Below are 57,336 nucleotides of genomic sequence, written 5' to 3'. Positions count from 1 at the left end.
ACAGACTGTATCTAACTCTGATAGAGAAAGAGTTCGAAGCGGACGCTTTTTTTCCGGAAATCGACTATAGCCAATGGAAACAGGTATCCTGCGAGATAGGCTTCAAGGATGAAAAAAATCCATATGAATATAGATGGCTGATATATGAAAGAATAAAACAATAGGGGAAATAAGGATGTATAAAAATGTTGACAGAGTGAAGATATTTTGTTATCATATTTATGCAAAACAAGAAGAAGTTTTTCCACTTCTCACCTGAGCGGACAATGATTTGCCGGGTCAATATCGGTTTTAAGCATATTTATATGTAATGGCTGAGATTTGAGATTATTAGTGGATACTTGCTTCTATCCACTTTTTTTATTGTTTAAATATTATATGGACTTGAAGAGAATCTTCTTGCCTATTAAATGCGGAGGTGTCAGTTATTAGCAAAAATGAATTAATGATCAATGAGGACATAAGGGATAAAGAAGTCAGACTTATCGATGCTGATGGTACTATGCTTGGTATAACAGCAATTAAGGAAGCCCAGAAACTTGCCAATTCGAAAAATCTTGACCTGGTAAAGATCGCTCCACAGGGAGTACCGCCTGTCTGTAAAATAATGGACTACGGTAAATATATGTTCGAACTTGCCAAGAAAGAGAAAGAAGCAAGGAAAAATCAGAAGATCATAAGCATAAAAGAAGTTAGAGTTTCCCCTTCTATTGAAGACCATGATTTTGAATTCAAAGTTAAGAATGCATATAAGTTCTTAAAGGATGGAGATAAGGTCAAGGTTTCCGTTAAATTTAGGGGGAGGGAAATGCATTACACCTCAATAGGCAACGAAATTCTAAACAAGTTTGCAGAAGCAGTAAAAGATGTTGGAACAGTTGAGAAAAGACCAAAACTTGAAGGCAAAAGTATGATAATGATACTTAATCCAAAGCAGTAGGATAGGAGGAGAATGATATGCCAAAGTTAAAGACACATAGTGCATCTAAAAAGAGATTTAGAGTTACAGCTACAGGTAAGATCAAAAGAGGTCAGGCTTGGAGAAACCATAGACTTGTATCAAAGTCAAGAAAGGCTAAAAAGCATCATAGATTAGGTGCATACGTTTCAGCTGCACAAGAAGCTACTATCAAAAAACTTATTCCATATAAATAAGAAGGAGGACGAAGGTTTATGGCAAGAGTTAAAGGTGCGGTTAGAACCCGTGCAAGACATAAAAAGATACTAAAGCTTGCAAAAGGATATTTTGGTGCAAAGAGCAAGCTCTATAGAATGGCAAACCAGGCTGTAATGAAATCTTTAAATTACGCTTTCAACGACAGAAGAGCAAAGAAAAGAGATTTCAGAAAGCTCTGGATCGCAAGAATTAATGCTGCTGCAAGAATAAATGGTTTATCATATAGCAAGTTCATCAGTGGTTTGAAGAAGTCAGGTATAGAACTTAACAGAAAAGTTCTTGCTGATTTGGCAGTAAATGATGCGGCTGCATTTGCTAAGCTTGCTGAAACTGCAAAAGCTGCTAAATAATAAATTTGACATATGCAGTATATTTAAAATATAAGGAGTCCTTTTTGGGGCTCCTTTATTTGACTTCATATATTACTAAAGACAGTTCCGTTTGAAAGGAGAATGACAGATGGACAGAGTAGTTTTCCTAGTGGATATGAACGCATTTTTTATAAGCTGTGAAATGTCCAGAAACCCTGAAATAGTCGGTAAACCGGCTGCTGTTGCAGGCAATCCCAGAACAAGAACTGGGATAATTCTTGCTGCAAATTATGAAGCAAGAAAATTTGGGGTTAAAACTACTATGGTTATTCATCAGGCTCTGAAACTTTGCCCTGAAATGTTGCTTGTTCCGCCGGATCACAGGTTCTATGAAAAAAAGTCCATGGAAGTTATGAAAATTCTTGAAAGATTTTCGCCGGTCATAGAACAAAACAGTATAGACGAAGCGTGGCTGGATATGTCTGGTACAGAAACACTCTTTGGAAGCCCTATGGAAGCTGCACGACAGATAATGGATTCAATAAATGACGAGCTGGGCTTATGGTGCTCTATAGGAATTTCCCAAAACAAGCTTCTGTCAAAAATAGCATCCGAAATTAAAAAACCAATGGGGATAACCGAACTCTGGCAGAAGGAGATTCCCCAAAAATTGTGGCCTTTAAAGGTAACTGATCTTTACGGAATAGGTCGACAGACAGGTCTGAAGCTTAACAACTTAGGAATTAAAACTATAGGCGATCTGGCAAACTATAATTCACAGGCCTTGGTCAGCTTTTTTGGCAGGCAGGGGCCGGAGCTTCAAAGAATGGCACACGGGATTGATACGTCTACGGTTACGCCTCACGTGTCAGGAGAGATGAAGTCCATCGGGAGGTCAACAACACTTGCGTCAGATATAACAGATATAGAAGAAGTTAAGACGACATTTATTGAGATGTGCGAAGAAGTTGGCTACGAAGCCCGGAAGAACAATAAGAAGGGACGCACTATTCAAATAACCATAAAGTACTCTGATTTTAAGACAATAACAAGACAAACAAGTATAGAGCCTACCTATCTAACAAAAGACATATATGAGACAGGTTTTACACTCTTAAATAAAAACTGGAACAGTTTAATGCCTGTCCGGTTAATTGGAATTAGCATCAGCGGCTTTGAAAACGAAGGTCTTTCAGGACAAATGTCACTGTTTGATGCAGCTGATTTTTGTGACAATTCATCCCGAAAAGAAGAAAAGCTTGAAAAAGCTATTGATTCAATAAGAAGTAGATTGGGAACAAACTCCATTAGCAGGGCCATACAGATTAAGAACCCGAAAATAAAGTAATTATTTCTTTGACAGGAGATTGTTTTTTAGCATAAGTCTCTGTTTTTGAAAAATGAACTTAGTTAGTGTGCTTGAATCCTGTGGAGAAATATAAACAAAATTCATACCAACTTCATGCTTCTTGTTCTCTACACTTGTGGAACGGATTACTTGCGCCAGTACCCGTATTTGACCCATACCTTCAAGGTCTACCGAAATATCCGACATCATACCCGAATCAATAGAATTATCCATAATCAGGCATAAACCGCTTCCACTGATATTTTTTGTAAATGCACTTTTAAAATCATTTGATGATATTTCTTTAAATTCTGGCTTTTCTCTGGTCGACGGGTGGTCATCAACAGTAACATATTTGCATTCCAAAACTGTATCCAGTCTGTAGTTCATTCTTCTCTGGATTTTGGTAAAATCACCGGTTATTGATGCGTCGAAGGTCTCCAGATGCCCTGACTTTTTATATTCTTTTACAGTGGCATTAAAATGCATCAGCTCTTGTCTTTGATTTAAAAAGTACACTATAATGTTCAGCCCGGCTGACAGATACTTGTATCGACCCTCACTCATTGGCGCAGCAATAGTAATATTTTTTGCATCTGCCACATCCAGAAGTTGGCTGATATAACTGGAAGTCTGAGAGGGAAAGCTTTTTATGTACTCCGGTATTTCGATTTCTAATTTGGTCCCGATAATAATGTCATTAGCATTCATTAGAATTCTCCATAATAATTCATATTTAATTTTATATCTGATATTTTTATTATATTCTAATTATTATAAATTTTAAACTCTAAATGAATGATTTTCCGGAGCAGTGGACATGGTATTAAATGTGAGATATAATTATCACTGGCATTATGGGTGCATAATTTTATAATAGCGGAAGTGATGGATATGAAGAGTTATTTTACAGGAAACAGATATGAAACTACAGGGGATAAGAGAAGTATATTTGACAAGCTTTTTCTGAATACCAGATGGTATTTTGTTTACGGCTATGGAAAAGTAGTTTTAAAGGGAAGCAACCTTGCAGCAAAGAATAAATATGATTCAGAAAAGTGGGCGGCTTCCAGCTATGATATAGTTGAATGTATTGAAAAGAGCGGCGGTCGACTGTTTATTGATGGTATGGATAATATTATAAAGAATGATGGGCCGGTTGTGTTTGTCAGTAACCACATGAGTACATTGGAAACTTTTGTATTTCCTTGTATAATTGCACCGTTAAAGGAAGTTACCTATGTTGTAAAGGATTCTCTTGTAACAATGCCAATATTCGGGCCTATTATGCGAAGCAGAAACCCTATAGTCGTTTCCAGAAAGAACTCAAGGCAGGATTTACTCAATGTTATAAACAAAGGGAAGGAAATACTGGCCGAGGGAAGGTCTATTGTCCTGTTCCCGGAAGGAACAAGACAGGAGCAATTCAATCCTGAAAAGTTTAATTCACTGGGTATAAAGCTCGCAAAAGAGGCTGGAGTACCTGTAATACCTGTTGCCATAAAAACTGATTTCTGGGGAAATGGCAAGCTTATAAAGGACATTGGCCCAATCCGCAGAAAAGAACCTGTATGTATGTCTTTTGGTGAACCCATAACCATAACCGGAAATGGTAAGGCAGAACATAAGCAGGTTTTAGAGTTTATAACCAATAAAATAAATGAATTCAAAAATATAAAAATATGAAAAAATCTCATTTTAGTCTTGTAAAATAAATTACTTACTAGTAAAATAATATAATGAGATTCGGGGTGTGGCTCAGTTGGTAGAGCGCGACGTTCGGGACGTTGAGGCCGCTGGTTCAAGTCCAGTCACTCCGACCATAAAAGGACTTGCTGATAATGTCGGCGAGTCCTTTTATACTTCATTCGCTTCTTAGTGCTTCCACCGCATCCTTTCTGGAAGCCATTTTTGCAGGAATATGCCCTCCGAGTACGGTAAGAATTGTACTTAGTACAACCAGCAGTAACGCATGAAGTATTTGCAACTGGGCCACTCCTTTAAGTTCGGTCATATTATATATAATCTTGTTGATAGGTATAGTCAATAGCCATGCAATTACTATACCAAGGACGCCGGAGAACACTCCTATAATACAGGTTTCAGCATCAAATACCCGGGCAATATCCTTTTTCCTTGCACCCAATGAACGAAGTATGCCTATTTCCTTTGTACGTTCTAACACTGATGTGTAAGTGATAATACTTATCATTATTAGGCTTACTACAAGGGAGATGGAAGCAAATGCCAAAAGTACGATGGTTATACCATGCATAATTCCTCCTGTCATCTGGGACATAGTTCCGGCTAGGTCGGTATAAAATATCTTATCATCCAGAGATTTGCCTTCATTATATTCATCCAGATAAGCCGTAACAGCATCCTTATCACTGAAATTGTCCGGATAAACCATTATCATAAACGGAGAGGCGGTTCCGCCAAGATAGGCCAGAAACATGGATTTCTCAGTTTTATCCATATCCTGCATGGTAATGACATTTTTACTGCTGTCCTCCTGCTCTTTTACGATGTCGGAATCTTTTGAGTTGTTTATTACTAACTGGGTCAGCTTATCACTGTACGCAATACCTGGAGCAAGAATTCCGATTTTAACATTTGGTTTTTTTCTGACTACCCCTGTAATAGTAACGGGAATACTGTTTTTAGAAGAGTACATGGCCTCATAATTGTCCCCCGGAAGGTACGTTCCGAATTCGGTTTTAACATAGTAATCATTGTTTGATATTATCTTAAACTGGGTACCTACAATGTCATCAAAATTAATAGATTTCTTATTATCGGTTAGAAAACCCAGTCCTTTTAGTATAGTAAAGTTTATTCTGTTTTTAGAATCAACAACAAGTACCATGTCAGTGGGCTTTTCAGGATATTTTCCTGCAATCAGTTCATAATTTTTTAAGAGGTAGGGTTTGTCACTTTTTTTCAATTGCTCAGGATATGAAGAAAGACCGACTCCTTCCATACTGGACGTGTTTGCTTTTTCCTTCATGGCTTCCATAGGGTTAAACAACGACACTGGCGAGGCTTTTCCGTTAATTTTCCGCATCAGATTAATGCCTACTAATCGGGCATAGCCTATACTGTTACAGATTTTGGGATCAATTTTACTGATGTATTCCAGATATTCCTCGGTAAAAATATTCCTATGATTAAATATGCTTTTTGACGAATCGTACAGATATACCTTGTCTGAATCAGCGAATTCAGCAGTTCCCGTTTTTGTTTTTTGCGTCTCGCCTTTGAAGGATTTTATATTTTCCGAGTTCATATGTGAAGGAGTTTGCGTCAGTATTATTGGGAATTCAGAAAGAGCATCACTCTGAAATTTGTCAATCTGCTTCTTGAAACCTGTAGATAAGCTCAGAATAACCGCTATACCAATGATTCCAATACTTGAAGCCAAAGAGGTAAGGAAAGCTCTCCATTTTTTTGTCTTAATATTGTTAAATGAAAGTTTGAGGGCTGTAAAAAAGCTCATGCTGGTTTTCTTTAAATGGAATCCCGCTGACACCTGAAGAGGCTCACAGGGATTACTGTCGGAAATAATTTTGCCGTCTTTAAAATTAATGATTCTGTCGGCATATTTTTCAGCAATAGCAGGATTGTGTGTTACCATAACAACCAGACGATTATGAGATATATTTTTGATTAAATCCATGATTTGAGTACTTGTAGCTGAATCCAAAGCACCCGTGGGTTCATCGCATAATAGAATTTCAGGGTCATTGGCAAGGGCTCTGGCAATTGCCACACGTTGCATTTGACCCCCCGACAGTTGGTTTGGCTTTTTATGAAGATGTTCATTAAGTCCAACTTCATTCAATACATCCAGAGACTTTTTCCTCTTTTCTTCCTGAGAAATTCCACTGAGGGTCATACCAAGTTCTACATTATCAATAATACTTAGATGGTTAATCAGATTATAACTCTGAAATACAAAGCCTATGGAGTTATTTCGGTATGCGTCCCATTCTTTTTCCGTAAAATGAGATGTTCTTTTACCGCTTATACTCATTTCACCTGAATCGTATCTGTCAAGCCCTCCTAGGATATTTAAAAAAGTTGTTTTACCTGACCCGCTTGTGCCCAAAATGGCAACGAACTCTTTTTTTCGAAAGCACACACTTATTTCAGACAATGCTATAGTGTCCACATTTCCCACATGATAGGTTTTACTGATATTATTTAATTGCAGCATAAATGTTTTGCTCCGATTTTCTATAAATACTTATGATGTATAAGAATATTTTGGTCTAACGCTGAAAAGATATTCAGTAAAATTTTAACGGAATAATAATAAATTCTTATTATTGTATAAATACTATAAAAGAATTGTAAAAATGTATTACCATATGTACTGTGTTCTGCTATAATATTTTTTGGTACTCGAAAGATTATTTTGGTAAAAATCGGCTTTTAGCTGTATAGAATAACCGAGTTCTTTTTTTTTGCTATTTATAAATATTAGATATATCGGAGGAAAAAATGAGTGTTAAACTGTCGGATGCGTTATTGAAGAGTGTTGAGAAACCATCTAGATATACCGGTAATGAATGGAACAGCGTCATAAAGGACCCTAAAAGTGTAGATATACGTTTCGCATTTTGTTTTCCCGACTCTTACGAAGTAGGCATGTCCCATCTGGGTATGAAAATACTATACCATTTGTTAAATGAAAGAAATGACTGCTACTGTGAAAGGGTATTTGCCCCTTGGACGGATATGGAAGAAAAAATGAGGCAGAACAGTATTCCCCTTTATGGACTTGAATCTAAAGACCCAATCAGGGATTTTGATTTTGTAGGCTTTACACTTCAATATGAAATGAGCTTTACAAATATAATAAATATGCTTGATTTGGCAGGTATACCTCTGACCTCGGACAAAAGAAGTGACAGTGATTCATTTGTTTGTGCAGGCGGCCCCTGTGCATATAATCCTGAACCATTAGCTGACATAATTGACTTTTTTATGATGGGCGAAGGTGAAGAAATAATCAACGAAGTAATGGATGCATATGCAAAGTGGAAAGGGACAGGACGTTCAAGACAGGAATTTCTTGAAGATATAGCCAAAATAGAAGGTATCTATGTCCCGGCATTTTATGACGTTTCATATAATGAGGACGGTACTATAAGTAGCTTCGAACCGAAAAAGCCGGATTATCCCGTAAAAATCAAAAAGAGAATAATTAAAGATATGGACAAGGCTTATTTTCCTGAAAAAATAATAGTTCCATATACTGATATAGTACATGACAGAATAATGCTGGAGGTATTCAGAGGGTGTACAAGAGGATGCAGATTCTGTCAGGCAGGATTTATATATAGACCCGTACGTGAAAAGAGTCACAAGAGATTGCTTGAACTGGCTAACAAGCTTGAGGAAAGCTCTGGCTATGAGGAAATTTCTCTAACTTCACTAAGTACAAGTGATTATACAGAGCTTCACGAACTGACAACCGGATTGCTTGATGAAATGGAAGAGAAAAAAGTAAACTTATCGTTGCCTTCATTAAGAATTGACTCCTTTTCACTTGATTTAATGGAAAAAGCCCAGAAGGTAAGAAAAAGCGGACTTACATTTGCTCCGGAAGCAGGAACCCAGAGACTAAGGGATGTAATCAACAAGGGTGTAACAGAAGAAGATTTGATTAACGCTGTATCTCTGGCATTTAATGGCGGCTGGAACGGTGTGAAACTGTATTTTATGCTTGGACTTCCTACGGAGACGATGGAAGATGTTGAAGGAATTGCGGATTTGGCTTACAAAGTAGTAAATGCTTATAAAAACGTCCCAAGGGAAAAGAAGGGAAAAGGCCTCAACGTTACTGTGAGTACATCATCCTTTGTACCCAAGGCCTTTACTCCATTTCAATGGGAACCCCAGGACAGCAGAGAAATTCTCAATGAAAAGCAGATGTTTTTAAAGAGTAAGATTCGTTCCAAACAGGTAACTTATAACTATCATGAAAACAGACTCAGTCTTCTGGAAGCCGTGTTTGCCAGAGGAGACAGAAAGACCTGCAAGGTGCTTCTGAAAGCTTGGGAAATGGGTTGCAAATTTGACAGCTGGGGTGAACACTTCAAGTTTGATGTATGGATGAAAGCTTTTGAAGAATGTGGGGTGGCCCCATATTTTTATGCAACACGCAAAAGAGAATATGAAGAATTGCTGCCTTGGGATCATATTGATATAGGAGTTTCCAAAAAATATCTTATAAACGAATCTAAAAAGGCACTGGAAGGAAAAATTACGCCCAATTGCCGTGTAAACTGCGGCGGCTGCGGTGCTACAATATTTGATAGCGGTATTTGTGGAGGTAATTAAATTGAGTATAATACGTGTAAAGTTCAAACGTGGCGATGAAGTCAAATTCATTTCTCACCTTGACCTCATGAAGGTATTTGAAAGAGCCATAAGAAGGGCAAGACTTCCCATAGCCTATTCTCAGGGCTTTAATCCTCACCCGGGTATGGTTTTTGGTCTGCCCTTGGGTGTGGGAGTTACAAGTGAAGCAGAGTACGGTGATTTTGAAATTACCGATGATGAAATGTCACCACAGGAATTTGCAGACAGACTGAATTTACAGCTCCCTAAGGGGATTGAGGTTTTATCTGCCAAAAAGAAGGTGTCCAAGCAAAATATAATGGCTACTATAGCTGCATCAGAGTATATTGTAATTGTGGGTACTCCGGCAGAAAGTAGCCAAAAGACTCTGAAAGCGGCTATTGACAAATACTTGTCCCAAGAAGAGATAGTTGTCAAGAAAAGAACCAAGAACGGGGTAAAGGATACCGATATCAGAGGCATGATATTTGATTTGAATTTCGAGCTTCAGCCTTGTGGAACCTTCAATATAATTAGATTTACGGCTCTTGTTAGCGCCGGAAGCAAAGCGAATTTGAAGCCTGACCTGCTGATTGAGTCTCTGTGCGGATATCTTGGAATTGAATACGAGATCGACAGAATTCACAGAACAAAGCTTTTTGTAAGGTCTCAGGATCAGCTTCTGGACCCTATGGAAGAAGTAGTTTGAGGTGATTAAATGGTTAATGAGATTATAGTAGATGTTAGTCCGGGTGAAATAAGGGTTGGTATTCTGGAAGATAAGGAACTGGCTGAGATTCATATAGAAAGAACAAACCATCAGGGGCTTGTAGGCAACATATACAGGGGAAAAGTAAGCAGTGTGCTGCCGGGTATGCAGGCCGCCTTTATTGATATCGGATATGAAAAGAACGCATTTTTATATGTGGGTGATGCCATTCCCAAAAAAGAATACTCCGACGATGAAACAGAGGTTTCCAGTAACTACGAAGAATATAATATTACCGATATCCTCAAAGTAGGACAGGAGATAACGGTGCAGGTTATAAAAGAACCTATCGGCACAAAGGGCCCCAGGGTTTCAACTCATATAACTTTACCGGGAAGAAACCTTGTTTTGCTACCCAATGCAGATTATATAGGGATATCCCGTAGGATTGAAAACGATATGGAAAGGCAGAAGCTAAAGAAAATAGCCGAAAAACTAAAGCCCCAGAATATGGGGTTAATTGTTAGAACCGTATCTGAGGGAAAAGAAGAATCTGACTTTGTAGAGGATGTTTCTTTCCTTTTGAAGCTTTGGGCAAAAATAAAGGAAAGTGAAAATAAAGGCCCTGTACCAAGATGTATTCATAAAGACATAAATCTTATATATAGGTCAGTCAGAGATTTGTTCACATGGGATGTAAACAAATTTATTATAAACAATGAGAAAGAGTACTTAAAAGTACTTGAACTTGTTGAAATGATATCCCCACTGCTCAAAAGCAGAGTAGAACTGTTTCAGAAGGATTACATGATTTTTGACTACTACCAGATAGAAACAAAAATCGAGCGTGCTCTATCCAGAAAGGTATGGCTGAAATGCGGTGGGTATATAATTATAGACAAAACCGAGGCTCTCACCGTAGTTGATGTTAATACAGGCAAGTTTGTAGGAGAGAGTAATCTCGAGGAAACAGTACTTAAAACCAATGTTGAAGCAACAAGAGAGATAGCAAAACAGCTTCGGCTTAGAGACATAGGCGGTATTGTAATAATAGATTTTATTGACATGAACAACTCTGAACATCAGCAACTGGTATTGGATTCCCTTAAACAAAGCTTAAAGAGTGATAGAACAAAGACAATAGTACTAGGTATGACAGAGCTTGGCTTGGTTGAGATGACCAGAAAGAAGATAAGGCAGGAGCTGTCAACCGTTATGAGCTGTGATTGTCCTGTATGCGATGGAGCAGGAAGGGTTTATACCGGGGAAACCAATGCTATGAATATACTTAGAGAGGTAAGGGAGCATATGAATTGTACATCTGCAAAGAAATTTAAGCTGGAAGTACACCCTACCGTGGCTCCTGTGATTGAAGATAATATCGAAAGACTCTTAAAGGATTTTATGGAGAGTAAGGATAAAAAAGTAAAAGTTATTGCCGTAAATGATATAAGACCCACAGGCTATAGAATTAAAGACATTGACATGGATTAGTCCATGTGCTAAAATATATCGGTAGCCGCACGGCCAAGGCTCCTTAAATATAATTCATTTGAATTATTGCCTGTGATGAATACTCCTGTTGATGTAGTATATACGTCATAAAGCCGGCGAGATTGATATTAGGAGGTGTATATATGTACGCAATTATAATGACTGGTGGAAAACAGTACAAAGTTCAGGAAGGCGATGTAGTTTTCATAGAAAAGCTCGCTGCTGAAGAAGGATCTTCAGTAACTTTTGATAAGGTTTTAGCTGTATCAAAGGATGGAAATGTTAGCTTTGGTGCTCCTGTTCTTGAATCAGCTTCTGTAAGTGGAAAAATTCTCAATCACGGAAAAGGTGAAAAGATTATCGTTTTCAAATACAAAGCAAAGAAGAACATCAGAAACAAAAAGGGACACAGACAACCATATACAAAGGTTCAAATCGAAAAGATCAATGCTTAATTAAGGATAACAGTTAGATGATTAAAATTAATATAGGCAAGGATGTAGCAGGAACTATTAGGACGTTTGTTGTAAAAGGACATGCAGGGTTTGCCGAAGAAGGCAGTGACATTGTATGTTCAGCCATTTCCGCAATCGCTTATACTGCGGTAGGAGCTATTGAAGAGCTGATTGGACTAAAAGGCTTTTTTAAACAGAAGGACGGGTTTATGTCATGTAAGCTTGACATGGAGTTGTCTCCTGAAAAAAGGCATGATGCCAATGTAATTATGGCTACTGCGGAAATTGGATTCAAACAGATAGAATTTGCTTATCCCGACTATGTGAAGGTATTGGATGAGGAGGTGTAATCTCATGATAAAGGTTAATTTACAACTTTTTGCTCATAAAAAGGGTGTTGGTAGTTCAAGAAACGGACGTGATAGTGCGGCTAAAAGACTCGGTGTCAAAAGAGCTGACGGTCAATTCGTTCTCGCAGGAAACATTCTTGTTCGTCAAAGAGGTACAAAGGTTCATCCCGGTGTAAACGTAGGAATAGGTAAAGACGATACCTTGTTTGCATTAAAGGATGGAAAGGTTAAGTTTGCAAGACTTGGCAGAGATAAGAAACAGGTTATGATAGTTACTGCTGCTGAGTAATAACAAAAAATTATCGCATTAAAAAAGGTAGAGAATGTGATACGCATTTTCTACCTTTTTAGCGTATAATAAAAGTTATTTTTCACATAAATTATTTGTTTCAGGTTAAAATAAACAGAGTTCTGGATTTGATAAAAAGAGAATATTTGTTTTTATGGAGAGAATATAAATGTTTACAGATAGCGCTAAAATATATGTCAAGGCCGGTAATGGAGGAAACGGAATGGTTTCATTCCACCGTGAAAAGTACATAGCGGCCGGAGGCCCGGACGGGGGAGATGGCGGAAAAGGCGGAGATGTTATTTTTGTAGTTGATGAAGGGCTTAATACCCTGATTGACTTCAGATACAAAAAGAACTTCAAGGCTGAAGCAGGACAAGACGGCGGCCCGTCCAACTGTTCAGGGAAAAACGGAGAAGATCTTATTATCAAGGTTCCTCTTGGTACTATGGTAAAGGATGAAGTAACGGGTATGGTACTTGTTGATTTGATAAAGCCCGGTCAAACATGTATTATAGCAAAAGGCGGAAAGGGCGGAAAAGGCAATCAGCACTTTGCCACTCCTACAAGACAGGTGCCGAACTTTGCAAAAAGCGGTGATCTCGGCGAAGAATACAACTTGATTCTTGAAATGAAGATGATAGCTGATGTTGGACTTTTGGGATATCCCAACGTGGGCAAGTCCACAATACTTTCAATGGTTTCTGCTGCCAAGCCCAAAATTGCAAACTACCACTTTACAACTCTGGTTCCAAACCTTGGAGTTGTACAGATAGAACAGGGTAAAAGCTTTGTAATTGCTGATATTCCAGGTCTTATTGAAGGAGCACATGAAGGTGTTGGTCTTGGTCATGAATTTTTGAGGCATGTTGAGAGGACAAAACTCCTTGTACATGTTGTAGATGTATCCGGGGTTGAGGGCAGAGATGCAGTAGAGGATTTTGATACCATTAACTCAGAGCTGCAAAAATATAATGAGGTTTTATCTACAAGGCCGCAGATAGTTGCCGCTAATAAAATGGATATCCCCGGTGCGGAGGAAAACTACAAGGCTTTTAAGGAAGAACTTGAAAAAAGAGGATACAGAGTATTCGGAATATCTGCCGCAACAAATAAGGGGCTGAAAGAACTCATGTATGCTGTTGCAGATACATTAAAAACACTTCCTGACACTATTCTTCTTGATGAAACAAAGAATGAAGAGGTTGTATACAAAGCTCAGGAGGAAAAGCCTTTTGAAATACACATTGAAGACGGTGTATATGTAGTTGAGGGTAAATGGCTGAGGAAGGTTCTCGGTTCTACTAATATCACTAATTATGATTCACTGCAATATTTCCAGAGAGCTCTTAAGAAAAAAGGCGTTATTACGGCACTTGAAGATATGGGGATAGAGGAAGGCGACACAGTCAGAATTTATGATACCGAGTTTGATTATACCAGATAGTAAGATTATGCATGGATATTTTCTGTGCGGACATGGAGGATGCAATGCTTACAGGTAAACAAAGAAGTTATTTGAGGTCGCTTGCCAATAATCTTCAACCTATTTTTCAGGTTGGAAAAGGCGGAGTAAGCGACAATATGATAAAGCAGTTTTCAGACGCACTGGAGGCCAGGGAGCTTATAAAGGCAACTGTCCTGAAAAATGCAGAATGCGATACGAAAACCATATGTGAAGAAATTGCAGAGCAGACAAATTCCGAAGTAGTTCAGGTTATCGGAAGTAAATTTGTTTTGTACAGACCATCTGAAAAGAATTCCGTAATAGAGCTGCCGTAGGGCGGCTTTTTATCGTATTAGGAAAATATGTAATAAAAATATATAATTCTGAATAATATAATAAGTATTTCGTTGAAAAAACTTAGTAAAATTTTCAGGAGGGTATATGAAAGAAAACTACGCTACACAAAACCACACTTATGAATGTCTGGACAAATCTTCAATAAAAAAACTCAGCGACAAGGCACTACTTGAAAAGGCTAAAGATACATATAAATTTTTAAAGTTAAACGAGATTTACCTAAAAAATATAAGAGAAGATTATGGAAAACAAAAAATAGCCCAGCTGAGAGTTCAGTTTATTCGTCATCAGCTGGACCTGCTTATAAGAGAGTGCTTTTGCAGGGGATTGAAACATGGACTAAGTAATTACTACTAAAAAGTCAGATGTTATTTTCCAAAGTTATCGTTACCTGTATCAGTAAGTGCTGACAATATTTTACTATATAATTTCTCTGAATTCTGAGCCCAGTTGTCGCAGATTTTTTTAGCGTCATTACGGCTTCCAACAGACATTTTTAAATCAATATAAGTAAAGCTTCCTTCACAAATCCTTAAACTAACGATATACTCATTTTCTTTTACGGCAACAAAGTCTGACTGTATGTTTATTTCATTTTTTTTGCTTTTTTTATATTTATTTAAAGCCTCGTCAATCCTGGCTTTTATGCCGGCAGGAATTAATGAAGTAAAGTACTCCAGACTTTGTTTTCCGGCAGAAGAGATACTATATGACAGTTTTTCGTCTGCATCTATTTTTGTAAGAAACTTTCCCTCACAAAGCTCATCAAGATATTGTTGAAGAAAAATATAATTCATAAGCTTATTTTCTAAAATTATTTTCGTTATAAGCAAATTGGTTACTGGTGACTCCAGATTATGAATAATATATAGTAATATCAGCTTGTTTTCAGCAAGTTCTCTGCCGTTTTCAATAGAACTCATAAATACCTCCGTTCTTAGCTGTAATTTAGCCTAAAATAAATTCCAAAAAATATAATAAAATTATACCATAAAGGCTTATGGTTTACTATATTACCCCAAAAAGACTTTTTTTGCGGTCAAATTTGAGCTTTATTTCCCGTGCATCACCTTTATAGTTAATGATATAATATTTAAATCAGGATTAAGCATAAAAGGAGGTATACGTGTCAGATAATTCATATAAAGAACTTGAAACAATAGTATACGGCATGGGGGGAACTTTCTTTGGAACATCGGAAGTAGTGGAGCATCTACCTGAAGAACTGAAAAAGTATCCCTTCGCCATAACCTTTGGTATTAGGCTGTCAGATGCAATAATTGACGAGATAGGTGATAAACCTACCTTTACTTATTTTAACCACTATAGGTCTGTAAATGCCTTAATAGACCAGATATCGCTTAAACTGGTTCTGTCTCTTCAGGCACACGGTAAAAGGGCATATTCCATTGCTGCTTCACAAAGCATACCTTCCTCACCAATACCCTACAGTGGTGTGTTTCCCCATAAAACAGGTGCTGTTCTGGCAGGATTGGGCTGGATAGGCAAAAACGGCCTATTTATTCACAAGGATTACGGCCCCAGAGTGAGACTTGGGACTGTTCTTACAGATATGGTACTTCCTTGTGAAAATAAGATACTACAGAATAAGTGCTCGTCATGCAACAGATGTGTAAAAGCATGTCCTGCTCTGGCCCTTACAGGAAACCTATGGGAGGCTGGAAAAGAAAGAGGACATGTTGTAGATGCAAGAGCATGCTCAGAATATATGAACACGAATTTAAAGCATATAGGAAGGGGATCCGTATGTGGTATTTGTATAAAGGTATGCCCAAGAGCTGGTAGTGGAACCTGACGGCAATATGAGGGAAATTTAAGGAAAAATGTCAATACGAAGTGTTCTTACACGTTGACTGTGGAAAATACGTATGCTATTCTTTTTAGGATAGAAGGTATTCTTATTTAATGGTTTATTTGAAATATAATCCCTAGAGTATACTACTTTCAGGGATTTTACTTTTTATACGATAAAGTAAAAATACGTATATAGGGTGGGTTACATGTCTATAGATAGGAAAAAAGTTGAAGAGCATATCAGAGGTTTGCTGATTGCTATAGGAGAGGACCCCGACAGGGAGGGACTTAAAGAGACACCCTCACGTGTTGCTCGTATGTACGAGGAGATTTTTGAAGGAATCAGCTATACAAATGACGAGATTGCTGAAATGTATAACAAGACCTTTGAAGATGATTTGGTGATACCTAAAGACAACAAAGAAATGGTATTGGTTAAAGATATAGATATTTTCAGTTATTGCGAGCATCATATGGCACTTATGTACAATATGAAAGTTGCAGTTGCTTATGTACCAAACGGCAAAATACTGGGCCTTAGCAAAATAGCCAGAATAGCCGACATGGTTGGAAAACGACTTCAGCTGCAGGAAAGAATAGGCTCTGACATAGCTGAAATTACGCAAAAGATTACTGATTCAGAGGACGTTGCGGTAATTATTGAAGGACAGCACGCTTGTATGACTGCCAGAGGCATTAAAAATACAGGATCCCGGACTACAACTACTACATTTCGGGGAAAATTCAACACAGATACAAATCTTACAAAAAGATTGATGATATTATATAAGTAATAATACAGGGGACAGTATGGAAAGAGTACAAAGAATATTAAACCATCCGCAATTTAAAAAGTATATGGAGTTGAACTCTCAGGCAGAAAAAGACCGAGAATTTTGCCGCCATGATATTCAACATTCATTGGATGTGGCAAGGGTTGCCTATATTATTGCACTTGAAAACAAATACGACCTTGATAAAGAAATAATTTATATAACTGCACTCCTCCATGATATCGCTAAATGGAAGCAATACAGCCAAAAGGTCGACCATGCCGCTGAGGGGTCAGTTTTAGCCAGTGAGATTCTTGTTGATTTAAATTTAAATAAAGGCGACACCGAAATGATTTTGGATGCAATTGCAAAACATCGCAAAAAGGAAGGACACAGTACCTCTCTAAGTAAGGTTTTATACGCAGGGGATAAGTCCTGTCGCCAGTGTGTCAGTTGTACTATGATTGAGGAATGTAACTGGTTTATCAACGGCAGCACACCAGTACTCAATTATTAAAAGATGAAGGAAAACACAAATATGAAAGCTGGTTGTTTAAGAATTCGTAACAGCACATGGGAATGGGGTAAAAAAACTTATATAATGGGTATTCTTAATGTAACTCCGGATTCATTTTCCGACGGAGGCAGTTACACAAACCCGGAAATGGCACTTAATCAGGCATTACGTATGATTGAAGAAGGTGCAGATATAATTGACGTTGGAGGAGAAACCACGAAACCGGGAGCAGTACCTGTATCCCCTGAAATTGAACAGCAGAGGATAATACCTGTCATCGAAGCTTTGTCAAAAGAGATTAGCCTGCCTGTTTCTGTGGATACATACAGGGCAGACACAGCAGAACTTGCCATAAAGGCAGGTGCAGATATGATAAATGACATCTGGGGACTTAAACATGATTCCCTCATGGCCCCTATAATAGCAGAGTATGGCGTACCTGTATGTATAATGCACAACAGAACTGCCGGAACAGATTATGGGGAAAACCTTATAGGGCAAATATTGAGTGAGCTTGAGGAAAGTATACTAATAGCAAAAAAAGCAGGCATAGGAGATGACAAAATAATCATAGACCCCGGTATAGGTTTTGCGAAGACATGGGAGCAAAACTTAGAGGTAATGCGTAAGCTGGAGGATTTTAAAATGCTTGGCTATCCCGTGCTTTTAGGTGCTTCAAGAAAATCCTTAATTGGTAAGGTTCTGGGCCTTGAAGTATATGACAGGCTTGAAGGTACGTTGGCGACAACGTCAACAGGTATTGCAAAAGGTGTTGATATTGTAAGGGTTCACGATGTTTTACAAAATGTAAGGGTAGCAAAAATGACGGATAGTATGGTGAGATAGATGGATAAAATAATTATTGAGGACTTGGAAGTGTACGCATACCACGGGGTAGCAGAAGAAGAGAAAAAACTGGGACAGATGTTTCTTGTTTCGTTGGAAATATCTGCCGACTTAAGCACTGCTGCCAAAAACCATGATTTAAGCTCTACTTTAAATTACGCAGAGGTATGCAGAGTTGTTGGAGAGGTTGTAAGGTCGGATAAGTACGATTTAATTGAAACGGTTGCATATAAAATTCTTGAGGGTATTTTTATTAACTTTCAGAAGGCGGTGTCAGTAAAAATACTGCTGAAGAAACCTTGGGCTCCCATGGGATATCATCTAAAGTACGCAGGAGTCGAACTTGAGCGTACCAGAGGAGAATTCAATGTGTGATAGTGTAGTCACTGCATATATAGGTTTAGGTTCAAATATAGGTGATAGGGAATACCAGTTAAATCGGGCGGTTGAACTTCTGAAACTGGCTGAAAAAGTTCAAGTTACGGCTGAATCCTCTTATTATAATACTGCCCCGGTAGGATATGAACAGCAGCCGGATTTTTTGAATGCAGTGGTTGAAATAAGGACATCCTTGTCAGCCGGAGAGCTTCTGAAAGTGTGTTCAGGGATAGAAAAGGAACTCAAAAGAGAGAGAATAATACACTGGGGTCCAAGAACCATTGATCTTGATATACTGCTCTACGGAAGCGATATTATCAATGACAAGGATTTGGTAATTCCTCACCCAAGGATGCATGAACGGAGATTTGTGCTGGAGCCTTTAAATGAAATTGCACCTTCTGTATTGCATCCGGTTTTAAATAAAAATATAAATGAGATATTTCATGATAACTTTCTGTAATATAAATGGAGGATTTTTATGAGTAAAAAAGGTTTAGTACACATTTATACAGGCGATGGAAAAGGTAAGACTACAGCGGCAATTGGACTTGGAGTAAGGGCTTGTGGCGATAATATGAAGGTTCTAATGGTTCAGTTCCTAAAAAGCAGAGATACCTGCGAGCTTCATTCTCTAAAGAAATTGGAACCGGAGTTTACTGTAATAAGAGGTTTCAGCTGTAAAAAGTTTGTCTGGAATATGACTGAGGAAGAAAAAAAAGAAGCACGTAAGGAGGCTTCCGAAATTTTTCATAATGTAAAAAATCTTATTTTACAAAATAATTATGATCTGGTGGTTCTGGATGAGATGATAGGAGTCCTGAATAATGGGTTTATCAGTGAGGATGATGTTATTGCTATGATAAAAGATAAACCCAAAGAAACAGAACTTGTATTAACCGGGAGAAATGCCGGAAAACGTCTGATAGAAGCTGCTGACTACGTATCTGAAATAAAAGCCGTAAAACATCCGTATCAAGAAGGCGTTTCAGCCCGAAAGGGAATAGAATTTTAGAGTCACTGCTGTTTCTGCAACGTTTTACGGTACATATTCATGTATTCGTGTGCTGACTTTTCCCAGCTGAAATCTGAACGCATACCTCGTTGAACTAGAAGGCTCCAAATATCTTTTTTATTGTAATAAAAATCTACTGCACGCCTGATTGTATTGAGCATATCGTGTGCATTGTAATTTGTAAAAGTGAAACCGTTCCCTTCTCCGGTAGTCTCGTTGTATGAGAGAACAGTATCATTAAGGCCACCTGTTTCACGGACTATTGGAACAGCTCCATACCGGAAACTGAAAATCTGACCAAGACCGCAGGGTTCAAACAAGGAAGGCATAAGAAACATATCTGAAGCCGCATAAATTCGTTGAGCCAGAGTATCACTAAAGGTTATGTTTGCTGAAACCTTGTCTTTGTGCCAATATGCTGCATTTTCAAAAACATATTTGTAATGTTCATCGCCTTTACCAAGTAGGATAAGCTGAATATCCATTTGCAGGATTTCTTCAAGTACACGTTCAATAAGGTCAAACCCTTTTTGAGAGGTGAGCCTTGAAATAATACTGATTACAGGTACTTCTGACTTTACAGGAAGGCCTAAATCCTGTTGTAGTCTCCGTTTGTTTACATACTTTTGTGATATCTTGTCAGCTGAGTACGTAGAATATAGTCTGGTATCATTATCAGGATTGTTTTTTTCATAGTCTATACCGTTTAATATTCCGTACAAATCTTTTGACCGGCTTATTAATACACCGTTTAACCCTTCACCGTAAAAATCATTTTTTATTTCATTTGAATATGTCGGACTCACAGTACTTATTGAGTCCGAATAAACAAGACCGGCTTTCAAAAAGTTTACACTTCCGTTAAATTCCAGTCCTTCGGGGGTGAAGTATCTCCAATCCAATTCAAGCAGGTTTGTAAGTACTTCTTTGGGGAAGATACCCTGATATTTGAGATTGTGTATGGTAAATATGGTTTTAATGTTTTTGTAAAAGGGGTTACTTTTGTACACAGCCTTCAATAGAAGACTTACAACTCCGGTCTGCCAGTCATTGCAATGTATTATATCAGTCTTGAAACCTATAAAAGGAAGTAATTCTAAAAGTGCTTTGCTGAAAAATGTAAACTGTTCGGCCTGATCAAAATCGCCATAGAGTTCAGGCCTGTTAAAGTAATATTCATTATCAAGAAAATAATATGTTATTCCGTCATATTTTAATCTAAAAATACCACAATACTGATGTCTCCAGGATACATCTACATAAATGAAGCCCAGATATTCCATTTGTGATTTATACTGCTCAGGGATTACCTTGTATTTAGGCATAACTACACGAATATCACTGCCCAGCTTTGACAGAGCTTTTGGAAGGGAACCGGCAACATCGCCAAGGCCTCCGGTTTTTGCAAAAGGGAATACTTCTGAAGAAGCAAACAAAATATTTATATTATTCACCCTGTTACCTCCTGTAAATACTAGTGGTATAATTTTTCCAGATACTTAAAGTCTATCAGAAATTGTTTCAACCTACAACAAACAGGGAATAAAGTAAGCATAAAATGCTGATTGACACATTGAGGAGGGTTGGATTATTCTTGTATTAAAATATTTGACAGCAAGATGAACGGAGGGTAGAAATGCAATTCAAAACAAGAGGTACATGCTCAAGTCAGATAAGTTTTGAGATTGAAGACGGAAAATTAAAAAATGTTCGGTTCAGCAACGGATGTTCGGGAAATCTTCAGGGTATCAGTTCCCTCGTTGAGGGTATGCCGGCACATGAGGTAATTACAAAGTTAAAAGGTATTGACTGCCAGGGACGAGGTACTTCCTGTCCAGACCAGCTGGCTGGTGCCATTGAATCGGTTTTAAAAACACAGCAGGCAGGGTGATATAAATTTAAATTATCATAAACCTATCTATCAATTTTAAATGTAAAGTCGTATAATGTTAATAATAGGTATTTTATTATCCATTATTTATAATTTAAATTACATACTTTAATGAAGGAGGCGTTTAACAATGGATTTAAAGGATTTACTCAAAAAGAATAAAAAGAAGTCAACTAAAAAACAGGCTGCTAAAAATGTTGCAATCGGAGCCGGAATAGGAACAGCCGTTGGTGTGGCTGCCGGAGTACTTTTAGCTCCCAAATCTGGAAAGGAAACAAGGGACGACATAGCTAAAGTAACAAAGGATACACTGGAAAATGTTAAGGATGGCTTGAATACGGCGAAAGAAAAGATTGAAGATATCATAAAAAAGGAAAAGGACTGCTGCTGTTGCACCGAAAACGAAGCCGTTGAAGAATGTGTATGTACAGAGGAAGAAAAGGCTGAATAAAAGCTTTTATACACGAAAGGGTGTTTACATATGTCTATTACTTTAGACCTGAGTGTTGTGGCATGGTTCATAATATTTTGTATAGCTGTTATTATAGGAGTACTTTTAATAATAGTTTTAAGAAATTGCTTAAAGATTACCGATAAGGTTAACAAAATTTTAGATGACAATGCTGACTCAGTGGGAAAGACACTGGAAGTTTTACCTAGCGCTGTGGCAAATATAGATGAACTTGCAAAAAGTGCAAAAGGTACTTTGGATAAGGCTACTTCCGTAGTAACAACAGTTGAAGATTCGGTTTCTGATACTATAGATTCATTTTCATTTAATGCTGAAAACATACTAAGTATTATTAATATTGCAAGTTCTGTAGTTAAATCTATTATCAGTTCATTTTCTTCAAAGAACTAGTTTTTGTTGCATGGCTTTTTCAGGCACTCAAAGAAATCTTTTGAGTGCCTTTTTATGCGCCTCTAGCAACTAATTTTATTGTAAAAGCAAGCATTGTGTGATATTATTTACTTACAAATTCCTACCAATTAGTTATATATATTTACTAAAGAATTTAAAATTACGTTACGGGGTGAAATACTGTGGATGGAAACATAAGGCTAAGTGCTACAGTAATAAGTTGTATGGGCAGCAGCTCAAACAAAGACGATTTCTATTTCAACGGCAGCTTCTCAAATTGCCATAATACACAAAGTATTCAGTGTTCTTTTGAAAAATCCTCAAGTAACTTTATTTTTGCTGTTTCGGATTCTCTTGGAATTGATGACGGTGGAACGGATAGCATATCTGCTGTAAGAGAAATAAAAAGATATCACGAAACTTCTAAAAAGCAGCATTTTTCTCTTGAAGCTATTACCGAAAAAATATATGAGGCAGTTCAGCTTTCAAGTAATTTAATATACAGTAAATCAGTTATATCCAGTCAGAACAATCCGATATTAACAGGTTTTTCTTCACTGATTATTGAAAACAACAGGGCTGTGATAATGAACCTTGGTAATAATGGTGCTTTCCTGTTTCGGCATGGACTTCAAAAAGATATTTTTTCAAATGGCGAAAGCAGGAAAAACGAAAAGCTTAAGGCGCTTGGGATAACCCCAAACACTGCAGAGCTGTATAACGATACGGACAAAATACTAAAAATAGCAGAACAGGAATCAAAAACAAAAATAAAGCTTTCCTCCAGCATAACCATAGAAGAAGGCGATGTTATTCTTCTATGTAGTGACGGAGTTTTAAACAGTTTAAACAAAAGCAGAATTGAAGCAGTTATTGATTCCGGCTTGGATCCTCAAAAAATGGCAAGTGTTCTTTTTCAGGAAGCATCCAAGAATGATATGGACGAAAGTTTATCTCTTATGGTTATAAAAGTTGAAGAGGTAAGAACTATATCATATATTCCCATGCAAAGAAGAATTGCACAGTTCGATATGGACGAAGATGAGGACGATGACGAATTACCGGACGAGCCGGAAAAAGGCCATAATGTTGTTAACTACATATTGGGATTTATATGTGTACTTATAATATCGGGAGTTTTATTTATGGGGTATCTCATAGTTAGCAACAAGGGACTGTTTGCTTCTGACGGAAAGCAAGGGAATCCCACAGAGGCAACCCAGACAGCATCAAGTTCCACTGATACACCTTCCGTATCTACAGATACAGAGAGTACTGCAACAGCTTCAGATTCCCAATCAGTACCATCCAAAGCCAGTGACAGTAACAACAGCGATACTAACGTTGATGATGTCAAGGATTCGGGGAATGATAATTCAAGCAAACCGGAACCTACAAAGCCTTCTGAACCTTCGGGTTCAAAGGAGGAAACTGCGGAATATACGGTACATGTGGTTCAACAAGGTGATACCCTTAGCTCCATTAGTACCAAATACTATGGGACACCTTCAAAGTATACTGAAATACTGAAATACAACAATATGAAGAATGCTGACAGTATTAATATAGGCGATGAGTTGAAAATACCAAAAATAAAATAATTGCATGATAAAATGGGGAACAGCCTGAGTCACAGGCTGCTCCCTTATTTTTTTATAAAAAGGTTACAAAGCTGTTGGTTGTAAAATTATCCATATAAAAATAAAATAGTTATATGAAATATGGAACTTCATAATTCTTATTGCGTCTAAATTTTTGGTAGGATTTACATGCATTAAAACCAAATAAAAAACAAGAGGTGATTGTATTGAAAAGATTTATTTCAATGTTGTTGGTGGTTGCTGTCTTAGCTGTTTTTATGATTCCTGCAATGGCAGCCGACGGTTCAGCCCAGGTTGACAAAGAGCTGCAAAACGCTATTAAGTTCGTTAAATCAAAGATTGACATTCCAAAGGAATGTACTAAATTCAGTTACAATATTTACAACAGAAATGACCAAATTGTATGGAGTCTTGCTTGGAGTGACGAGGATTCACAAAAGAATGTAAATGTGCAAGTAGATGAAGACAACTTTATTTCATCCTACAATACATATGATTACATGCCAAATGTTGATAAAAAGATACCCAAGTACTCAAAGGAACAGGCATATAAGATAGCTGAACAGTTTGTGAACAGTCTGAATCCTAAACTTATGGACGAGTTCAAACTTAATGAAACAAATGCTTATGGGTATAACGGAGGATATAATATTAACTATATCAGACAAGTAAACGGTATCAAGTTTAGAAGCAATTACATTAACCTATCAGTTAATTCTTATACCGGAAAAGTAATAAGTTATACATGTAATTACTCAAAAAACGCCAAGTTTGAAGATGCTTCAAAGATAATAAGCCTAAACCAGGCACAAAAGTCCTTTGCTGAAAAACTTGGACTTAAACTGGTTTACAATGTTAAATTTGAAAATGATAAGCCTGAAACATATCTTTCATATGTTCCAAAGGCAACAAATAAGTACATAGATGCTGTTACCGGAGAGGTTGAAACTGCAACAAATTACAGATTGTATGAAAATGGTGCATCTTCTCAGTATGAAAAATTAGCTATAATGGATGCGGCTGGAACAGTTTCAAATATTGCACTGACGCCTGACGAACTGGAGGCGGTGAATGACATATCCAACCTAATAACAAAGGACACTGCCGACAAGAAATTGCGTTCAATAAGTAACTTCAATCTTGACAGTTCATTTAAATTAACAAATGCTTATCTGGGCAAGGATTGGAGAAACAGCAATTCACTTGCATGGACATTGGCTTACACTAAGGTACTGGATGAAAGTAAGAAGCTGACAAGGGAACTGCAGATTACCGTAGATGCAAAGACAGGAGCATTGATAGAATTCTGGGCTAATTATATGTCGCCGACAGGTGCAGTTCCTCAAAAGTCTGTGGAACAGGCAAAATCAATATGCGACGAAACATTAAAAGCACTTATGCCAGATATTTATACAAAAGTTAAATATGACGATTCGTATATAACATATGATTCAAAGCCTGAAAACTCATATAGATTTAAGTATATAAGAATGGAAAACGGAGTTGAGTGTCCTGATAACTATATCTCTATATCATATGATAATTTGTCAGGAAATATTGACAGCTTTTATACTTATTGGTCAAAGGAACTGAAGTTTGCAGATCCTAAAAATGTAATTACAGTTGAAGAAGCAAACAAGGTACTGTTTAATAAGATAGGGTATGGAATACAGTACATACCAGATGATTCCGATGAAGCAGATACAGCAATTGAAGATTATAAGCTTGGTATAATAAATACTAAAAATGCCGTTCTGGGATATTTCACAGATAACTCAAAGCCATGCAATATCAGTGCAGTTAACGGCGACGTTCTGGATAGTTCCGGAAGGATATACAAAGATGATAAAGTTGCAGACTATACGGATATAAATGGAATAAAAGCTGAAGATAAGGTAAGAATATTAACACAGATGGGTATAAGATATATTCAGGATGAACTGAAACCGGCAGATGTATTGCTTCAAAAGGATTATTTTGTTCTGCTTTCCAAGTTGAATGATTTTTATTACATGGATAAGGCAACTGATAATGATAAAATTATTGAAAATATGTACAGTCAACTTATCGCCCAGGGTATTATTACTAAGGCTGAAAAAGCTCCCCTTTCTGTTATTACCAGGGAGGAGGCAGCCAAGTACTTTATAAAATTCAAGGGACTAAGTGAGGTTGCCGAAATAAAGGGTATTTACAAAAGCAGTTTCAAGGATGCTAATAAAATAAACCAAAATCTTTTGGGATATGTGTGTCTTGCTACAGGTTTTAAAGCAATGAACGGCAGCAACGGAAACTTTATGCCAAAAAACAAAATGACAAGATTGGATGGACTTATGACCATATACAATTTTCTAGCTGCTAAATAAATAAAAATACAAAAAAAGAGGGACTGGCAAAATTGCCAGTCCCTTAAATAATAGGGATTTATCAAAAATATAGAAATAAGCATTAAAAATAACATGAATTAATACTCATGTCCATGTATAATTATACAACGATTAAAAACAAAATACAAGTAAAATTTTAATAATTTACCATAATAAATCACTAAAACACAAATTACCAAATAATGTAACAAATACTTTGTTATTTTTGTTTGACTATATCCTTTATCAAAGTTAAAATTAAGGAAAATACATAAAATAAATACATGGAGGTATCACGAAAAAATGCTTACACACATTGTTTTATTCAAATTAAATGACAAGAGTGAAGAAACCATTCAAAAAACAAAAGACCTATTGCTTGGATTAAAGGGACAAATACCTTGTTTAAAATTTATAGAAGTTGGGGTAGATATTGTTCATTCAGAAAGGTCATATGATATAGGACTTTACACAAAGTTTGATTCAATGGCTGATATGGAGGCTTATCAGGTTCATCCTGCGCACCTAAAAGTTCTCGAGCATATAAAGCTTGTTAAGGAATCGTCTGTTGCGGTAGATTATGAAAGTTAAACAACCACTGTATAATAACGGGAGAAAACAAATGAAAAAGTACATTGCAACAATATTAGCATTGGCAATTATCTCATCAGTTGCCGCAGGATGCGGGGTAAATGAATATTACTCGGGAAATAAAAATGCAAAATCAACAAACAGCACTTCAGCAGTTACATCTACTCCTTCAAAGACAGCCGTAGATACACAAGCTAAAGGTGACTCTGCAAAGGAAGCTGATAACTCCCAAAAAGCCCAACCGGCAGTAATTGATTATAATAAGGTTAAGCCCAACGAAGCAGGACAAATAATGGTTGTTATGTTTCATAACTTTGTTGAAACATACCCAAAGGGAAAAAACGAATATACAACAACTTTTGCAGAATTTGAAAGCTTGTTGGATGAACTATACCAAAAAAACTACAGGCTTGTAAACCTTGAAGACATGTTAAACAATAATATTGACGTTCCGGCCGGGTGCATACCCATGGTTTTCACTTTTGATGACGGAACAGCGGGTCAATTTAATCTTGTTGAGCAGGACGGACAGCTAAAAGCAAATCCAAAATCAGCCGTTGGGATTATGGAGGAGTTTAACAGCAAACATCCTGACTTCGGACTTAAAGGTACATTTTATGTAAATCTAGGCGTAGAAACTTTTAACGGCGCAGGGACTGTTCAGGATAGACTAAAATATTTGATTGATAAGGGTTTTGAAATAGGAAATCATACAAAGACACATGTATCTTTGCCGGATGTTAAAACTGCGGCTAAAATGCTTGAGGAAGTCGGTGGAAATCAGAAATTAATGGAAGAGTACATACCCGGATACAAGTTCAAGGCGTTTTCATTGCCATTTGGGAATGCGTCAAAGGGCTTGAAGGACTATGTTATTCAGGGTAACTACCAAGGTACAGAGTACAAACATACCTCGATAGTACTTGTAGGTGCAAATCCATCGCCGTCACCCGTATCTCCAAAGTTCAATCCGTTTGCTGTACCAAGGGTAAGGTCTACAGGACAGGAAAAGGTGGAATGTGACCTTGCATGGTGGCTGGATGCAATGGGAAAAGGAAGTTCACAGTATGTTAGCGATGGTAATAAGGATACAGTGGTAGTACCTGATTCAAAAAAGCAAAATGTAGATACGGCAAAATTGAACGGCAAGCAGCTGATTACCTACTAAAGAAAATTAAATATCTTTTATTTTATGAGCTGTCGGACATCTGTCCGGCAGCTTTTTACATGGAAAGCGGTATAAAATTTGACTTACCAAACCATACTTTTAATAAATACTTGTTGCTTTATTTCCCTCGTTATATAAGCGATTAACAGGGCAAATACCTCCGATTTCGTTAGGATTTGTATCTAAAACAACTATGGCGAGATTTACAATAAAATACCAAATATAGTATAATAAATGTAAATATATGGATAATATCTGCTGGTGTATCAAATAGAGAAGGAGTGAATATTTAATGGGTCAAAAACAGGTAAGGAAGATACAAACAGATATAGACGTAAAAAGAAAAGCTGTAAAACAAGTAGTGCTTCATATAAAGAAGAAAATTACTTCTGAATATTTGGGGAGTGAGTATATAAAGGAATGGCTTTTACAAATAGAAGAAATACTTGCGAAGGAAGATTTTGATATAAAGGAATATATTAAGGCAAGAAAGGAGTTGAATGACATAATTGAAAGAACCTTGGACGAGCAGATGCGGTTTAAGCTAAGGGATTCATGGTTTAGTTTGGGTAAGGCGTTGGAAAAGAAGGTAAAGGTTAACTAAACGAAATAGTACTAAAGACAAATCGGAGGGGAAAATGTTTAGAAAAAAACGCAAATTAATTGCCCGCAAGGAAGTAGAAGTAATAGACAAAATTAAAAGTGATATAGAAACGGAGTTATCTAAAAAAGGAATACGTGTATCATGTATGAATTTAAACATAAATTCGGAAAGGATATCACTTAATATCTTACTTAATGGCAGCAGAAGGCCTGCATAGCATATTTCTTAAAAGAAAATTAAAAAAGATATTTGTATGGGATTGTAACTTTTTATGTAACTCACCCATACAAATATCTTACAGAAAATTTCGGCTAAATCAAAGAACTTATAAAGGATTTTGCATTTTCGATGGCCTTTTCTTCAGTTTCACGTGCAGGGCCTCCAATCAATTTTCTGCCTGAAACACATTTTTCCAGACTTATTTCAGTGTATACATCCTCCTGAATTTTATCTGAAAAACTCTTGAACTCTTCCATTGTCATATCATCAATAGCCTTGTTGTTTTCAATACAATAAAGAACCATTTTTCCGATTATTTCATGGGCACTTCTAAAAGGTATGCCTTTTTTTACCAGATAATCTGCAATATCTGTAGCATTTGTAAAACCACCTTGAGCAGCTTTGTACATATTTGCCTTACGGACTTTCATAGTATCAATCATGTTTGAAAAAACAGGCAGACACATTTTAACAGTATCTACAGCATCAAATATTGCTTCCTTGTCCTCCTGCATATCCTTGTTGTATGCCAGAGGCAGGGATTTCATCACAGTGAGCAAAGTCATAAGGCTTCCGTATACCCTGCCTGTCTTGCCTCGTGCAAGCTCTGCAACATCAGGATTTTTCTTCTGAGGCATAATGCTTGACCCTGTGCTGTAGGCGTCATCAAGTTCAACAAAAGCGAATTCATGTGAGGACCAGAGAATAATCTCTTCGCTTAATCTGCTTAGGTGCATCATAAGTATTGATAAGCAGGAAGCAAGTTCAATTGCAAAGTCTCTGTCACTTACACCGTCAAGACTGTTTTGAGTTACATCGTCAAACCCCAATTCCTGTGCAACCATGTACCTGTCCAGAGGATAAGTAGTTCCTGCAAGAGCACCCGAGCCAAGAGGGAGGATATTCATTCTGGAATAGCAGTCACAAAGTCTTTGATAATCTCTCTTGAACATTTCAAAATAAGCCATCATATGATGAGCCAGCGTAATTGGCTGAGCTCTTTGCAGGTGCGTGTAACCAGGCATAATAGTGTCAAGATTTGATTCCGACATTTTTAAAAGAGTACCTAAAAAAACGGCAACCATTTCTTTTATTGCAGTTATTTCATCTCTCAGATACATTCGGATGTCCAAAGCAACCTGATCATTTCTGCTTCTTCCTGTGTGGAGCTTCTTTCCGGTATCACCAATCCTTGATATTAGAATTTTTTCAACATTCATATGAATATCTTCAGCATCTATCTCAAAATCAATTTTTCCGTCTTCTATATCATTTAAAATATCTTTAAGAGTATTTTGAATCATACTGCTTTCCTCAGCAGAAATAATACCGCATTTTCCAAGCATATTTGCGTGGGCGATGCTGCCCAGAATATCGTGCCTGTACATTCTGCTGTCAAAGCGTATGGAAGAATTGAAGTCATCCACTAATTTGTCTGTTCCTTTTGCAAATCTACCGCCCCAAAGTTTCATAATTATACACCTCAATTAAAGTAGGATAAAAATCTAATATATTAAACAAGGGCATACCTGCATAATCAACAGGTCTTTTGAAAACCTATGGTCTACCGGTATGCCTTATTCTATGTAAATATTCTTTTATTACAAAATTCTCTTAATTCTATTTGATATCCTTGTTTTGTAGCATTTGAGCCCTAACCTTCATTGGAAGACCAAAGAGGTTGATAAATCCTTCTGCATCCTTCTGATTGTAAACCTCGTCTTTGCTGAAGGTAGCAATTGCTTCATTATACAGGGAGTATTCAGACTTGGCACCCGCAGGCATGCAGTTACCTTTGTAAAGCTTCAGTCTTACAGTTCCTGTAACAGTTTCCTGAGTCTTATCAACAAAAGCTGACAAGGATTCACGAAGAGGGGTGTACCACTGTCCGAAATACACAAGTTCTGCAAATCTTTGTGCAATTATATCCTTGTAATGGAGTGTATCTCTATCAAGGCAAAGTAGTTCAAGCTCTCTGTGAGCGGCATATAAAACTGTTCCCGCAGGAGTTTCATATACACCTCTTGACTTCATACCCACAAGTCTGTTCTCAACCATGTCAACAATACCTACACCATTTTCGCCTGCAAGCTTGTTGAGAACATCCATCATTTCAATCGGGCTGTATTCAACGCCGTTGACCTTTTTAGGAATACCTTTTTCAAAATAAATTTCAACATATGTAGGTACGTCCGGAGCCTTTTCAGGAGAAACCATCAGTTTTAATAGTTTATCATACTGAGGTTCATTCCAGGGATCCTCCAAATCAGAGCCTTCATGACTCAGATGCCAAAGGTTCCTGTCCATGCTGTAGTTATCTTTTTTGGTTACGGGTATAGGAATATTTCTTGCTTCAGCATAATCTATAGCATCTTCTCTTGACTTAATATCCCAAATTCTCCAAGGTGCAATTATCTTAAGGTGTGGAGCCAAAGCCTTTACTGTAAGCTCGAATCTTACCTGGTCATTACCCTTACCGGTAGCTCCGTGGCAGATAGCCGTACAGCCTTCCTTAATAGCTATTTCAACCATTCTCTTTGCTATAATAGGTCTTGCAAAAGATGTTCCCAGAAGATACTTGCCTTCGTAAATTGCACCTGCTTTCAAGGTAGGATATATAAAATCGGTTATGAATTCTTCCTGTAAATCCTCTATGTAAAGTTTTGATGCACCGGTTTTGATTGCTTTCTCATTTAAAGGTTCAAGCTCTTCGCCCTGTCCTACATCTCCGGCCATGGCAATAACTTCATAACCGTAGTTCTCTTTAAGCCATGGAATAATTATTGAGGTGTCAAGTCCACCTGAATATGCTAATAAAACTTTTTCCTTACTCATTTCAACCACCCTTTCCGCTGATTCTCCAGCAATAAAAACGAATATTAATGCAGATTTATTTCTCTTAAACAATATATTAAAAGTATGCTAAAATATATATGATTTGAATTAGTCAGCAAAAAGAAATGTCCCAAGGAACTGCTTTCTTCGCTGACCTGTAGCTTGGGTTTATTATACAACAAATTGTATAAATATGCAATACTCATCTATAATTATACAAAAATTTAATTTAACAATATTAGTTTTGCGGAGGATACTTACAGTGATAATAATGGGGATTGACCCTGGATTTGCAATTACAGGCTATGGTGTTGTAAAATATGAAGGGAACAAATTTTCGGTTTTGGATTACAGTGCAATTACTACAGGAGCATCCATGAAATTTTCAGACAGGCTCCTGGTACTGTACAATGAACTTGAAAAATTGATAGATAAGTACAAGCCTGATGCAATATCCATAGAAGAATTGTTTTTCAATAAAAATATCAAGACTGCACTTACGGTTGGACATGGCAGAGGGGTAGCTGTACTTGCCGCTGCCAAATCCGGAATAGATATATTTGAATATACGCCTCTGCAGGTTAAGCAATCGGTTGTTGGCTACGGCAGGGCGGAAAAGGCACAGATACAGCAGATGGTAAAGGCTATATTGAATCTTCCGGCAATTCCAAAGCCTGACGATGTAGCGGATGCTCTGGCTGTGGCTATATGCCACGGAAATTCTCATAGAATGGGGTCATTGTTGGGAAACGGCAGGTTTTAGAATTTATTATTATTTGGAGAATAAAAAATGTTTGCATACATAAAAGGAACGGTGGAAGTAAAAAACAACGACAGTATTATAGTAGAAGCGGGAGGAATTGGATACAGAATATTTACTGCACTTTCTACAATAAATAATCTGGGACAGCCCGGTACACCAGTAAAGATTTATACTCATTATTATGTCAGGGAAGATATTGCAGCCCTATACGGCTTCGGTACAGTGGAAGAGCTGGCTATGTTTGAGATGCTTCTGGCGGTTTCAGGGGTTGGGCCAAAGGCTGCAATATCCCTGATTTCAACCCTGTCGCCATCAAGGTTTGCATTGGCTGTTGTCTCGCAAGATACAAAGTCACTGACAAAAGCCCCAGGTATAGGAATGAAAATGGCTCAGCGAATTATCCTTGAGCTAAAGGACAAAATATCAAAGGAACAGCTTACAGCTTCTATTCCGGCTGCTGGCCCAGAAAACAGCTGGGCTCCCGGCGATTCTGTCCTGTCGGAGGCTGTTAGTGCTTTGATGGTTCTGGGCTACGGCTCTGTAGAAGCATCAAGCATTATAAGCGGTATTTATGAAGAAGGAATGAGTGTAGAAGATTTAATAAAGAAGTCACTCAAATCCCTTTCCAGATAGCCTTCCTTATTTAAGGAACGAGGAGAGGATAAGAGAAGAAGTTTCAATTATTTTTGGCAGCCGTAGCTAACGGCTCATGGAGGCTAATATGACGGATTTAACTGATGAGAGGCTTGTTGAGGCCGGTACCCGTTCTGATGATTTTGATGAGGTGAGTTTAAGGCCCAAAAGGTTTGACGAGTACATAGGTCAGTCCAAGGCCAAGGATAACCTGACAGTATTTATAGAGGCAGCAAAAAGAAGGAAAGAGGCGCTGGATCATGTTTTGCTTTATGGCCCTCCGGGACTTGGCAAGACAACTCTTGCAAGCATAATTTCATCGGAGATGGGCGTAAACCTCAGAATTACATCCGGGCCGGCAATAGAAAAAGCAGGTGACCTGGCTGCTATACTTACAAACCTTGGTACTCACGATGTATTGTTTATAGATGAAATACACAGGCTCAACAGAAGCGTGGAAGAAATCCTTTATCCTGCCATGGAGGACTATGCTCTGGATATTATAATTGGCAAGGGGCCAAGCGCCAGGTCAATAAGGCTGGATCTTCCCAAGTTTACCTTAATAGGTGCAACTACAAGAGCGGGTCTTTTGACTGCACCTCTAAGGGACAGGTTTGGTGTAATAAATAAATTGGAAATGTATACTTCCGAAGAACTAAAGGAAATTGTTATACGTTCAGCAGGGATTCTTAATATCGGACTTGACCAAGAGGGCGCTTATGAGATTGCCAGAAGATCAAGAGGAACCCCCAGAATTGCAAACAGACTGTTAAAAAGAGTACGTGATTTTGCGCAGGTAAAGGGAAGCGGTGTTATAGATCTCAAACTGGCAAAACATGCCCTTGATGCTCTTGAGGTTGATGAGATAGGGTTGGACGGTGTTGACAGAAACATGCTGCTGAGCATAATTAACAAGTTCGGTGGCGGGCCGGTAGGACTGGATACACTGGCAGCCTCAATAGGAGAAGAATCGGGTACTATTGAGGATGTCTACGAACCATATCTTATACAATTAGGATTTATAAATAAAACTCCAAGGGGAAGAATGGCAACAAAAAATGCTTACGCACATTTCGGATTGGAGTATGACGGTTAAGCAAGGCTGGAGTATATAATATAGAAAGAGTGATAACATAATGAAAGTACTATTGCACATGTGCTGTGGGCCATGTTCCACGTATCCTGTACAGGAACTCATGAAGGAGGGTATTGATATACAGGGGTATTTTTACAACCCCAATATACATCCTATTGAAGAACATACAAGACGCAGGGAAAATGTTGAAAAGTTCAGCAAAATTAAAAACATTACAGTATTATATGATGATGACTTCAGACAGACTGAATGGGAAGGCATGAAGGATATGGGTGATGCCCGGTGTCTTCACTGCTACAGTGTAAGACTGGAAAATTCGGCAAAAATCGCTGTCCAGAAGGGCTGTGATGCATTTTCAACAACACTGCTTGTGAGTCCGTACCAGAAACATGATTTAATAAAAGAACTTGGGGAGAAATATGCAACTCAATACGGAACTACATTTTTATACAGGGATTTCAGACCCGGGTTCAGACAGGGACAACAGATGGCAAGGGAGATGGAACTGTATCGTCAAAAATACTGCGGATGTATTCTATCCCTTCCTATTTAATAATCCCAGGGTAATTTAACCCATTATTCTGCCATAATTTTTACATTAAGGTTACATTTGTTTTAAAATGTCTTATTTTTTACCCTTTATTGTCAAAACAAAGATATAATAGTAGTAAACAAAATAATGGTAAACTATGAGGTGACAGAAGACAAATGAAGAAAAAAACGAATTTAAAAAAAATGCTGGCATGTATTTTGGGATGTTTTTTGGTATTAATACCTCAGTTTTCTGTGTTTGCAGCACAGTCGCTGACTATGAATTATGACGGAAAGAATGAAAAATATTCCGGCACCATTTATAAAATTACAATAGATGGTAAGGAATTAAAAACCGACTTTCCCGGAATTGTTTTTAATAAAACAACCATGCTGCCGGTTAGAGCAGTGTTTGAAAAGCTGGGTGGCAAGGTTGTATGGAACAGTAAAACACAGCTTATGGATGTTTCATATAATGGATTAAAGCTCCAATTCAAAAATAATGACGTAAATTCTAAGATAGACGGAAAAATCTATAAGCTTTCAACTCAAGCGAAAAAAATTAATGACAGGCTTATAATTCCTGTTGACTTTATAAAAAATATAAAAAGTCTTTCAGCGGCGGTAGACAGTAAGGGCAAATCTATAAATATAAAAACGGTAAAAGCCGCTCCTCCTAAAAATGAAAATCAGAACGTTAAACCTGAAAAGCCAAGTGAACCGATAAAGGATAAGCCGGCTGACGAACCCGAAAAAGTACCTGTAAAGCAAGTGTTAAATTCCTACCTTACATATGTAAGTAATCAAGACAGGGTATACTTTGCTTTTAAAGGAATTGCGTTAACAAGTACCGGCTCAACTATTAAAAAGTATTTTACCGAAAATTATGATAAGGAAAGCGGAAAATACACTATTACGATACCTGCAGCAGCAAAATTAAAACTTGCAGAAAATACATATAAAATCGATGACGATTATGTTGATTCCATAGCCATTTCACAGGATAAGGAAACATTAGATACCAATTTTGATTTTAATGTAAAAAAGGAGTTTACATTTTATACTTCATATAATGAAGATTTAAAACAAACGGAAGTAAATCTTCTCACACCTGCCAAAGAAGGGGAAAGACTGGTTGTTATTGATGCGGGGCATGGCGGTGTTGACCCGGGTGCTTCAGGAGGTACTACCCGCGAGAAGGATGTAAATCTGGCAATTGCTTTAAAACTTGAAAAATTATTGAAGGCTAAAAATGTTAATACCTTTATGCTCAGACAAGATGATACATTCGTAGGTCTCTACGACAGACCTTATATAGCAAATGCTTTAAATGCAACACTGTTTTTGAGTATACATAATAATTCATTCGATAAAAGTACCGCAAAAGGGACAGAAACCTTGTATTACCCGGAAAAGGCCGGAGATAAATCTTTTACAGGCCAAAAATTTGCTCAATTAATCCAGAATTCACTTATGAGCAGGTTAGATACATATAATAGAAAAACTGTCTCAAGACCCGGTTTAGTTGTTCTAAAATATACACATATGCCTTCAAGTCTGGCAGAAATCGGCTTCCTGACCAATCCGGGTGACTTGCAAAGGCTTAACAATCAGGATTTTCAGCAAAAGACTGCTGAGGCATTATGTGATGCCATAGTTAAGGGGCTGGACCAAATAAATAAAGAGCAAGAAAATAAAAAAGAAGAGAATAAAGAACAAGAAAATAAAGAACAAGAAAATAAAGAACAAGAAAATAAAGAACAAGAAAATAAAGTAGAACAAAATAAGGAAAAATAAACTATAAGATTACCAACACTTACGGGAAATAATAATTTTTGTATATATAGTCTATAATTACCATATGTTTCAAATTACTCTAAGGAGGACTATATATGAAAAGAATTATTAGTATTGTGTTGGTAATTATGCTTTTATCGACAGGATGCTCTTTTATTGGTCACAAAGAAGAACAGGAGCCCAGTATTCAGGCGGCAAATCAAACACTTAATTCCTCTGCAACAAATACGGCTCAGAATTCAAAAGCAGCGGCTTCCGCCACAGCGAGCAGTTCAAAGGGACTGGCTATGCCTTCTGATACGGCAGCAGCTCCTACAACAACAAGTTCCATGGTAAGCGGAAATTATTCCGGCAGCCAGATAAACGGTCTTGTTATAGATAACGGGGCAGGTAAAGGTATGGTTCCTGCTTCCGATAAAACCAATCTTCTTATAACTTTATACTACAAAAACAAAAAAGGATTACTTGTACCTGTTACCAGGACAGTAAAAAAACAGGAAGGTCTTGCAAAAGCATCAGTCCTCGGGTTAGTAGATGAAGCTGTAACAAAAGAACAGCTGGACTACTACGGACTTTATCCCGTACTGCCCAGAGGCACAAAGATAAAAGGCATAAATATTAAAAACAAGGTTGCTGTAATTGACTTTTCCAAGGAGTTTTTAAATTTATCCGGTAAGCAGGAAGAGCAAGAGGCAGTAGCTTCGGTTGTCTATACACTGACTGGTTTCTCTACAGTATCAGACGTAAGAATAAGGGTTGAAGGAAGGGAAATAACAACTCTTGAAAATGGAACCGACTTATCAATTCTCCGAAATAGAAGCAACACATTAATTAATTCCAGTGATACTCAAATTAAGGCTGGTTGTGTAAAATGTGACTTATACTACATTTCAGATGACAGCAATAATCACAATTATCTTGTCCCTGTATCTGTACAGATACCTCAGACAGACCCTAACGGCATACCAGAACTAATCTTTAATGAATTGGGTAAAAAGCCCAATGATACAACATACTTTACATCCATTCCGGAAGGTACAAAGCTCATATCTTTCGACCAACAGGGGAGTACTGCTGTTCTGGACTTTTCAAGCCAGATTACAAATTACGGCGGTTCAGAAAAAGAGGATAGTCTTCTAAACCAAATATATTATACAATCAGCCAGATGAAAGGAATACAAAAAATAAAGCTGCTTATAAACGGTAAGGAAAAGCCTCTGCCTGAAGGGACTGAAGTGGCTTCAGCCAAAAGTGTTCCTGTGACTTTTAACAAGGTAATAGATAACTAAATTTATGTAAAGTATACAAAACATATAACATTAATGTTAATTATTTATCTAAATATACGGATGATTTTTTAGGATATTTGGGTTATTATTATTTTGTTTTAAGATATGGAGGGAATATGTTGAGGCATGACGGAAGAAGCAATACACAATTGAGGCCGGTAAGGATTCTGAGAAATTACATTAAACATGCGGAAGGGTCAGTTCTCATAGAAGTTGGGGATACAAAAGTAATATGCACGGCTTCTGTTGAGGAGAGGATTCCTCCTTTCAAAAAGGATTCAGGAGAAGGTTGGATAACTGCTGAATATTCTATGCTTCCCAGAGCTACAGCTGTAAGGAATCAAAGAGATATTTCAAAATTAAAGCTTAATGGAAGAAGTTCTGAAATCCAGCGACTTATAGGAAGGTCACTGAGAACTATAGTTGACCTGAAACTCTTGGGTGAGAGAACCATAACCATTGACTGTGATGTAATTCAGGCTGACGGAGGAACCAGAACAGCTTCTATTACAGGAGGATATGTGGCATTGGTAGATGCGTGCAGGACACTGGTTAAAAACGGCTTAATTTCAAAAACGCCAATAATAGGAACTGTGGCTGCAACAAGTGTAGGAATTGTTAATGGTGAGGAACTTTTAGACCTCTGTTATATCGAGGACAGTAATGCAGAGGTTGACATGAACGTCATAATGACGGATAAAGGTGAATTCATTGAAATACAGGCTACCGGTGAAAAGTCAAGCTTTAGTAAGAATCAGCTGGATAAACTTTTTAATTTGGCTGAATCCGGAATACATGAGCTGATAAAGGTTCAGAATGAGGTCTTATGGAAAGATTAATTGTTGCTACAAAAAATAAGGGAAAAATAGTTGAAATCAAGCAGGTATTATCAGGACTGCCACTTGATGTTATATCAATGAATGAAGCAGATATTGATATTGATGTAGTTGAGGATGGCGCAACTTTTGAAGAAAACTCTCTGAAAAAGGCCCTTGAAATAAGTAAAGTGTCAAAAAGCATGGTGATGGCGGATGATTCAGGATTGGAAGTTGATTTTCTTGACGGAGCTCCGGGAATTTACTCGGCCAGATTCGCTGGGCCTGAAGCAAGTGATGCCGATAAAAATAAAAAGTTATTGGAATTGTTAAAGGACGTACCTTTTGAAAAGAGAACCGCAAGGTTTGTATGTGCAATAGCGGTAGTATTTCCAGATGGCAGGCACTTTGTAGTTAGGGGAACCTGTGAGGGATTTATAGATTTCGAATGTAAAGGCAGTAATGGCTTTGGTTACGACCCCCTTTTCTTTGTACAGCAATTTAATAAGACTATGGCTGAAATAGATGCGGAATTGAAAAATAAAATAAGCCATCGCGCTAAGGCGCTGGCATTAATGCAGGAAAAATTACAGAAATATTTATAATAATCGTTGTAGCAGGTTTTGCTGTATGGGGGAATGTTGGTAATGAAAGTACTTGTTATGAGTGATACTCACGGGTATCTTACTAATGCAATGCGGGCAATAGAAAAAAATCCGGATGTTGAAATGATAATTCATCTGGGTGACTATTGCAGGGATGTAGCGGATCTTGAACAGCTATATCCGGACAAAAAGTTTGAGTATGTTTACGGAAACAGTGATTTTGGAGTTGGAACGGTTGAGGCGGAAAAGACTTTGGAAATCGAGGGCAGGAGAATATTTTTGACTCATGGTCACAAATATTCGGTAAAGTGGGATCTTGACCGTATAATTGCGAAGGCAGAAGTAGAAAATGCACATATTGCGCTTTATGGTCATACGCATGTAGCGCTGATTGACCAAGTCTGTGACCGCATGGTTTTAAATCCGGGAAGTATAAGTGAATCCAGAAGTAATTTATCGGAGTCCTATGCAATTTTGGATATAACACCTGAAAAAGTTGACGCTGAATTCTTTTATATTTAGCGAAAAGTGAACATAAAAAACATTCAAAAAATTAATAATAAAATGTTGACAAAAGATAATGTACCTTGTATAATAGTAAAAGTCAGCTGGGGGACACGTCCTAAACGCTGGAAAAACAAGGTTTTGCGGGTGTAGTTCAATGGTAGAACATCAGCCTTCCAAGCTGATTGCGTGGGTTCGATTCCCATCACCCGCTCCATTATGTGCCCATAGCTCAGCTGGATAGAGCAACGGCCTTCTAAGCCGTAGGTCTTGGGTTCGAATCCCCATGGGCACGCCAAAAAAGCATCTACATATGTAGATGCTTTTTTACTTTGAATAATTCAAATTGTCATAAATGTCAGAATGTCGTATTGTAAAGTTCGTATTATTATTGTGATTTATAATGTCAAGAAGTCTCCTGATTTCTTTTACCTCATAATTTTTCATATGAGGTGAAGCCAGTATCTCTAGAATGATTTTAGAGGGATCAACTTTAACTTTAACCCCTTCGGAGGGGAGATTTTCCAGTCCAAAATGAAATCTTTGACTGACTTTGTCGGCAAGGATGGTTTCGTTAGGGCAAGAGGAGACAGAGGTTGATTCTTTTCTTTCCTTATAAAGAATAATTCTGAATTCATTTTCGTAAATAAATTCTTTTCTTTTATTTTTAAAAGGAAGAAGCTCGTTGTAAATGTAGTCTGTATCGTTTTCCTTATCAAAGTCAATATAGTTTACTTGAGACATTATCATATTGTAACCCTCGGGAATAACCAATGAATTTGCAAGCCTTTCTGTCGTTGTATTGACCGCAATTCCAAAGCCTGCTTTTGAGTATAATTCCCACATTGCCGCAGATTCGGTGTCGTTGATGTGCCAGCAGCTTATTGCAGTCCTTTTTTCTTTTTTCATTGTAAAATTTTTTGGAATTCAAGTATTATATCGGTTTTATTCTTGGCAGTGCCGTAATCTCTGAAATTTTCTATCATACTTTGGAAAGTCTGCTTTGGGATTGCACCTTCATATTTGTCATTGAAAGTATCAGCGCGGGCAAAATATAATTCACCGTTAATCAATGTCAGAAATTTTATCAAGTCGTAGTATCTCCACAGTTTTTGATCTTTCACTTTACCCTCCAAAAAGCATTGTATATTCATATCATCCCAATAAGGGGCATTATAGATGCATGTAAAATAAAAGGCACAAATTGTAAATTGAGTACCAATTATCAATTTACAATTTGCACCTGTTTTTAATCTAATCAATGAAGTAGAGCGTTTTTGTTAAAATTAAAGGTAGAATGTAACAAATTTAATCGTAAAGAAATCACAAACTACAATGTCATCAGTTTCGGCCTGCCTCAAAACAAGATAGTTGGCACCGACGGCCAGAAGTCTTCCGAATTTATCTACAAGAGTTCCGGTTCCGATAAGAAATTCTACCCTTACAGTTTTACCTATCTGTGTTCTTAGAAATCCGTTCATAAACTCAGTACTTTGAGTTGTCATCGGCTGGGGCTCGGTTGTGGGAGTTATCGGCGCCAGAGGATTCAACGACTGATTCATATTCTGGGGCTGTGACATTGACTGATTTTGTGGATTCATAAACGGTATAGTCTGACCAACCGTTGAAGAGCCCATGGGGAAGGCTGTAGAGCCGAAAGGGCCGCCTGTAGGTATTCCGGTAGGAAAACTTTCCGGATTTATCATATTGTTATTTTGACGGTCGTCAAAATAACAATCCGGTATGTTGTAGTATGGAGTATGTGAGCTTTTCATAATCTACTTCCTTTCTTTAAGATACATTAATTTAGGTACTTGCATACTTTTGAGTGGGGATATAATAACAGTGCTGATTTACCCTGGTCAAATATGTTCCGTTTTCACCGGGAGGAAAAAAGGAAACACATGAAGGTTTAAACGGATTGAAATACCATAATGAGTTTGCTATAGCACCAAGAGTGTTGCCTGTCATAGCCCAATCGGCTATGTCAAAATGTATTTGTAAGGGAGTCATATTAAATATGTTTTGTGGGTTATATTGACCATTTACGACTTCCATTACACAAGTAAATTGTCTTGGCTGGAATATTGCAGCTCTGATATCACCATGAACTAGTCTGAAAAACTCGCCATACGGAACAGTTACTCGGTTCATAACAACAGAGGCAACCCCTCTCATACCGTTGTCCCCTTCACCTTCGGCCTCACATCTTATTAATCTTGCAAGTAGTTCTCGGTCTGTTAATGGCATATTAAATCACCTTAAAAAATAATTTTTCTATTCACATTAGTAGTATATTAAGATGACGTGCTTGATGTTACATAATATTTAGATATAATTTATTTAGAGTCCCGATACTATATTGAACTGTAGTAAGATTTAAAGAAAGGGAATAGATTATGTAAATTGAATAAGTTAAGTCATTCTAAAAAAAGAGAAAACAAAAGCCGGTTTGAACCGGCTTTATTTTAGGCTATTTCTGAAACAAAATGTTCTATAATTCCTCTGGTAAAATGGGAAGCCGCTTCTTCAATAAATCTGGGGAAGTTGATATTTGCATGCTCATCTGCTTTGTCAGAAATAACACGGAATATAATATAATCGACACCATGTTCGTAACAAACCTGTGCCACGGCTGCACCTTCCATTTCAATACACTTTAGATTCTCTATTTCCTGTGTAAGGCTTAAAACCTTGCTGCTGTCCGCAACAAATTGGTCACCGCTTGCCACTGTACCGGTTACAATGTTCGGAGTACAGATGTTAAACTCTTTTAAGATACTTTCATCGACATCTGTATTTAAACAGCTAGATACATAAAACTCCGCAGATTTTTTACCCAGTGACACCATATGAGAAGGAGCAACAAATGTTCCGACTCCCAAAAGAGGTATTTCAAACTTGCTGAATCCCGGTAAGGAACTTGCATCCATGTCATGCTGCACCAGCTTGTCCGCAACAATTATATCGCCTATTTTTAAGTTTTTGTCAGCCCCTCCGGCAACGCCTGTAAAAAGAACAACGTCAACATTAAAGGTTTCTATAAGTGTAGTAACGGTTGAACCTGCTGCAACCTTGCCGCATTTAGAGAATACTAAAACAACATCTTTACCAAATAGTTTGCCGATATAATATTCACGCATGGCAATAGTTTTTGTTTCATTTATTAACATGCTTTCCGCCAATAGCTTTATTTCCTGTTCCATAGCTCCAATTATTCCTATAAGCATAAATAATCCTCCTGCTTTATAAATTTAAAAGGCCTGCAAGCAAAAAATGCCTACAGACCTATTATAATGGAAAAAATATTCAATTAAAACTACCAATTCCATTAATTAACTTTGCAGTACTTCTCCGTTTGTACCTATTGTTACAATACTCCAAGGCAGCATTTTTCCCGAATTAATCAAGGCAGTTTTAACTGCACTTACAATGCCTCCGCAGCAGGGGACTTCCATTCTGAGAACTTTAACACTGTTAATGTTATTGTTTGCAATAATTGCTGTAAGTTTCTCAGAATAATCACCTTCGTCTAACTTTGGACATCCTATAAGAGTAATTCTGTTTTTCATGAAATCTCTGTGAATGTTTGCATATGCGTATGCAGTACAATCGGCTGCAATCAGCAGGTCGCAGTTGTCAAAGTATGGTGCGTTTACCGGAACCAGCTTGATTTGACACGGCCACTGCATAAGCTCTGATACCGCTGGAATTGAAGCTGGATTTGATACGGGTTCCACTGCAGGAGCTTTCTTTATTGCCATTGCTCTTGAACCGGGACATCCTCCATGGATGTGATGATGTACCGAAGGAGCTTGTGCGGCAGCTTTCATTTCTATATTCTTTTTGACAAGTTCTTCATCGTATGCATCTGCTTCACGTTCCTCAATAGTTATTGCATTTGTAGGGCACTCGGGAAGGCAATTTCCAAGCCCGTCACAGTAGCTGTCGGATATAAGCTTTGCCTTACCATTTTCTAAAACCAGCGCACCTTCATGACATGCTGTTACACATAATCCGCACCCATTACATTTTTCTTCATCTATCCTTATAATATTTCTCTTCATAATATAACTCTCCTTAAATATATATTTTATTTGTTTGTTGTTTAAATGATTATGTATTGATTATAAGGTATAATTATATTAAATTCGGTATCTGGGGATACAAAAGGAGGAAACTATGAAATTAAACGAAGGGGAAATTAAAAATATAACAGAAGTTCTTCTCAATTGTGAGCTGTTTGAGAACTTTGACAGTAAACAAATCATATCAATCCTTGAATGCTTCAACCCCCAGCTTTATAGCTATAACAAGGGGGATTATATAGTCATGGCAGGGGGCAGGTATCACGGGATGGGCATACTTGTGGAGGGCAACGGAGTTGTAACAAAGGAAAATGCTGCAGGGAATCGTGTAATGATGAATCTCATCAAACCGGGAAGTATTTTTGGTGAGGTCATTGCATTTTCCGGCACGGAAAAATGGCCTTCAAACGTTCAGGCTCAAACTAATTGCCGGGTAATGTTTATAGAAAATGAAATGATATTAAATCAATGCAGTGATGCTTGTTCTCATCATTCACAGCTTATAAGGAATCTTTTGAAAAGTGTTTCTACAAGGGCAATTATACTTAACAGAAGAGTAGAATATCTTTCAATGAAAGGAATTAACTCCAAAATTGCAGGCTTTTTGCTTGAATACATGGAAAAGGCAGGCAGCAATACTTTCAGACTTCCGGTAAACAGAAACGAAATGGCCGAATTTCTGAATATATCAAGGCCTTCCATGTCAAGAGAGATGGGAATAATGCGGGACATGGGTATTATTGAATTTCAAAAGGAAGCAGTAAAAATAATTGATGCTGAGAAATTAAAAAGCATGATTGAAGAATAATTTTTATATGGAAATTATAGAATTTATAATATTAATATGATATCATTTAGATATCATATTAATATTTAATTAGTTGTTTATTTAGGGAGGTTATTATTTATGAAAGAGATTGATGGAAAAACCGCATCAGGTGGTAAAATACTTCTGGCATCATTTTTTATACTTATTTTGAGTATAGTGATTTTCGGGGTAGGTGTATATAATGGAGCGGATGTGTTAATTGTACTAGGTATTGTAATTTTTGTGGGATACTCATTTATACTTCCCGGATTTTTTACTATTCAGCCTAATCAAGCTATGGTTTTAATTCTTTTTGGAAAGTATACAGGAACTATAAAAAAGGAAGGCTGGCACTGGGCTAATCCTTTCTATTCAAAGAAAAAGATTTCATTAAGGTCAAGAAATATAAACGGTGAAAAAATAAAGGTTAACGATGAAATGGGTAATCCAATTGAAATAGCAGCCGTAATTGTATGGAGAGTTGAAAATACCGCTGAGGCTATATTTGATGTAGATAATTATGTTGACTATGTAAATGTTCAGAGTGAGTCTGCTTTGAGGCATTTGGCAGGAATGTACCCATATGACAATACGGAAGATAATCATACCATTTCTCTGAGAGGAAGTACAGACGAGGTTGCCGAAGCACTTAAAAACGAACTTCAGCAAAGACTGGGAAAAGCAGGAGTAGTAGTTGAAGAAGCAAGGCTGTCTCATTTGGCATATGCACCTGAAATAGCTGCAGCAATGCTTCAGAGACAGCAGGCAGCTGCAATAATTGCTGCAAGACAAAAAATAGTTGAAGGTGCTGTTGGAATGGTTCAGATGGCACTTACCAAACTCAGTGAAAATGAAATAGTGGAGCTTGACGAAGAAAGAAAGGCTGCAATGGTAAGCAACTTGTTGGTGGTTTTATGCGGTGAGAAAAATACTCAGCCGGTTATAAACACCGGAACCTTGCATAACTAAAAAAGGCGATGGTATTATGGCGGAAAAAAAGACACTTTTACTTAGGCTCAGTCCAAAAATGTGGGAAGAAATATCCGAATGGGCGGAAGATGAATTCCGCTCAGTAAATGGTCAAATTGAGTATCTGATTAGTGAAGCACTTCGTAAACGCAAAAAGTCAGTCCCTAAAATTGATTCCGGTAAGGAAGAAACTGATGGTTGATTAAATGTAGAAAAGACACGGCATAACAAAAAATGCCGGGTCTTTTCCTGTTTAAGAATTTCTCTGATAAACTTTTACATTTCTTAATAAATAGTTAAATATTTTATGCTATAATGTAGTTTATATTGCAGCAAAATAACAACAATATATGTTATGAAAGGACGTTTGATTTGGATAAAGGCATGAAAATAGGTATTTGCGGAGGTACATTCGATCCTGTGCATGTTGGACATCTGGCAGTTGCCGAGCTTGTCAGAGAAGAATTTGGACTTGATAGGGTATTATTTATACCGTCAGGAAAACCGCCTCACAAAGACCTTACTTCAGTAACTGACCCTATTCACAGATTGAATATGGTACAGTGTGCAGTCAGCACCAATCCAAACTTTGAAGCGGTTTCTATTGAGGTAGAACGCCGGGGATACACATATACTGTAGATACTCTTAAACAGCTGCATGAACTTTATCCTAAGGGCACGGAGTTTTATTATATAATTGGCGCAGATGTAGTAATGGATCTTCTGAAATGGAAAAGTACAGAGGAAGTATTTACACTAACAAGGTTTATTGCATTAATGCGGCCCGGATTCCAAGATGAAGAATTTAAGACTCGTTTGACTTATTTAAAGAGTGAATATGATGTTAATATTACAGGCTTTGAAGCGCCTCTAATTGAAATTTCATCAACCTTTATAAGAGATAGAATAAAAAACGGAAAATCTGTTAAATATTTTATAACTGAGCCTGTTGAGGGATATATAAAGGAAAATAATTTGTATATTTAAGAGGATAGAAAATGAATTTTAGTGAAATGGATATACTGCTTAAAAAGTCCCTAAAACCGGGGAGGTACATTCATTCTGTTAATACTATGAAAGTCGCTGTAGAATTGGCTGAGCATTATGGTGAGGATCTAGAAAAAGCTAAAGTGGCAGGACTTTTGCATGATTGTGCGAAGAACCTTGAAGACAATGAAACAAAGTGGTATTGTATTGAAAATCACATAGAACTCAGTCCCATTGAGGAAAATCAGTTATTCCTGATGCATGGAGCAGTAGGTGCTGTAGTGGCAAGACAAAAGTACGGTGTAGAAGACTCTGTCGTACTAAATGCTATTAAGTATCATACTACCGGATTTGCGGGAATGTGTACAATGGATAAAATAATATTTCTTGCTGATTACATTGAGCCGGGAAGAACCCACGGTGATGTACAGGAAGCACGGAGTTTGGCATTCGTAGATTTGAATCGTGCTTTGATAAGTGCTTTTAATAGCGTAATAAAATACGTTATTAGCCAAAATGGCTTAATTCATCCATTTACTATTGAGGCTAGAAACTATATATTATTAATGACACAAAAAACCGAGGAAAACTAGTTTTGGAGATAATAAAAAATGAGTAAATTTATTAAATTTGTATTTTATGCAGTAGGAACATTTTTACTACTGTTTTCATCAATTATAGTAGGGGCAAATTTTTATAGAGATTCAGGTGTTTTCGACAAAAAGGTTGTTGAAGTGAAAAAACAACCCGTCAAGCCTGCACCTGCATCAAAGACCCCCGGAAAAATAATAGTGGATAGCAAGCCTGTTGAGGATTCCGCTAAAGACACGGCAGAAACAACAAAGAAGAGTGGAAAGACCACAGTTCAGGTTGTTAACTGTACAGGTAAAAAAGGCCTCGCAGGAGAGGTTAAGACTATGCTTGTGGCACAGGGGTTTGAGGCAAGTGCCGAAACGGGCAATATTCAAAGTACTTCTCAAATAATTGTAAGGAAGAAGGGTATTAAGACAGGGACAATCAGCAACATGTTGAAAATATCCAAAGTTTCAGAAGAAATACAGGCTGAACCAAATTTTGATATTACAATAATACTTGGAAATGATTATAATCCTTAATATAAAACAATCAGAAGATGAGGTGCAAAATATTGGATTCAAAAACATTGGTAGACAAAATCGTTGCGGCTATGGAAGATAAGAAGGCAAAAGATATAAGTATAATTGATATTCATGATATTACTATTATTGCCGATTATTTTGTTATATGCAGCGGTACATCCTCGACGCATATAAAGGCTATAGCCGATGAAGTAGATTTCAAACTGGCTGAAATGGGGCTGGAGGCACACCACAAGGAAGGTTACGATTCTGCAAGATGGATATTACTTGACTATGCAGATGTTGTAATTCATGTTTTCCATCAGGAAGACAGAGGGTTTTACAATTTGGAAAGGTTATGGTCTGATGGAGAAATGACCAGCATTAGATATTGAACATTGTAATAAGTTATGCTTTAATATATTGAGAAAAGCATTAATTAGGCTTTTCTTATTTTGTGCTGTTTTGGAGAAGTATTAGAACATTAAAAATCAATATATATATTAAAAGGTAAGGATGTTATAGTATCCTGCCTGGAAACGGAGATAAAATGATTAGTGCAAACGGTGTCTCTCTAAGGTATGGGGGACGTGCTTTATTTGAAAATGTAAACATTAAATTTACTCAGGGAAACTGCTACGGATTGATAGGTGCCAATGGTGCCGGAAAATCAACCTTTCTAAAGATAATTTCCGGTGAAATTGAGCCCAATAAGGGTGATATTTCAATTTCTCCCGGGGAGAGAATGGCTGTTTTAAAGCAGGATCATTACGCATACGATGAATTTGAAGTTATTAAAACCGTAATGATGGGCCACAAACGATTGATTGAAATTATGGATGAAAAAGAGGTACTTTACGCAAAGTCTGATTTTACAGAGGAAGAAGGAATAAGGCTTTCTGAATTAGAAGGAGAATTTGCGGAGTTGAACGGATGGGAAGCAGAATCTGACGCTGCAACGTTATTAAATGGATTAAACATAACAGAAGAGTACCACTACAAGCTCATGAAGGATCTTGACGGTAATCAGAAGGTAAGGGTGCTTTTGGCTCAGGCTCTTTTCGGAAATCCTGATATTCTGTTACTGGACGAGCCTACCAATCATCTTGATATAGCATCTATTACTTGGCTTGAAAACTTTCTGGCCAATTTTGAAAATATAGTTATTGTAGTATCCCATGACAGACACTTTTTAAATCAGGTATGTACACATATTGCTGATATTGATTTTGGTAAAATACAGCTTTATGTCGGAAACTATGATTTCTGGTATCAGTCAAGCCAGTTGGCACTTCAGCAGGCAAAGGATGCAAACAAAAAAACGGAAGCAAGAATAAAGGAATTGCAGGAATTTATTCAAAGATTTAGTGCGAATGCTTCAAAATCAAAACAAGCTACTTCTCGTAAGAAATTATTGGATAAACTAACACTTGAGGATATAAAACCTTCATCAAGAAAGTATCCTTTCGTGGATTTCAAGCCGGAGAGAGAAGCCGGAAACGATTTACTCATGGTAAACGGACTTTCAAAGGAGATTGAAGGTGAAAAGCTTCTCAACGACTTTAACCTTATAGTAAATAAGGGTGATAAGATAGCATTTGTCGGAACATACGGAAATGCAAAAACTACATTATTTAAAATTCTTATGGGTGAGATGGAACCTGACAGTGGTGATTTCAAATGGGGTATAACTACGTCACAGGCATATTTCCCAACGGACAACTCTGAATTTTTTGACGGTGTTGACTTAAATTTGGTGGATTGGTTGAGACAGTTCTCAAAGGATCAGACAGAGACCTTCCTTAGAGGATGGCTAGGCAGAATGCTATTTTCGGGCGAAGAGGCCTTAAAAAAGGCTTCGGTACTCTCAGGAGGAGAAAAAGTTCGTTGTATGCTATCAAAGATGATGCTTTCAGGTGCAAATGTACTTATTCTTGATGAGCCTACAAACCATCTGGATTTGGAATCTATCACTGCACTGAACAATGGTCTGATTAACTATAAGGGAACAATTCTCTTTACTTCTCATGACCATGAGTTTGTTCAGACAATAGCCAACAGGATAGTTGAGATAACTCCTAAAGGAATTATCGACAGGCAAATGACATATGATGAATATCTTGAAAATGAAGATATTGCAGCATTAAGAAAAGAGCTATGGTCTTAAAAAGTCATTTAGAAAATTAACACATAATAAAAATAAATGTCCAAGGGTGAACTTAGCCTTTGGATATTTTTTTACATAAAATACATTAACAGACTATTATGTATTGTAATGTAAAATAAAATCGATTATAATCAAATTATAAGAAAAAAGAATGGGTGAATATTGATGCGATACATAAAGGATTTACAGCCATATAATAAATTCTGGGGGAACTGTATTGTAAATATGTTCCTTTCTGTACTAACAAAAATTGATGCCAGCTATGAACCTCTTGCGTATCTGAATTATTATGAGTATACTTATTATCCGGACAATGTTTTTCATTTGGACTACACTATAGAGTACTACAATTTTTTCGCAGAAAATATCTTCAAATATGAATCATATAATTTTAATAATAAGGAAAATTTTTTACAAGAATTTAAAGATATTCTCATAAATAACTCATATGCAACTCTCAACGTTGATTTATATAATTGGAACAGATTCTCGTATTATTATAATAAAATTCATACATCTCATTTAGCTTTTGTTACAGGTTTTGATGAAGAAAAAGATGTTTTCTATGCATTTGAAGATGATGTAAACTTATTTTATGATATAAGAGAAATTCCAACAAATGAAGTAATTCAAGCTTTTAATTCGCCACATAAACAAATCAAGACGGACTACAGGATTCTTACCTTTAAAAATGACTTTATTCCCCCCTACGAAATAGACATAAAGCAGTTTATAAAATGTACAAAGAAATTGATTTACAATCTGGATATGCTTATAGAAAAGCAGGAAGTTGTAAACAAAACAATGATAAATGAAGACGCATCTAAAATTTATCATTACAATTATGAGTTTTCCAAGATATCAAACAGGTTAAAAGGGAACAAGCTATTACTTTGCACGTTAAAGGATAAGGGACTATTGGATGAACACCTGACTGATGAATTAAATGAAGTATGGGACGAGTACTGTATCACGTGGAAAAATATCCAGAGTGTTTATCTAAAACATTGTCTGAGAAATAACTTTGATGAACTTGATAATATAGAGGAAAAGATTTCAGATGCTTTTATGACTGAAAAAGAAGTGTGGGAAAAAGTTGTTGAAAATATAAAAAAGCCGCAATAATAGGAATTCTTATAAATTCTATTACTCCGGCTTTTAGGTTATGTATTTAAAAAATTAGCCCACATTTTCAACATACCTCTTGATTTTCTTGGTCGTTGTTTTTACAAACTCTTCTTCACGTATTGTAAAGTCTTTTATTCGCTTATAAAGCGGCATCTGCTTGTTTATTTCCTTGATTTCACCATGAATAACCTTGCGTATTTCATCATTTGAAACAATATTAAAATTCAGCTTTGCCTTTATCTCATCAATGTCAGGTACAATCTGTGCATTGACTTCGGTTTCGCCGGTTTCTTCATCAAATCTGCCCCAAACAAGGCTCTCCTTGACAAATTTACTTTTTGCAAGATATGCTTCAACTTCTTCAGGGAATATATTTTTACCGTTCTTTGTGACAATGACATTTTTCTTTCTGCCTGTAATATAAATAAAGCCTTCATCATCAATATATCCTAAGTCACCGGTATATAAACGGTCATTTTTCAAAACACTTCGGGTTGCTGATGGATTTTCGTAATAACCCAACATTACACAATCACCGGAAATAACAAATTCTCCGATACCATCCTCGCCAGCATCTTCAAGCTGTACATCCACTCCTGCAAGTGGCTTTCCGGCGGAATCATGTCTGAACCCGCGGTCATTGTTAACAGCGACTATAGGTGAAAACTCAGTGAGTCCGTAGCCTTGGACAATACGTATACCCATAGCACATAAATCATTTGAAACATCCGGATTTACCGCAGCAGCACCGGAAATGACCAGTCTTACTCTGCCTCCGAAGGTATTTAAAACTTGTTTGAACTAATTTTTTTCGTATATCTACTTTTAAGAAATTATATAAAAAATTGCTTATTTCTATTGCAGTATTGAATTTAATTTTACCCATACGGGTTTTTGAAGCCTGCTTTACAATTTTTTTATGCATGTTTTCAAGTATCAGAGGAACCAACATAAGGATTGAAGGTTTTGTCTCCTGTAAGTTTTGAACTATATACTTTAGCCCCTCATTAAATGACATACAACATCCGCTGTACATCATTACCAAAAAACCTGCCGTACACTCATAGGTGTGATGAAGAGGTAAAATAGAAAGAACACTGTCGGTCTCGTCTATGTAGAGCATTGATACAACAGCTCTTACGTTGGACACAATGTTCTTGCTTGAAAGCATAACCCCTTTGGCCAAATCTGTTGTCCCTGATGTAAAAATAAGGGCACACATGGCATCGGGGTCTATCTCGGCATCCAGATAATTCCTGTCGCCTTGTTTCATTAAAGCTCTGCCCTTTTCAATCAAACATGAATAGGATAGAAACCCGTCCAAAATTTCTTCTTCTTGATCAATGTCTATGTAATATTCAACCCTGGAATTATAGGATAATTTCAACATATCGCTGCGGTATTTTGATGAAAAAACAATTGCACTGACTCCCGCACGTGAAATAAGGTTTTCAACCTCATTAAAAGGAAGCTCCTTGTCTAAAGGAACTACAACACCTACTCCGCCTGTTATTGTCAGGTAGGAGGTACACCATTCTGCCCTGTTCTGAGACAAAATGGCAATTTTTTTGTCCTTTAGACCTAAACTTATCAATGCCGTACCAAAAGCGTCAATATCTCTTTTGAGTTCAGTATATGTTTTTCCGTAGTACTCACCATTTTTGTCTTTAATGTAAAATGCGTTTCTATCTCCGAATAATTTTGCGCTTTGAACCATGAGATCTTTGAGATCAGTGATTTTCCTAGTCTGGTAAATCGGTTCGGTTCTCATTGACTACACTCCTTTTAAAAAAGCCAATAGTATTTTTCAGTTATTTACTGCATATAAACATATACTATAATATAAGTATATTTAAATTAAATCAATATATGAGGCAAATAAAAACATAAAAAGTCGGATTATTAATTGAAGTTTCTTAATTTGTATTTTCTTTTTCTTGATATTTTTCTTAATATAAATCTCAGAATAAAAAAGCAAATTATTACAGTTACTCCAATTACAATGTATTTAAAGAGGTTATTGCCTGTTATATCTTTTACATAGTCCTTGGATTTGGATTTCAGTGTTTGTTCAACGGTTCTTGAAGAAACGATATCTACTTTGCCCAGCGATACACCTTCTCGTGTATACTCAATGCTTCCAAGAACCGTCCCTTTCTTAATAGGAGCTTTTACATCCTGCCTGACATTAATTTTTTTATCAAGGCGCCATTCGTTTTTATCATTAGGTAAAAGTGCCTCAATTACCCCGTTGGTTATAAGATCAATCTTATCCCCATTTGCTGCATCCTTGACAGCGATTTCCTGAATTTTAGTGGAACGGTCAATAATCATTTGTCTGGAATAGTTTTCGTAGCCTGCCTTTAAAAGGGTTTTTGTAAAATCAAACACACTTCTGTTGGGTTTATTATTTACACCGAGGACAACAGAAATCAATTCAAGGCCATCCTTATTTATGGCACTGGAAATAAAATTTGCACCTGCTCGGGAAGTCGAACCGGTTTTTAAGCCTGTAATGGTAAACTGGTTTCTGTCGTCACCTGTTTCAGGACCGTACTTAAAGGATTGCCCCAATAATTTATTTGTAGTATTAAGTACATTCCAAGTTTTATGTTTATTTGTGGCTGGCAGCATATTAAGTTGCTTCTGGCCTACAATTTCACGAAATAAAGGGTATTTTAAGCACTCTTTTGCAATGAGCGCCAAATCTCTTGCAGAGGAAAAGTGTTCCGCATCTTTTTCATATTCATCAATTCCGCAGGGATTAGTGAAAGTAGTATTTTTTGCTCCGGCATCGGCAGCAACCTTGTTCATTTCTGTCATAAACTTAGATTTATCATTATACAGGTTTTCAGATATTATGTTAGCAGTTTCATTTGCCGAAACTATCAAAAGAGCATGAAGAAGGTCATTTAACGACATCTGTTCTCCCGGCATGATGCCTATATTCATACCCCCTACGCCTATATCGCTGACTGCCTCATTACTGGCGGTCATTACCTGATCCATATTTCCTTCCTTAAGAGCTACTAATGCAGTTGCTATTTTTGTAGTGCTGGCAGGGCGCCATTTCAGATCGGGCTTATATTCGTACAAAACACTTCCTGTTTTTGCATCCATTAGTATGTATGAAGCAGCATCAATGTCAAGATTTGCACAAAATGCAGGTGAGACTTGAAATAGTAATATTATTGATATGATTAATGTTGCCAGTACTTTCTTCATAACTCCTCCTCTGAAATAAGTAAATATATTATAAGTATAAAGCAAGAATTCACTTTTTTAAACTTTTTTATAGAGTTTTATTTAAATAATATGGTAAAATACTAAAATATGTAATATAATATTTAAGAAACAATTCTATATTTTCTTTATTTCTTTCCACAGTATAAATTATAAAGCTGAATTTTCAAAGTATTATTGGTTGGCAGATGTGGAAATAAATTTATATATTTCAACCGCTTTTTCTATTTATTCCAAAAATCTTTTATTTTTAAAACTTAACATAATAGGAGGTATTCTATGGAGATATCTGTTTTTGGCAAGAAGATATTTTTAAGTAAAATTCATGCAGTGTGTATAATTGCAGTTCTGGTATTAGGTGCAGGTATTTTAGGTTTCATTCTAAAGCAAGTTTATCACCCACTTGAAACACCAATTGTTGAAGAAAAAAATACCGCAATGGTATCAAAGGAGGCGGAGCCTTCGGAAGTAGAGACCGAGGAGGAAAAAGTACCTGATATTAAAGTCTACGTTACAGGTTGTGTAAACAAACCGGGAGTAGTAACAATAAAAAAGGGACAGATTATTGAAGATGCCATAAAAAACGCCGGTGGTGTCACCAAACAAGCTGATCTTGATAATATAAATCTGGCGTATCCTTTAAATGAAAATACTATGTTAAGAATCAAAGCCAAGGGAACGGCAAAAGCAGCAAGCACAGGCAAAACAGGTAATCAGCCTCAATCAGTAAAAGCTGCGGGTGGAGATCCCTTAAACAGCGGTGTTGATATTATAAATGATAGCTTGGGAGCTGATGTGGGGGAGAAGGAGAGCAATTCAGCGGATGGCTCAAAAACTAAGCTTCTGAATATCAACAAAGCATCTCAGGCAGAGCTTGAAGAGCTTCCAAATGTAGGCCCGTCAACTGCAAAAGCTATCATTGAATACAGGGAGCAAAAGGGTGGTTTTGCAAAACTAACAGACATTATGAAAATAACAGGAATTAAACAAAAGACATTTGATAAAATAAAAAATTACATATGCGTTGACTGATTTTATAGAGACACAAAACAAGAAACCGGCTATTTTCAGCCGGTTTGAAATAATTTAAAGGAGGAAAATATAATTTAATCCATGCACATATTATATTATTATACTTAGCTATTTCAAATAGTATTAATATACGATTTTCTTACAATAAATAACCAAAATGATATGCAATATTAACAATTACTTGACATATAACGGCATAATAAACACTAAAAAACATACGTAAACTAATAGTACCGAAAATGCCGGCAGTAAGAAACCTAAAAATAGTTTAAAATATTTCTTTCTCCTGTCTCTCTTACAACGTATAACCCTTTTGTTTCTCAAACCCGTCCTCCTGCTTTTTATAATGTAATAATAATACCAATAGCTATATTATTTACAATTTCTAGAAAGTTTAACATCAAATACAAATAATTCGTGGAGTATTGACATATAAAAACAGTAAGGAATATAATAAATAAATAGATATTTTAATATCGACAAAGGCGTTGACGAGAAGAGTAAGTAAAATATGAGGTTTCAGAGATTGGATATTATTAGCTGAAAGTATCCAAACCTTCACTTTACCGAAGACCACCTCCGAGCTGTATCGGTGATAACGTTATAATCAGCGTATTTTTACGCACAGAGCAGAAAGTAGGGTGGAACCGCGAGATAACTCTCGTCCTTATATAAGGACGGGAGTTTTTTATGTCTTATAAAGTATTGCCAAAGGAGGTTTTTGTACATGATAAAGATAACATTGAAAGACGGTATTATAAAAGAATACCGGGAGGGTGTTACAGTCCGTGAAGTTGCAGAGAGCATAAGTGCGGGACTGGCCAGAGCCGCATTGGCCGGAGAAGTTAACGGCAGGGTAACGGAGCTTGATTTTAAACTTGAATGTGATTGCAGGTTAAATCTTTTAACCTTTGAAGATGAAGGCGGAAGGCTTGCCTACAGACACACTGCCTCCCATGTTTTGGCTCAGGCTGTGAAAAGACTGTACCCTGATGCCAAGTTGGCAATAGGACCGGCAATAGATTCAGGATTTTATTATGACTTTGAAAGGGAAAAACCATTTTCAATAGAAGAACTTGATAGTATTGAAAAGGAAATGGAAAAAATAATAAAAGAGGATATAAAGCTGGAGAGGTTTGTTCTTCCAAGGAACGGGGCAATAAAGTTCATGGAGGAAAAGAGTGAACCGTATAAGGTAGAGTTGATAAAGGACCTTCCGGAAGGTGAAGAAATATCCTTTTACAAGCAGGGCGACTTTACAGACCTTTGTGCTGGGCCTCATTTATCAGGGACAGGTAAATTAAAAGCAGTAAAATTACTTTCTGTTGCCGGTGCCTATTGGAGGGGTAATGAGAAGAATAAAATGCTCCAGAGAATATATGGTACAGCCTTCCCTAAGAAAAGCCAGCTGGATGAATACCTTTTCAGAATGGAAGAGGCAAAAAAGCGTGACCACAGAAAGCTGGGAAGGGAGCTGGATTTATTCGATATATTGGACGAAGGCCCGGGCTTCCCGTTCTTTATGCCAAAAGGTATGGTTCTTCGAAATCTTCTTGAGGATTTCTGGCGATCTGAGCACAAAAAAGCCGGCTATCAGGAGATTAGAACACCTGTTATACTGAACAAGGAACTCTGGCTGAGATCAGGACACTGGGATACTTACAAAGAGAATATGTATACTGTGGATATTGATGATCAGGAATATGCCATAAAACCCATGAACTGTCCCGGAGGAATTCTTGTATTTAAACGTAAACTTCATTCTTACAGGGATTTGCCTCAAAGAATGGGAGAGCTGGGTCTGGTGCACAGGCATGAGCTTTCAGGGGCACTTCACGGATTAATGAGAGTAAGGTGTTTTACACAGGATGATGCACACATTTTTATGACACCTGATCAGATAACTTATGAAATTGTTGGTGTTATAAATTTGATAGATGATTTTTATAAAGTTTTTGGATTCAAATATAATGTAGAATTGTCCACAAGACCAGAAAACTCAATTGGTTCTGATGAAA

At 37.0% G+C, this 57,336-nt stretch carries 64 protein-coding genes, 3 tRNA genes and 1 pseudogene (2 of these 68 only partly in view); 54 read left to right on the top strand and 14 right to left on the bottom strand.

From position 1 onward, the window contains the following. The 5 genes from L323_RS37795 to dinB form a co-directional block, all read left to right on the top strand. Positions 1 to 164, top strand: the 3' end of a protein-coding gene (locus tag L323_RS37795) for a dihydrofolate reductase (protein WP_020816868.1). It extends 322 nt beyond the left edge of the window; 164 of the gene's 486 nt are visible here — the last part of the coding sequence; its start codon lies beyond the left edge, outside the window; the stop codon is at positions 162 to 164. Positions 165 to 445: 281 nt separating this feature from the next. Next, positions 446 to 940, top strand: a complete 495-nt coding sequence (infC, locus tag L323_RS37790) for a translation initiation factor IF-3 (RefSeq protein WP_020816867.1) — start codon at positions 446 to 448, stop codon at positions 938 to 940. Between the two features lie 17 nt (positions 941 to 957). Continuing rightward, positions 958 to 1,155 carry a 50S ribosomal protein L35 gene (gene rpmI, locus L323_RS37785; RefSeq protein WP_004617036.1) on the top strand — a complete coding sequence of 66 codons (198 nt, stop codon included), beginning with the start codon at positions 958 to 960 and terminating at the stop codon, positions 1,153 to 1,155. Between the two features lie 18 nt (positions 1,156 to 1,173). After that, positions 1,174 to 1,527, top strand: coding sequence for a 50S ribosomal protein L20 (gene rplT, locus L323_RS37780; protein WP_004617037.1), 354 nt, complete (start codon positions 1,174 to 1,176; stop codon positions 1,525 to 1,527). Positions 1,528 to 1,636: 109 nt separating this feature from the next. Beyond that, positions 1,637 to 2,836 (top strand): DNA polymerase IV, encoded by a 1,200-nt coding sequence (gene dinB / locus L323_RS37775; RefSeq protein WP_020816866.1) that lies wholly within the window; start codon positions 1,637 to 1,639, stop codon positions 2,834 to 2,836. Here dinB and L323_RS37770 read toward each other — a convergent pair whose 3' ends face one another. Next, the gene (locus L323_RS37770; protein WP_020816865.1) at positions 2,837 to 3,547 is read right to left on the bottom strand and encodes a flagellar brake protein; all 711 of its coding nucleotides are present in this window, start codon (positions 3,545 to 3,547) and stop codon (positions 2,837 to 2,839) included. It lies immediately after the preceding gene. A 183-nt stretch (positions 3,548 to 3,730) separates the two neighbouring features. On the opposite strand from L323_RS37770, the gene L323_RS37765 reads away from it, so the two are divergent. Beyond that, positions 3,731 to 4,522 (top strand): lysophospholipid acyltransferase family protein, encoded by a 792-nt coding sequence (locus tag L323_RS37765; RefSeq protein ID WP_020816864.1) that lies wholly within the window; start codon positions 3,731 to 3,733, stop codon positions 4,520 to 4,522. Positions 4,523 to 4,583: 61 nt separating this feature from the next. Next, positions 4,584 to 4,659: transfer RNA gene (locus L323_RS37760), tRNA-Pro, on the top strand. Positions 4,660 to 4,700: 41 nt separating this feature from the next. Here L323_RS37760 and L323_RS37755 read toward each other — a convergent pair. After that, positions 4,701 to 7,055: an ABC transporter ATP-binding protein/permease gene (locus L323_RS37755; RefSeq protein WP_020816863.1), complete on the bottom strand. Its 2,355-nt coding sequence runs from the start codon at positions 7,053 to 7,055 to the stop codon at positions 4,701 to 4,703. A gap of 287 nt (positions 7,056 to 7,342) precedes the next feature. Between L323_RS37755 and L323_RS37750 the strand changes: the two genes are divergently transcribed. From L323_RS37750 to L323_RS37710, 9 genes are all read left to right on the top strand, one after another. Next, positions 7,343 to 9,187, top strand: coding sequence for a TIGR03960 family B12-binding radical SAM protein (locus L323_RS37750; protein WP_020816862.1), 1,845 nt, complete (start codon positions 7,343 to 7,345; stop codon positions 9,185 to 9,187). Position 9,188: 1 nt separating this feature from the next. Next, positions 9,189 to 9,896 (top strand): TIGR03936 family radical SAM-associated protein, encoded by a 708-nt coding sequence (locus L323_RS37745; protein WP_020816861.1) that lies wholly within the window; start codon positions 9,189 to 9,191, stop codon positions 9,894 to 9,896. A gap of 9 nt (positions 9,897 to 9,905) precedes the next feature. Continuing rightward, complete coding sequence (locus L323_RS37740; RefSeq protein WP_020816860.1) at positions 9,906 to 11,390, top strand: Rne/Rng family ribonuclease; 1,485 nt, start codon at positions 9,906 to 9,908, stop codon at positions 11,388 to 11,390. A gap of 143 nt (positions 11,391 to 11,533) precedes the next feature. Beyond that, entirely contained in the window at positions 11,534 to 11,845 is a 312-nt protein-coding gene (gene rplU / locus L323_RS37735) for a 50S ribosomal protein L21 (protein WP_014312639.1), read from the top strand. Positions 11,846 to 11,862: 17 nt separating this feature from the next. Then, the gene (locus tag L323_RS37730) at positions 11,863 to 12,195 is read left to right on the top strand and encodes a ribosomal-processing cysteine protease Prp (protein WP_020816859.1); all 333 of its coding nucleotides are present in this window, start codon (positions 11,863 to 11,865) and stop codon (positions 12,193 to 12,195) included. A 4-nt stretch (positions 12,196 to 12,199) separates the two neighbouring features. Then, positions 12,200 to 12,484, top strand: a complete 285-nt coding sequence (rpmA, locus tag L323_RS37725) for a 50S ribosomal protein L27 (protein ID WP_004617047.1) — start codon at positions 12,200 to 12,202, stop codon at positions 12,482 to 12,484. Positions 12,485 to 12,653: 169 nt separating this feature from the next. Then, positions 12,654 to 13,931 carry a GTPase ObgE gene (gene obgE, locus L323_RS37720; protein WP_020816858.1) on the top strand — a complete coding sequence of 426 codons (1,278 nt, stop codon included), beginning with the start codon at positions 12,654 to 12,656 and terminating at the stop codon, positions 13,929 to 13,931. A gap of 44 nt (positions 13,932 to 13,975) precedes the next feature. Further along, positions 13,976 to 14,266, top strand: coding sequence for a ribosome assembly RNA-binding protein YhbY (yhbY, locus tag L323_RS37715; protein WP_031342451.1), 291 nt, complete (start codon positions 13,976 to 13,978; stop codon positions 14,264 to 14,266). A gap of 106 nt (positions 14,267 to 14,372) precedes the next feature. Next, positions 14,373 to 14,645: a hypothetical protein gene (locus tag L323_RS37710; protein ID WP_020816856.1), complete on the top strand. Its 273-nt coding sequence runs from the start codon at positions 14,373 to 14,375 to the stop codon at positions 14,643 to 14,645. Positions 14,646 to 14,656: 11 nt separating this feature from the next. On the opposite strand, the gene L323_RS37705 is transcribed toward L323_RS37710, so the two are convergent. After that, entirely contained in the window at positions 14,657 to 15,211 is a 555-nt protein-coding gene (locus L323_RS37705) for a DUF4364 family protein (protein ID WP_020816855.1), read from the bottom strand. 203 nt (positions 15,212 to 15,414) lie between these two features. Between L323_RS37705 and L323_RS37700 the strand changes: the two genes are divergently transcribed. The 7 genes from L323_RS37700 to L323_RS37670 all read left to right on the top strand — a co-directional run bounded on the left by L323_RS37700 (position 15,415) and on the right by L323_RS37670 (position 19,632). Then, complete coding sequence (locus L323_RS37700) at positions 15,415 to 16,104, top strand: 4Fe-4S double cluster binding domain-containing protein (RefSeq protein ID WP_020816854.1); 690 nt, start codon at positions 15,415 to 15,417, stop codon at positions 16,102 to 16,104. 205 nt (positions 16,105 to 16,309) lie between these two features. Next, a complete protein-coding gene (gene folE, locus L323_RS37695; RefSeq protein ID WP_020816853.1) occupies positions 16,310 to 16,897 on the top strand; it encodes a GTP cyclohydrolase I FolE in 588 nt (195 codons plus the stop codon). Positions 16,898 to 16,913: 16 nt separating this feature from the next. Continuing rightward, the gene (locus tag L323_RS37690) at positions 16,914 to 17,393 is read left to right on the top strand and encodes an HD domain-containing protein (protein ID WP_020816852.1); all 480 of its coding nucleotides are present in this window, start codon (positions 16,914 to 16,916) and stop codon (positions 17,391 to 17,393) included. 21 nt (positions 17,394 to 17,414) lie between these two features. After that, positions 17,415 to 18,239, top strand: coding sequence for a dihydropteroate synthase (folP, locus tag L323_RS37685; RefSeq protein ID WP_020816851.1), 825 nt, complete (start codon positions 17,415 to 17,417; stop codon positions 18,237 to 18,239). After that, complete coding sequence (gene folB, locus L323_RS37680) at positions 18,240 to 18,614, top strand: dihydroneopterin aldolase (RefSeq protein WP_020816850.1); 375 nt, start codon at positions 18,240 to 18,242, stop codon at positions 18,612 to 18,614. Then, positions 18,607 to 19,080 (top strand): 2-amino-4-hydroxy-6-hydroxymethyldihydropteridine diphosphokinase, encoded by a 474-nt coding sequence (folK, locus tag L323_RS37675; protein WP_031342450.1) that lies wholly within the window; start codon positions 18,607 to 18,609, stop codon positions 19,078 to 19,080. The genes folB and folK overlap by 8 nt, the downstream gene beginning before the upstream one ends. Before the next feature lie 18 nt (positions 19,081 to 19,098). Further along, entirely contained in the window at positions 19,099 to 19,632 is a 534-nt protein-coding gene (locus L323_RS37670; RefSeq protein WP_020816848.1) for a cob(I)yrinic acid a,c-diamide adenosyltransferase, read from the top strand. Between the two features lie 2 nt (positions 19,633 to 19,634). Here the strand turns inward: L323_RS37670 and glgA are convergent, their stop codons facing one another. Further along, complete coding sequence (gene glgA, locus L323_RS37665) at positions 19,635 to 21,086, bottom strand: glycogen synthase GlgA (RefSeq protein ID WP_020816847.1); 1,452 nt, start codon at positions 21,084 to 21,086, stop codon at positions 19,635 to 19,637. Between the two features lie 182 nt (positions 21,087 to 21,268). On the opposite strand from glgA, the gene L323_RS37660 reads away from it, so the two are divergent. The 9 genes from L323_RS37660 to L323_RS37620 all read left to right on the top strand — a co-directional run bounded on the left by L323_RS37660 (position 21,269) and on the right by L323_RS37620 (position 28,929). After that, complete coding sequence (locus L323_RS37660; protein ID WP_020816846.1) at positions 21,269 to 21,523, top strand: TIGR03905 family TSCPD domain-containing protein; 255 nt, start codon at positions 21,269 to 21,271, stop codon at positions 21,521 to 21,523. Positions 21,524 to 21,653: 130 nt separating this feature from the next. Then, positions 21,654 to 21,974 carry a YtxH domain-containing protein gene (locus tag L323_RS37655; RefSeq protein WP_014312655.1) on the top strand — a complete coding sequence of 107 codons (321 nt, stop codon included), beginning with the start codon at positions 21,654 to 21,656 and terminating at the stop codon, positions 21,972 to 21,974. A gap of 30 nt (positions 21,975 to 22,004) precedes the next feature. Continuing rightward, the gene (locus tag L323_RS37650; protein WP_020816845.1) at positions 22,005 to 22,385 is read left to right on the top strand and encodes a hypothetical protein; all 381 of its coding nucleotides are present in this window, start codon (positions 22,005 to 22,007) and stop codon (positions 22,383 to 22,385) included. A gap of 182 nt (positions 22,386 to 22,567) precedes the next feature. Next, positions 22,568 to 23,986 (top strand): LysM peptidoglycan-binding domain-containing protein, encoded by a 1,419-nt coding sequence (locus L323_RS37645; RefSeq protein WP_020816844.1) that lies wholly within the window; start codon positions 22,568 to 22,570, stop codon positions 23,984 to 23,986. A gap of 206 nt (positions 23,987 to 24,192) precedes the next feature. Next, positions 24,193 to 26,349: a YcdB/YcdC domain-containing protein gene (locus L323_RS37640; protein ID WP_020816843.1), complete on the top strand. Its 2,157-nt coding sequence runs from the start codon at positions 24,193 to 24,195 to the stop codon at positions 26,347 to 26,349. Between the two features lie 303 nt (positions 26,350 to 26,652). After that, a complete protein-coding gene (locus L323_RS37635; protein WP_014312659.1) occupies positions 26,653 to 26,940 on the top strand; it encodes a Dabb family protein in 288 nt (95 codons plus the stop codon). Between the two features lie 31 nt (positions 26,941 to 26,971). Further along, the gene (locus tag L323_RS37630) at positions 26,972 to 28,108 is read left to right on the top strand and encodes a polysaccharide deacetylase family protein (protein WP_020816842.1); all 1,137 of its coding nucleotides are present in this window, start codon (positions 26,972 to 26,974) and stop codon (positions 28,106 to 28,108) included. Between the two features lie 292 nt (positions 28,109 to 28,400). Further along, the gene (locus tag L323_RS37625; RefSeq protein WP_020816841.1) at positions 28,401 to 28,712 is read left to right on the top strand and encodes a hypothetical protein; all 312 of its coding nucleotides are present in this window, start codon (positions 28,401 to 28,403) and stop codon (positions 28,710 to 28,712) included. A gap of 34 nt (positions 28,713 to 28,746) precedes the next feature. Next, a complete protein-coding gene (locus L323_RS37620) occupies positions 28,747 to 28,929 on the top strand; it encodes a hypothetical protein (RefSeq protein WP_020816840.1) in 183 nt (60 codons plus the stop codon). A 94-nt stretch (positions 28,930 to 29,023) separates the two neighbouring features. On the opposite strand, the gene argH is transcribed toward L323_RS37620, so the two are convergent. Both argH and L323_RS37610 read right to left on the bottom strand, forming a co-directional pair. Further along, positions 29,024 to 30,403, bottom strand: coding sequence for an argininosuccinate lyase (gene argH / locus L323_RS37615; RefSeq protein ID WP_020816839.1), 1,380 nt, complete (start codon positions 30,401 to 30,403; stop codon positions 29,024 to 29,026). A 148-nt stretch (positions 30,404 to 30,551) separates the two neighbouring features. Then, positions 30,552 to 31,766, bottom strand: a complete 1,215-nt coding sequence (locus tag L323_RS37610; RefSeq protein WP_020816838.1) for an argininosuccinate synthase — start codon at positions 31,764 to 31,766, stop codon at positions 30,552 to 30,554. A 262-nt stretch (positions 31,767 to 32,028) separates the two neighbouring features. Here L323_RS37610 and ruvC point away from each other — a divergent pair, with 262 nt between their 5' ends. The 11 genes from ruvC to L323_RS37555 all read left to right on the top strand — a co-directional run bounded on the left by ruvC (position 32,029) and on the right by L323_RS37555 (position 40,097). Beyond that, positions 32,029 to 32,529 (top strand): crossover junction endodeoxyribonuclease RuvC, encoded by a 501-nt coding sequence (ruvC, locus tag L323_RS37605; RefSeq protein WP_020816837.1) that lies wholly within the window; start codon positions 32,029 to 32,031, stop codon positions 32,527 to 32,529. A gap of 27 nt (positions 32,530 to 32,556) precedes the next feature. After that, positions 32,557 to 33,162 (top strand): Holliday junction branch migration protein RuvA, encoded by a 606-nt coding sequence (gene ruvA / locus L323_RS37600; protein WP_020816836.1) that lies wholly within the window; start codon positions 32,557 to 32,559, stop codon positions 33,160 to 33,162. Between the two features lie 88 nt (positions 33,163 to 33,250). After that, complete coding sequence (gene ruvB, locus L323_RS37595; protein ID WP_020816835.1) at positions 33,251 to 34,258, top strand: Holliday junction branch migration DNA helicase RuvB; 1,008 nt, start codon at positions 33,251 to 33,253, stop codon at positions 34,256 to 34,258. Between the two features lie 40 nt (positions 34,259 to 34,298). After that, positions 34,299 to 34,811: an epoxyqueuosine reductase QueH gene (locus L323_RS37590; RefSeq protein WP_020816834.1), complete on the top strand. Its 513-nt coding sequence runs from the start codon at positions 34,299 to 34,301 to the stop codon at positions 34,809 to 34,811. 155 nt (positions 34,812 to 34,966) lie between these two features. Continuing rightward, positions 34,967 to 36,586 carry an N-acetylmuramoyl-L-alanine amidase gene (locus tag L323_RS37585; RefSeq protein ID WP_020816833.1) on the top strand — a complete coding sequence of 540 codons (1,620 nt, stop codon included), beginning with the start codon at positions 34,967 to 34,969 and terminating at the stop codon, positions 36,584 to 36,586. Positions 36,587 to 36,681: 95 nt separating this feature from the next. Then, complete coding sequence (locus L323_RS37580; RefSeq protein ID WP_020816832.1) at positions 36,682 to 37,875, top strand: GerMN domain-containing protein; 1,194 nt, start codon at positions 36,682 to 36,684, stop codon at positions 37,873 to 37,875. A gap of 116 nt (positions 37,876 to 37,991) precedes the next feature. Next, positions 37,992 to 38,714 (top strand): ribonuclease PH, encoded by a 723-nt coding sequence (gene rph, locus L323_RS37575; RefSeq protein WP_020816831.1) that lies wholly within the window; start codon positions 37,992 to 37,994, stop codon positions 38,712 to 38,714. Further along, positions 38,702 to 39,295, top strand: a complete 594-nt coding sequence (locus tag L323_RS37570) for an XTP/dITP diphosphatase (protein WP_020816830.1) — start codon at positions 38,702 to 38,704, stop codon at positions 39,293 to 39,295. The genes rph and L323_RS37570 overlap by 13 nt, the downstream gene beginning before the upstream one ends. 42 nt (positions 39,296 to 39,337) lie before the next feature. Next, on the top strand, positions 39,338 to 39,817 hold the full coding sequence (locus L323_RS37565) for a metallophosphoesterase (protein WP_020816829.1): 480 nt from the start codon (positions 39,338 to 39,340) through the stop codon (positions 39,815 to 39,817). A gap of 125 nt (positions 39,818 to 39,942) precedes the next feature. After that, positions 39,943 to 40,016 (top strand) — tRNA-Gly (locus tag L323_RS37560). A gap of 4 nt (positions 40,017 to 40,020) precedes the next feature. Beyond that, positions 40,021 to 40,097, top strand: a tRNA-Arg gene (locus tag L323_RS37555). A 29-nt stretch (positions 40,098 to 40,126) separates the two neighbouring features. Here L323_RS37555 and L323_RS37550 read toward each other — a convergent pair. From L323_RS37550 to L323_RS37530, 6 genes are all read right to left on the bottom strand, one after another. Beyond that, positions 40,127 to 40,708 (bottom strand): DUF2971 domain-containing protein, encoded by a 582-nt coding sequence (locus tag L323_RS37550; RefSeq protein WP_242835328.1) that lies wholly within the window; start codon positions 40,706 to 40,708, stop codon positions 40,127 to 40,129. Beyond that, positions 40,705 to 40,923 carry a hypothetical protein gene (locus L323_RS41805; protein WP_242835327.1) on the bottom strand — a complete coding sequence of 73 codons (219 nt, stop codon included), beginning with the start codon at positions 40,921 to 40,923 and terminating at the stop codon, positions 40,705 to 40,707. The genes L323_RS37550 and L323_RS41805 overlap by 4 nt, the downstream gene beginning before the upstream one ends. 162 nt (positions 40,924 to 41,085) lie before the next feature. After that, positions 41,086 to 41,574, bottom strand: a complete 489-nt coding sequence (locus L323_RS37545) for a hypothetical protein (protein WP_020816828.1) — start codon at positions 41,572 to 41,574, stop codon at positions 41,086 to 41,088. Between the two features lie 31 nt (positions 41,575 to 41,605). After that, a complete protein-coding gene (locus L323_RS37540; RefSeq protein ID WP_020816827.1) occupies positions 41,606 to 42,049 on the bottom strand; it encodes a cell wall hydrolase in 444 nt (147 codons plus the stop codon). 218 nt (positions 42,050 to 42,267) lie between these two features. Next, positions 42,268 to 43,029 (bottom strand): 5'-methylthioadenosine/adenosylhomocysteine nucleosidase, encoded by a 762-nt coding sequence (locus tag L323_RS37535; RefSeq protein WP_014312677.1) that lies wholly within the window; start codon positions 43,027 to 43,029, stop codon positions 42,268 to 42,270. 105 nt (positions 43,030 to 43,134) lie between these two features. Continuing rightward, positions 43,135 to 43,866, bottom strand: coding sequence for an ATP-binding protein (locus L323_RS37530; RefSeq protein ID WP_020816826.1), 732 nt, complete (start codon positions 43,864 to 43,866; stop codon positions 43,135 to 43,137). Positions 43,867 to 43,981: 115 nt separating this feature from the next. Between L323_RS37530 and L323_RS37525 the strand changes: the two genes are divergently transcribed. From L323_RS37525 to L323_RS37485, 9 genes are all read left to right on the top strand, one after another. Next, entirely contained in the window at positions 43,982 to 44,695 is a 714-nt protein-coding gene (locus tag L323_RS37525; protein ID WP_020816825.1) for a Crp/Fnr family transcriptional regulator, read from the top strand. A gap of 99 nt (positions 44,696 to 44,794) precedes the next feature. Beyond that, positions 44,795 to 45,664, top strand: coding sequence for an SPFH domain-containing protein (locus tag L323_RS37520; protein WP_020816824.1), 870 nt, complete (start codon positions 44,795 to 44,797; stop codon positions 45,662 to 45,664). A gap of 16 nt (positions 45,665 to 45,680) precedes the next feature. Next, positions 45,681 to 45,866, top strand: a complete 186-nt coding sequence (locus L323_RS37515; protein ID WP_020816823.1) for a ribbon-helix-helix domain-containing protein — start codon at positions 45,681 to 45,683, stop codon at positions 45,864 to 45,866. 182 nt (positions 45,867 to 46,048) lie between these two features. Beyond that, on the top strand, positions 46,049 to 46,651 hold the full coding sequence (nadD, locus tag L323_RS37510; RefSeq protein ID WP_431602539.1) for a nicotinate-nucleotide adenylyltransferase: 603 nt from the start codon (positions 46,049 to 46,051) through the stop codon (positions 46,649 to 46,651). Positions 46,652 to 46,662: 11 nt separating this feature from the next. Next, positions 46,663 to 47,244: a bis(5'-nucleosyl)-tetraphosphatase (symmetrical) YqeK gene (yqeK, locus tag L323_RS37505; protein ID WP_020816821.1), complete on the top strand. Its 582-nt coding sequence runs from the start codon at positions 46,663 to 46,665 to the stop codon at positions 47,242 to 47,244. A gap of 18 nt (positions 47,245 to 47,262) precedes the next feature. Beyond that, positions 47,263 to 47,766, top strand: coding sequence for a LytR C-terminal domain-containing protein (locus L323_RS37500; protein ID WP_020816820.1), 504 nt, complete (start codon positions 47,263 to 47,265; stop codon positions 47,764 to 47,766). A 32-nt stretch (positions 47,767 to 47,798) separates the two neighbouring features. After that, on the top strand, positions 47,799 to 48,143 hold the full coding sequence (rsfS, locus tag L323_RS37495) for a ribosome silencing factor (RefSeq protein WP_014312685.1): 345 nt from the start codon (positions 47,799 to 47,801) through the stop codon (positions 48,141 to 48,143). A gap of 155 nt (positions 48,144 to 48,298) precedes the next feature. Continuing rightward, a complete protein-coding gene (locus tag L323_RS37490; RefSeq protein WP_020816819.1) occupies positions 48,299 to 49,915 on the top strand; it encodes an ABC-F family ATP-binding cassette domain-containing protein in 1,617 nt (538 codons plus the stop codon). Between the two features lie 165 nt (positions 49,916 to 50,080). Then, a complete protein-coding gene (locus tag L323_RS37485; protein ID WP_020816818.1) occupies positions 50,081 to 51,040 on the top strand; it encodes a hypothetical protein in 960 nt (319 codons plus the stop codon). A 54-nt stretch (positions 51,041 to 51,094) separates the two neighbouring features. Here L323_RS37485 and L323_RS37480 read toward each other — a convergent pair. Both L323_RS37480 and L323_RS37475 read right to left on the bottom strand, forming a co-directional pair. Continuing rightward, positions 51,095 to 52,814: pseudogene (locus L323_RS37480) on the bottom strand (AMP-dependent synthetase/ligase). A gap of 131 nt (positions 52,815 to 52,945) precedes the next feature. Further along, positions 52,946 to 54,268 (bottom strand): D-alanyl-D-alanine carboxypeptidase family protein, encoded by a 1,323-nt coding sequence (locus L323_RS37475; RefSeq protein WP_020816817.1) that lies wholly within the window; start codon positions 54,266 to 54,268, stop codon positions 52,946 to 52,948. Between the two features lie 297 nt (positions 54,269 to 54,565). Between L323_RS37475 and L323_RS37470 the strand changes: the two genes are divergently transcribed. Next, the gene (locus L323_RS37470; RefSeq protein WP_020816816.1) at positions 54,566 to 55,318 is read left to right on the top strand and encodes a helix-hairpin-helix domain-containing protein; all 753 of its coding nucleotides are present in this window, start codon (positions 54,566 to 54,568) and stop codon (positions 55,316 to 55,318) included. A gap of 727 nt (positions 55,319 to 56,045) precedes the next feature. Then, positions 56,046 to 57,336, top strand: the 5' portion of a protein-coding gene (gene thrS, locus L323_RS37465) for a threonine--tRNA ligase (RefSeq protein ID WP_020816815.1). Its footprint extends 617 nt past the window's final position; only the first 1,291 of its 1,908 coding nucleotides appear in the window; it begins with the start codon at positions 56,046 to 56,048; its stop codon lies off the right edge, out of view.

The organism is Ruminiclostridium papyrosolvens C7 (assembly GCF_000421965.1).
Lineage (GTDB): Bacteria > Bacillota > Clostridia > Acetivibrionales > DSM-1351 > Ruminiclostridium > Ruminiclostridium papyrosolvens_A.
This window is presented reverse-complemented; position numbering and strand designations above follow the sequence as displayed.

Excerpts from the sequence above, each read along its gene's own strand:
- infC (WP_020816867.1), top strand. The coding sequence starts at position 446 with ATGATCAATGAGGACATAAGGGATAAAGAAGTCAGACTTATCGATGCT.
- rpmI (WP_004617036.1), top strand. The coding sequence starts at position 958 with ATGCCAAAGTTAAAGACACATAGTGCATCTAAAAAGAGATTTAGAGTT.
- rplT (WP_004617037.1), top strand. The coding sequence starts at position 1,174 with ATGGCAAGAGTTAAAGGTGCGGTTAGAACCCGTGCAAGACATAAAAAG.
- dinB (WP_020816866.1), top strand. The coding sequence starts at position 1,637 with ATGGACAGAGTAGTTTTCCTAGTGGATATGAACGCATTTTTTATAAGC.
- L323_RS37770 (WP_020816865.1), bottom strand. The coding sequence starts at position 3,547 with ATGAATGCTAATGACATTATTATCGGGACCAAATTAGAAATCGAAATA.
- L323_RS37765 (WP_020816864.1), top strand. The coding sequence starts at position 3,731 with ATGAAGAGTTATTTTACAGGAAACAGATATGAAACTACAGGGGATAAG.
- L323_RS37755 (WP_020816863.1), bottom strand. The coding sequence starts at position 7,055 with ATGCTGCAATTAAATAATATCAGTAAAACCTATCATGTGGGAAATGTG.
- L323_RS37750 (WP_020816862.1), top strand. The coding sequence starts at position 7,343 with ATGAGTGTTAAACTGTCGGATGCGTTATTGAAGAGTGTTGAGAAACCA.
- L323_RS37740 (WP_020816860.1), top strand. The coding sequence starts at position 9,906 with ATGGTTAATGAGATTATAGTAGATGTTAGTCCGGGTGAAATAAGGGTT.
- rplU (WP_014312639.1), top strand. The coding sequence starts at position 11,534 with ATGTACGCAATTATAATGACTGGTGGAAAACAGTACAAAGTTCAGGAA.
- L323_RS37730 (WP_020816859.1), top strand. The coding sequence starts at position 11,863 with ATGATTAAAATTAATATAGGCAAGGATGTAGCAGGAACTATTAGGACG.
- rpmA (WP_004617047.1), top strand. The coding sequence starts at position 12,200 with ATGATAAAGGTTAATTTACAACTTTTTGCTCATAAAAAGGGTGTTGGT.
- obgE (WP_020816858.1), top strand. The coding sequence starts at position 12,654 with ATGTTTACAGATAGCGCTAAAATATATGTCAAGGCCGGTAATGGAGGA.
- yhbY (WP_031342451.1), top strand. The coding sequence starts at position 13,976 with ATGCTTACAGGTAAACAAAGAAGTTATTTGAGGTCGCTTGCCAATAAT.
- L323_RS37710 (WP_020816856.1), top strand. The coding sequence starts at position 14,373 with ATGAAAGAAAACTACGCTACACAAAACCACACTTATGAATGTCTGGAC.
- L323_RS37705 (WP_020816855.1), bottom strand. The coding sequence starts at position 15,211 with ATGAGTTCTATTGAAAACGGCAGAGAACTTGCTGAAAACAAGCTGATA.
- folE (WP_020816853.1), top strand. The coding sequence starts at position 16,310 with ATGTCTATAGATAGGAAAAAAGTTGAAGAGCATATCAGAGGTTTGCTG.
- L323_RS37690 (WP_020816852.1), top strand. The coding sequence starts at position 16,914 with ATGGAAAGAGTACAAAGAATATTAAACCATCCGCAATTTAAAAAGTAT.
- folP (WP_020816851.1), top strand. The coding sequence starts at position 17,415 with ATGAAAGCTGGTTGTTTAAGAATTCGTAACAGCACATGGGAATGGGGT.
- folB (WP_020816850.1), top strand. The coding sequence starts at position 18,240 with ATGGATAAAATAATTATTGAGGACTTGGAAGTGTACGCATACCACGGG.
- folK (WP_031342450.1), top strand. The coding sequence starts at position 18,607 with ATGTGTGATAGTGTAGTCACTGCATATATAGGTTTAGGTTCAAATATA.
- L323_RS37670 (WP_020816848.1), top strand. The coding sequence starts at position 19,099 with ATGAGTAAAAAAGGTTTAGTACACATTTATACAGGCGATGGAAAAGGT.
- L323_RS37660 (WP_020816846.1), top strand. The coding sequence starts at position 21,269 with ATGCAATTCAAAACAAGAGGTACATGCTCAAGTCAGATAAGTTTTGAG.
- L323_RS37655 (WP_014312655.1), top strand. The coding sequence starts at position 21,654 with ATGGATTTAAAGGATTTACTCAAAAAGAATAAAAAGAAGTCAACTAAA.
- L323_RS37650 (WP_020816845.1), top strand. The coding sequence starts at position 22,005 with ATGTCTATTACTTTAGACCTGAGTGTTGTGGCATGGTTCATAATATTT.
- L323_RS37635 (WP_014312659.1), top strand. The coding sequence starts at position 26,653 with ATGCTTACACACATTGTTTTATTCAAATTAAATGACAAGAGTGAAGAA.
- L323_RS37630 (WP_020816842.1), top strand. The coding sequence starts at position 26,972 with ATGAAAAAGTACATTGCAACAATATTAGCATTGGCAATTATCTCATCA.
- L323_RS37625 (WP_020816841.1), top strand. The coding sequence starts at position 28,401 with ATGGGTCAAAAACAGGTAAGGAAGATACAAACAGATATAGACGTAAAA.
- L323_RS37620 (WP_020816840.1), top strand. The coding sequence starts at position 28,747 with ATGTTTAGAAAAAAACGCAAATTAATTGCCCGCAAGGAAGTAGAAGTA.
- argH (WP_020816839.1), bottom strand. The coding sequence starts at position 30,403 with ATGAAACTTTGGGGCGGTAGATTTGCAAAAGGAACAGACAAATTAGTG.
- L323_RS37610 (WP_020816838.1), bottom strand. The coding sequence starts at position 31,766 with ATGAGTAAGGAAAAAGTTTTATTAGCATATTCAGGTGGACTTGACACC.
- ruvA (WP_020816836.1), top strand. The coding sequence starts at position 32,557 with ATGTTTGCATACATAAAAGGAACGGTGGAAGTAAAAAACAACGACAGT.
- ruvB (WP_020816835.1), top strand. The coding sequence starts at position 33,251 with ATGACGGATTTAACTGATGAGAGGCTTGTTGAGGCCGGTACCCGTTCT.
- L323_RS37590 (WP_020816834.1), top strand. The coding sequence starts at position 34,299 with ATGAAAGTACTATTGCACATGTGCTGTGGGCCATGTTCCACGTATCCT.
- L323_RS37585 (WP_020816833.1), top strand. The coding sequence starts at position 34,967 with ATGAAGAAAAAAACGAATTTAAAAAAAATGCTGGCATGTATTTTGGGA.
- L323_RS37580 (WP_020816832.1), top strand. The coding sequence starts at position 36,682 with ATGAAAAGAATTATTAGTATTGTGTTGGTAATTATGCTTTTATCGACA.
- rph (WP_020816831.1), top strand. The coding sequence starts at position 37,992 with ATGTTGAGGCATGACGGAAGAAGCAATACACAATTGAGGCCGGTAAGG.
- L323_RS37570 (WP_020816830.1), top strand. The coding sequence starts at position 38,702 with ATGGAAAGATTAATTGTTGCTACAAAAAATAAGGGAAAAATAGTTGAA.
- L323_RS37565 (WP_020816829.1), top strand. The coding sequence starts at position 39,338 with ATGAAAGTACTTGTTATGAGTGATACTCACGGGTATCTTACTAATGCA.
- L323_RS37550 (WP_242835328.1), bottom strand. The coding sequence starts at position 40,708 with ATGAAAAAAGAAAAAAGGACTGCAATAAGCTGCTGGCACATCAACGAC.
- L323_RS37545 (WP_020816828.1), bottom strand. The coding sequence starts at position 41,574 with ATGAAAAGCTCACATACTCCATACTACAACATACCGGATTGTTATTTT.
- L323_RS37540 (WP_020816827.1), bottom strand. The coding sequence starts at position 42,049 with ATGCCATTAACAGACCGAGAACTACTTGCAAGATTAATAAGATGTGAG.
- L323_RS37535 (WP_014312677.1), bottom strand. The coding sequence starts at position 43,029 with ATGCTTATAGGAATAATTGGAGCTATGGAACAGGAAATAAAGCTATTG.
- L323_RS37530 (WP_020816826.1), bottom strand. The coding sequence starts at position 43,866 with ATGAAGAGAAATATTATAAGGATAGATGAAGAAAAATGTAATGGGTGC.
- L323_RS37525 (WP_020816825.1), top strand. The coding sequence starts at position 43,982 with ATGAAATTAAACGAAGGGGAAATTAAAAATATAACAGAAGTTCTTCTC.
- L323_RS37520 (WP_020816824.1), top strand. The coding sequence starts at position 44,795 with ATGAAAGAGATTGATGGAAAAACCGCATCAGGTGGTAAAATACTTCTG.
- L323_RS37515 (WP_020816823.1), top strand. The coding sequence starts at position 45,681 with ATGGCGGAAAAAAAGACACTTTTACTTAGGCTCAGTCCAAAAATGTGG.
- nadD (WP_431602539.1), top strand. The coding sequence starts at position 46,049 with ATGAAAATAGGTATTTGCGGAGGTACATTCGATCCTGTGCATGTTGGA.
- yqeK (WP_020816821.1), top strand. The coding sequence starts at position 46,663 with ATGAATTTTAGTGAAATGGATATACTGCTTAAAAAGTCCCTAAAACCG.
- L323_RS37500 (WP_020816820.1), top strand. The coding sequence starts at position 47,263 with ATGAGTAAATTTATTAAATTTGTATTTTATGCAGTAGGAACATTTTTA.
- L323_RS37490 (WP_020816819.1), top strand. The coding sequence starts at position 48,299 with ATGATTAGTGCAAACGGTGTCTCTCTAAGGTATGGGGGACGTGCTTTA.
- L323_RS37485 (WP_020816818.1), top strand. The coding sequence starts at position 50,081 with ATGCGATACATAAAGGATTTACAGCCATATAATAAATTCTGGGGGAAC.
- L323_RS37475 (WP_020816817.1), bottom strand. The coding sequence starts at position 54,268 with ATGAAGAAAGTACTGGCAACATTAATCATATCAATAATATTACTATTT.
- L323_RS37470 (WP_020816816.1), top strand. The coding sequence starts at position 54,566 with ATGGAGATATCTGTTTTTGGCAAGAAGATATTTTTAAGTAAAATTCAT.